Annotated in this window: 39 protein-coding genes and 3 tRNA genes (1 of these 42 running past the window's edge); 34 read left to right on the top strand and 8 right to left on the bottom strand. The window is 32.6% G+C overall.

Annotation, left to right across the window (positions count from 1 at the left end; genetic code table 11):
• Positions 1–290 precede the first annotated feature (290 nt).
• The 6 genes from AC8GF4_RS03795 to AC8GF4_RS03770 all read left to right on the top strand — a co-directional run bounded on the left by AC8GF4_RS03795 (position 291) and on the right by AC8GF4_RS03770 (position 3,767).
• Complete coding sequence (locus tag AC8GF4_RS03795) at positions 291–458, top strand: hypothetical protein (RefSeq protein ID WP_506592800.1); 168 nt, start codon at positions 291–293, stop codon at positions 456–458.
• Positions 455–844 carry an SMU1112c/YaeR family gloxylase I-like metalloprotein gene (gene gloA2 / locus AC8GF4_RS03790; protein ID WP_506592798.1) on the top strand — a complete coding sequence of 130 codons (390 nt, stop codon included), beginning with the start codon at positions 455–457 and terminating at the stop codon, positions 842–844. Before AC8GF4_RS03795 ends, gloA2 begins: the two co-directional genes overlap by 4 nt.
• A gap of 176 nt (positions 845–1,020) precedes the next feature.
• Positions 1,021–1,560, top strand: a complete 540-nt coding sequence (locus AC8GF4_RS03785; protein ID WP_506592796.1) for an IS1096 element passenger TnpR family protein — start codon at positions 1,021–1,023, stop codon at positions 1,558–1,560.
• Between the two features lie 105 nt (positions 1,561–1,665).
• Positions 1,666–2,058: a four helix bundle protein gene (locus AC8GF4_RS03780; RefSeq protein ID WP_506592795.1), complete on the top strand. Its 393-nt coding sequence runs from the start codon at positions 1,666–1,668 to the stop codon at positions 2,056–2,058.
• 181 nt (positions 2,059–2,239) lie between these two features.
• The gene (locus AC8GF4_RS03775; protein WP_506592794.1) at positions 2,240–3,298 is read left to right on the top strand and encodes a nucleoid-associated protein; all 1,059 of its coding nucleotides are present in this window, start codon (positions 2,240–2,242) and stop codon (positions 3,296–3,298) included.
• 226 nt (positions 3,299–3,524) lie between these two features.
• Entirely contained in the window at positions 3,525–3,767 is a 243-nt protein-coding gene (locus tag AC8GF4_RS03770) for a DUF1660 family phage protein (protein ID WP_506592792.1), read from the top strand.
• A gap of 14 nt (positions 3,768–3,781) precedes the next feature.
• On the opposite strand, the gene AC8GF4_RS03765 is transcribed toward AC8GF4_RS03770, so the two are convergent.
• Positions 3,782–4,849, bottom strand: a complete 1,068-nt coding sequence (locus tag AC8GF4_RS03765) for a hypothetical protein (RefSeq protein ID WP_506592791.1) — start codon at positions 4,847–4,849, stop codon at positions 3,782–3,784.
• Between the two features lie 255 nt (positions 4,850–5,104).
• On the opposite strand from AC8GF4_RS03765, the gene AC8GF4_RS03760 reads away from it, so the two are divergent.
• The 5 genes from AC8GF4_RS03760 (at position 5,105) to AC8GF4_RS03740 (ending at position 16,156) form a co-directional block, all read left to right on the top strand.
• Complete coding sequence (locus tag AC8GF4_RS03760; RefSeq protein WP_506592789.1) at positions 5,105–6,934, top strand: PAS domain-containing sensor histidine kinase; 1,830 nt, start codon at positions 5,105–5,107, stop codon at positions 6,932–6,934.
• Positions 6,935–7,029: 95 nt separating this feature from the next.
• A complete protein-coding gene (locus AC8GF4_RS03755; RefSeq protein ID WP_506592788.1) occupies positions 7,030–7,923 on the top strand; it encodes an ABC transporter ATP-binding protein in 894 nt (297 codons plus the stop codon).
• Between the two features lie 86 nt (positions 7,924–8,009).
• Complete coding sequence (locus tag AC8GF4_RS03750; protein ID WP_506592787.1) at positions 8,010–8,846, top strand: ABC transporter permease; 837 nt, start codon at positions 8,010–8,012, stop codon at positions 8,844–8,846.
• A gap of 13 nt (positions 8,847–8,859) precedes the next feature.
• Complete coding sequence (locus AC8GF4_RS03745) at positions 8,860–11,190, top strand: T9SS type B sorting domain-containing protein (protein WP_506592786.1); 2,331 nt, start codon at positions 8,860–8,862, stop codon at positions 11,188–11,190.
• Between the two features lie 478 nt (positions 11,191–11,668).
• On the top strand, positions 11,669–16,156 hold the full coding sequence (locus AC8GF4_RS03740; protein ID WP_506592785.1) for an FIDD domain-containing protein: 4,488 nt from the start codon (positions 11,669–11,671) through the stop codon (positions 16,154–16,156).
• Between the two features lie 153 nt (positions 16,157–16,309).
• Here AC8GF4_RS03740 and AC8GF4_RS03735 read toward each other — a convergent pair whose 3' ends face one another.
• Complete coding sequence (locus tag AC8GF4_RS03735; protein ID WP_506592784.1) at positions 16,310–17,155, bottom strand: AraC family transcriptional regulator; 846 nt, start codon at positions 17,153–17,155, stop codon at positions 16,310–16,312.
• Positions 17,156–17,278: 123 nt separating this feature from the next.
• On the opposite strand from AC8GF4_RS03735, the gene AC8GF4_RS03730 reads away from it, so the two are divergent.
• From AC8GF4_RS03730 to AC8GF4_RS03710, 5 genes are all read left to right on the top strand, one after another.
• A complete protein-coding gene (locus AC8GF4_RS03730; RefSeq protein WP_506592783.1) occupies positions 17,279–19,186 on the top strand; it encodes a beta-L-arabinofuranosidase domain-containing protein in 1,908 nt (635 codons plus the stop codon).
• Positions 19,187–19,254: 68 nt separating this feature from the next.
• Positions 19,255–21,090 (top strand): glycoside hydrolase family 13 protein, encoded by a 1,836-nt coding sequence (locus AC8GF4_RS03725; RefSeq protein ID WP_506592782.1) that lies wholly within the window; start codon positions 19,255–19,257, stop codon positions 21,088–21,090.
• 11 nt (positions 21,091–21,101) lie between these two features.
• On the top strand, positions 21,102–22,022 hold the full coding sequence (locus AC8GF4_RS03720; RefSeq protein ID WP_506592781.1) for an alpha/beta hydrolase: 921 nt from the start codon (positions 21,102–21,104) through the stop codon (positions 22,020–22,022).
• A 3-nt stretch (positions 22,023–22,025) separates the two neighbouring features.
• Positions 22,026–24,161, top strand: a complete 2,136-nt coding sequence (locus AC8GF4_RS03715) for a GH92 family glycosyl hydrolase (protein WP_506592780.1) — start codon at positions 22,026–22,028, stop codon at positions 24,159–24,161.
• Between the two features lie 84 nt (positions 24,162–24,245).
• Positions 24,246–24,665, top strand: coding sequence for a DUF2141 domain-containing protein (locus AC8GF4_RS03710; protein ID WP_506592779.1), 420 nt, complete (start codon positions 24,246–24,248; stop codon positions 24,663–24,665).
• A gap of 182 nt (positions 24,666–24,847) precedes the next feature.
• Here AC8GF4_RS03710 and typA read toward each other — a convergent pair whose 3' ends face one another.
• Positions 24,848–26,644 carry a translational GTPase TypA gene (typA, locus tag AC8GF4_RS03705; protein WP_506592778.1) on the bottom strand — a complete coding sequence of 599 codons (1,797 nt, stop codon included), beginning with the start codon at positions 26,642–26,644 and terminating at the stop codon, positions 24,848–24,850.
• A gap of 173 nt (positions 26,645–26,817) precedes the next feature.
• Between typA and AC8GF4_RS03700 the strand changes: the two genes are divergently transcribed.
• Together AC8GF4_RS03700 and AC8GF4_RS03695 are read left to right on the top strand one after the other, a co-directional pair.
• Positions 26,818–28,527, top strand: coding sequence for a PAS domain-containing sensor histidine kinase (locus tag AC8GF4_RS03700; RefSeq protein ID WP_506592777.1), 1,710 nt, complete (start codon positions 26,818–26,820; stop codon positions 28,525–28,527).
• A gap of 6 nt (positions 28,528–28,533) precedes the next feature.
• Complete coding sequence (locus AC8GF4_RS03695) at positions 28,534–28,947, top strand: response regulator (RefSeq protein WP_506592776.1); 414 nt, start codon at positions 28,534–28,536, stop codon at positions 28,945–28,947.
• A gap of 61 nt (positions 28,948–29,008) precedes the next feature.
• Here AC8GF4_RS03695 and rpsT read toward each other — a convergent pair whose 3' ends face one another.
• The 5 genes from rpsT to proS form a co-directional block, all read right to left on the bottom strand.
• Positions 29,009–29,260: a 30S ribosomal protein S20 gene (gene rpsT, locus AC8GF4_RS03690; RefSeq protein WP_039109573.1), complete on the bottom strand. Its 252-nt coding sequence runs from the start codon at positions 29,258–29,260 to the stop codon at positions 29,009–29,011.
• Positions 29,261–29,295: 35 nt separating this feature from the next.
• Positions 29,296–29,367: transfer RNA gene (locus tag AC8GF4_RS03685), tRNA-Glu, on the bottom strand.
• Positions 29,368–29,410: 43 nt separating this feature from the next.
• Positions 29,411–29,482 (bottom strand) — tRNA-Glu (locus tag AC8GF4_RS03680).
• Between the two features lie 48 nt (positions 29,483–29,530).
• Positions 29,531–29,602: transfer RNA gene (locus tag AC8GF4_RS03675), tRNA-Glu, on the bottom strand.
• A 78-nt stretch (positions 29,603–29,680) separates the two neighbouring features.
• The gene (proS, locus tag AC8GF4_RS03670; protein WP_506592775.1) at positions 29,681–31,159 is read right to left on the bottom strand and encodes a proline--tRNA ligase; all 1,479 of its coding nucleotides are present in this window, start codon (positions 31,157–31,159) and stop codon (positions 29,681–29,683) included.
• Positions 31,160–31,262: 103 nt separating this feature from the next.
• Between proS and AC8GF4_RS03665 the strand changes: the two genes are divergently transcribed.
• The 16 genes from AC8GF4_RS03665 to AC8GF4_RS03590 all read left to right on the top strand — a co-directional run.
• Entirely contained in the window at positions 31,263–32,279 is a 1,017-nt protein-coding gene (locus AC8GF4_RS03665) for a hypothetical protein (RefSeq protein WP_506592774.1), read from the top strand.
• A 36-nt stretch (positions 32,280–32,315) separates the two neighbouring features.
• A complete protein-coding gene (locus AC8GF4_RS03660; RefSeq protein ID WP_506592773.1) occupies positions 32,316–33,905 on the top strand; it encodes an OmpP1/FadL family transporter in 1,590 nt (529 codons plus the stop codon).
• 730 nt (positions 33,906–34,635) lie between these two features.
• Positions 34,636–35,949 (top strand): 30S ribosomal protein S12 methylthiotransferase RimO, encoded by a 1,314-nt coding sequence (gene rimO / locus AC8GF4_RS03655; protein ID WP_506592772.1) that lies wholly within the window; start codon positions 34,636–34,638, stop codon positions 35,947–35,949.
• A 229-nt stretch (positions 35,950–36,178) separates the two neighbouring features.
• Positions 36,179–36,655: a hypothetical protein gene (locus AC8GF4_RS03650; protein ID WP_506592771.1), complete on the top strand. Its 477-nt coding sequence runs from the start codon at positions 36,179–36,181 to the stop codon at positions 36,653–36,655.
• Between the two features lie 25 nt (positions 36,656–36,680).
• Positions 36,681–37,595 (top strand): N-acetylmuramoyl-L-alanine amidase, encoded by a 915-nt coding sequence (locus AC8GF4_RS03645; protein ID WP_506592770.1) that lies wholly within the window; start codon positions 36,681–36,683, stop codon positions 37,593–37,595.
• A 260-nt stretch (positions 37,596–37,855) separates the two neighbouring features.
• Positions 37,856–38,941, top strand: a complete 1,086-nt coding sequence (locus AC8GF4_RS03640) for a glycosyltransferase family 4 protein (protein WP_506592769.1) — start codon at positions 37,856–37,858, stop codon at positions 38,939–38,941.
• 76 nt (positions 38,942–39,017) lie between these two features.
• Positions 39,018–40,304 carry a murein biosynthesis integral membrane protein MurJ gene (gene murJ / locus AC8GF4_RS03635; RefSeq protein WP_506592768.1) on the top strand — a complete coding sequence of 429 codons (1,287 nt, stop codon included), beginning with the start codon at positions 39,018–39,020 and terminating at the stop codon, positions 40,302–40,304.
• Positions 40,301–41,425: an O-antigen ligase family protein gene (locus AC8GF4_RS03630; protein ID WP_506592767.1), complete on the top strand. Its 1,125-nt coding sequence runs from the start codon at positions 40,301–40,303 to the stop codon at positions 41,423–41,425. Before murJ ends, AC8GF4_RS03630 begins: the two co-directional genes overlap by 4 nt.
• A gap of 11 nt (positions 41,426–41,436) precedes the next feature.
• The gene (gene asnB / locus AC8GF4_RS03625; RefSeq protein WP_506592766.1) at positions 41,437–43,254 is read left to right on the top strand and encodes an asparagine synthase (glutamine-hydrolyzing); all 1,818 of its coding nucleotides are present in this window, start codon (positions 41,437–41,439) and stop codon (positions 43,252–43,254) included.
• Positions 43,247–44,323: a glycosyltransferase gene (locus AC8GF4_RS03620; protein ID WP_506592765.1), complete on the top strand. Its 1,077-nt coding sequence runs from the start codon at positions 43,247–43,249 to the stop codon at positions 44,321–44,323. Before asnB ends, AC8GF4_RS03620 begins: the two co-directional genes overlap by 8 nt.
• The gene (locus AC8GF4_RS03615) at positions 44,320–45,210 is read left to right on the top strand and encodes a glycosyltransferase family 2 protein (protein ID WP_506592764.1); all 891 of its coding nucleotides are present in this window, start codon (positions 44,320–44,322) and stop codon (positions 45,208–45,210) included. Before AC8GF4_RS03620 ends, AC8GF4_RS03615 begins: the two co-directional genes overlap by 4 nt.
• A complete protein-coding gene (locus AC8GF4_RS03610; RefSeq protein ID WP_506592763.1) occupies positions 45,211–46,281 on the top strand; it encodes a glycosyltransferase in 1,071 nt (356 codons plus the stop codon).
• Positions 46,281–47,438 (top strand): glycosyltransferase family 4 protein, encoded by a 1,158-nt coding sequence (locus tag AC8GF4_RS03605; protein WP_506592762.1) that lies wholly within the window; start codon positions 46,281–46,283, stop codon positions 47,436–47,438. Before AC8GF4_RS03610 ends, AC8GF4_RS03605 begins: the two co-directional genes overlap by 1 nt.
• Positions 47,428–48,024, top strand: coding sequence for a sugar transferase (locus tag AC8GF4_RS03600; RefSeq protein WP_506592761.1), 597 nt, complete (start codon positions 47,428–47,430; stop codon positions 48,022–48,024). The genes AC8GF4_RS03605 and AC8GF4_RS03600 overlap by 11 nt, the downstream gene beginning before the upstream one ends.
• 2 nt (positions 48,025–48,026) lie before the next feature.
• Positions 48,027–49,061: an ATP-grasp domain-containing protein gene (locus tag AC8GF4_RS03595; protein WP_506592759.1), complete on the top strand. Its 1,035-nt coding sequence runs from the start codon at positions 48,027–48,029 to the stop codon at positions 49,059–49,061.
• Between the two features lie 56 nt (positions 49,062–49,117).
• A protein-coding gene (locus tag AC8GF4_RS03590; RefSeq protein ID WP_506592758.1) for an FkbM family methyltransferase crosses the window boundary here: on the top strand, positions 49,118–49,779 show its 5' portion. The gene runs 139 nt beyond the window's last position; 662 of the gene's 801 nt are visible here — the first part of the coding sequence; its start codon is at positions 49,118–49,120; its stop codon lies off the right edge, out of view.

The raw sequence follows: 49,779 nt of genomic DNA, 5'->3' as shown, positions 1-49,779 counted from the left end.
TAAACATATGAGCTTGACCCTTGCTAAATTGAATTCTCCCTTGAAATGACCTTGTAAAACCGAAATAAGCTCTGTATCTTTGCCCTCAAGACTGGTATTTTTCATTATAAAAATTATGTGGTAATAATTCTATAATGTACGAAATATCGGTCTTTTTTACAAATTAATTATTGTTTATTTTGCTTAATTTCAGTGAAATATATTTTTGTCATGTACTAAAACGAAATGGTCCTTTTGAAACTATAAAAGGAATTTTAGAAAAAGACAAAGCTTTTCATGCTACATAAGAAATGTATCTGGAACATATTTGGCAACATGTAGATGATGAAAATGAAGTGCTTTTTCTCTTTAGAATCAATTCTGTCGAGAACACTAAAAAATTAATTGAGAAGTTACACAGCAAAGTATTAGAACAAAATCCAGATGCCAATTTACCTAACATGACCTATTTACAATGATTAAACTAAACAAAGTACACCACATTGCACTAATTTGTGCTGATTATTCCAGATCAAAGCATTTCTATATCGATATTTTAGGTCTGTCAATCATTCAAGAAATCTACCGCGAGGATCGAGATTCGTATAAACTAGATATGGCACTCAACGGTAACTTTATCATAGAGTTATTCTCCTTCAAAAATCCGCCAAAACGCGTTTCGAGTCCTGAAGCAGCGGGTTTACGTCATTTGGCTTTTGAAGTAAATGACATTCAGGAAACCAGAAAATATATTGTAGAACAAGGATGCGCGGCTGAAGATATAAGAATAGATACATTCACTAAAAAAAGATTTTTCTTTACTAGCGACCCAGATGACTTACCTATAGAGTTTTATGAAATCTGATAGAATCTTTTTAACAAATCCCAATTCCTAAATCTGAAATGAGCATCGCAATGAATTTGAAACAAATAGCTATGATGACATGCGAATTACATATGACCGATAAAAAAACAATAATTATCAACATATAAAATCTAAAATTATACTTTACATTTGCTCTTTCATTAAAAATAAAGATTATGGTTTACAAATTCAGAGTTATTCTAGATGCCGAGGAAGACATTTTTAGAGACATTGCAATACTTGCAGAAGATACTTTAGAAGATTTACACAATGCAATATTCAATTCTTTCGGTTTTGACGGAATGGAAGTAGCATCTTTCTATACTTGTGATGAAACTTGGAATCAAGAAGAAGAGATCCCTATGTTTGATACAGGAGATATCCCTGGGGAGCAAAAAACAATGAGTGATTACAAACTAGTTGACCTATTAGATCAAGAAAATACCAAAATTATTTATGTTTATGATTTTATAAACATGTGGACTTTTCTTGTAGAATTGGCAGCTGTTGAAGAACAAGTAGCTGGAAATATGTATCCAGAAACTATTTTTTCGCACGGAGAAATGCCAGACGAAGCATTGGAAAAAAACTTCGAAGCCGATATGCATGATGACATCTATGGTGAATTTGAAGACGATTTAGACGAAGATGATCTTGATATGTTTGAAGGAGACGATAGTTTTGAAGACTACGGACAAGAAGATAATTGGAATTAGATTCCATAATTTGTTTAAAAGTTTAAAATTGTTTAATTCAGTTTAAATAGTTTGAAAACGAAATTAAGTTTAAAGTTTTTCAATTAAGTTTAAAATGGTTTCTTGATGGCTACAATAAAAAGATTTGAAGATTTAGAAATTTGGCAAGATGCTAGAAAACTATCAAAAGAAATTATTTTAATATCCAAAAACACCGAATTAAACAGAGATTTTAAACTCAAAGAACAAATTAAAGGTTCCTCAGGTTCGGTTATGGATAATATTGCAGAGGGTTTTGAAAGAAATGGAAATGCCGAATTTCGACAGTTTTTATCTATTGCAAAAGGCTCAGCTGGAGAAACTCGCTCTCAATTGTATCGAGTTTTTGACAATGAATATATAAATGAAGTACATTTAAACCATTTAATTTTTGAATGTGAAAAACTAAGTATAAAAATACTTAACTTCATTACTTACCTAAATAAAAATGATTTTAAAGGAACAAAGTTTATTGGTTAACTCATTTTAAACAATTTTAAACCTTTATAAATCAATAATTTTAAACTTTTAACCCTTAAAAACAGCTTTAAACAATTTAAACATATTTAAACATATTGAATAATTTTAAACTTTTAGACCTCAAACTGTTTTAAACAATTCAAACAAAATTAAACAAAATTAAACAATTTAAACATCCTAGATGATAAACCTATACAACACCCACATCGAAACCCTTTCAATACATCGTGTAGGGAACATCAGTCGCAATGAACCTCTTTTTTTGTCAGAAGAACCATTTAAATTAAATGATGAAATTGTGCCGTTGATGAAAGAATTTTTCTTTAAATCGTTTAAAGAAAAAGAAGAGAACTACTTTCAGTTTGCACACGAAGTAGATTTGGACTATAATGATATGTTTAAATTTGCAACCGAAATTTTTGCAAATCCAGCTTGTTTACACGAAGCTTCAAAAAAGATTACGAAACATTTATTTGAGCAATCGAATCATCCCCACATAAAAAATGGCGAGGTATATGTAACTTATTTGACCAATGTAAGTATTGATAATAATATTGTTGATGCTATTGGAATTTTTAAAAGCGAAATCCAAGCAGACTTTTTACAGTTTGAAGAAAAAGGAACACAATTGGAAATGATTTTGCAGCACGGAGTAAGTTTAAACAAACTAGACAAAGGTTGTTTGATCTTTAATTATAAAAAAGAAGAAGGATACAAAATCTTGTCTGTAGATAGTAATCGTTACGACGCGAGATATTGGTTGGAGCATTTTTTATCAGTAGATGCTTTTGAAGATGAAAATTTCATTACCAAAAAATACTTGAAATTCTGTCAAAACTTTGCCAAAGATGTTGTTTTCCCTGCCGAAGACAAAAAAGAAGAGGTAATGTTTATGAACCGTTCAGTTAATTATTTTGCTAAAAACGATCAGTTTGAAGAAACTAATTTCTTGAATGAAGTATTGGATAATCCCGATTTAATTCCGGAATTTAAAAACTACAAAGTTGATAAAGGTGAGAAATACAGTATTGAAGATGTAACCTCTTTCCCAATTGCCAATGCTGCTGTGAGTGATGCAAGAAAATCTATTAAAAACGTAATTAATTTGGACACTCATATCCAAATAAAAATGGATTTCATCAATCCTGAAAGTGCAGAAAAATTTGTAGAAAAAGGTTGGGATGAAGAAAAACAAATGTATTATTATTTGGTTTACTTCAATAAAGAAGAGAAAAATTAATATTCAGTGTTCATTTTTTGAGTGTTCATTTCAAAGTGACCTAGAATTAATTATTAAAAAAAATATTTACAATCCCCAACTGCTTAGGTAGTTGGGTTTTTTTTTAAATAATTCACGAAAAGTAGGTATTTTATTTCTTTTTTGTATAAATATGTGTATTTCATCGGTTTTATTTGCGAAAAATAATATTATAACATATGTTTGTCAAAATTTTAAATACCACACTATGAGCTTTTTAGATTTTATGTCAAAATTTGTAGATAAAAAGACTGCTTGCTCCATTTTTGGTCACAAAATAGTGACTGTCAGAAATGTAACGGGGCATTTTAAAGAATACAAATGCACTTGTTGCCAAATTGAATTAACAAATGATTTGCAGGATAGAAAAACATTTCTTACGCCAGAACTAAAAGAAATAAATGAAACTTTATTGAATCATTATACAAGAAAGCAACTCTCCACAATTTAATTAGACAATTACTTTTAAAATCCTGGTCTGAATACATTAGTACTATTAAAATTTCTAGTTACAAATTCAAACGCAGAACTTAAGACATTGCCCATTGATTTTGCAGCTTTAAAATTGATATCGTTTGTATAGCGATACAATTCCATTTTAAGTTGGTTTAAATTTTCTTCTGTTGATATTTCGTCATTTCCCATAATCTTCATTAATATCTTTATTCTATTTTCAGCAGAATTTATTCGTTTAGCCAATGAGGAACGCTCTTCATTTTTGTATTGCTCAATAGATTTATCTTGTAACTTTTCCTTTACAATTTTTACCATCGGATAATTTTCTTTAAAAAACTGAGGTCGATACACTTTAAAATTCCCTTCATAACATTGTTGATCAAAATCTATTGCTCTAATTTTGTAGACCACTTGATCAAAATCGTGAATAGGAATAACAACATAATTATAGGAACGCATATCTCCTAATAGACGGATCATGCAACGTTCATTAAACTTTACAAACTCTTTGGCAATTTGAGCTTTTTCAATTTCAGTACATTTACTCAACAAAGAATGCATAAATACATCTCCTGGAATTCCTGTAATATGCTCTTCAATCAATGTGTCTTTAAATACTAAAAAATTGATTTTGTATGGGGATAATAAATGCTCTAATTCCAAACCATAAACTCTAGAGGCATCAGCTTTTTTAATATAAAAATAAGTGTAATTGTCATTTAGAATATTTCGCACTTTGATTCGAAAAGGCTTCGAATTTCCAAAAGTACAATAATCGATGGCGTCAACATTCAAAAATTTAAGAATGTCTGTATTCCCATCAGAATACAATAATGAATACACTTTTTTTAGATTCAAATCAATTTCATCTCTTTCATATTCATTATAATAAACCCTTATCCACAAGGTATCTTGATCATTTTTGTCAAAAACACTTATTGCACCAGAAAATCGCAAAAGATCGTCATACATAATAGGCTCTTTTGAAACGAGATCAAATCGTTCCAAATAATTCATCAACGAACTATTGATTGGATAACAAGGTTTTTTAAAAAACATTAGAGGTTGCTCACTCATTTTTGGTATATTTTAATACAAATTTACATTAAATAACCTCAAGAATATTACAATAAATAATATTGAAGCTGAATTATATTTGTGGATTTTTTATTTAATTACTTATAAATATCTTCAATTTTATTAACTTTTCAGAATGGAGCCAATTGAAAATCCATAAATATTAAACCCTAAAAAATTGAATTTTCAAAAATATACATTATATTTGAGTGTAAACAATCATCTAAATATTAAAAAATAAGATACTTGTAATTTATGAAAATCAAGTTATTGCATTATATTGAAGCTGCAAAATATGCTAAAATTGGTCTTTGGGAAATTAATATATTAACCAAAGAAGTTTATTGGGATGATGTTACTAAATCAATTCATGAGGTAGACCACGATTTTGTACCTACTATAGAAAATGGAATTCAATTCTATCATGAAGGACCTATCAGAAAAAAAATTAAAAAGCTTCTTGAAAATGCAATCCAAAAAGGAATCCCTTTTAAAGAAACATTTGAGATTAACACTGCAAAAAAAAACAATCGCTTTGTAGAAATAAGTGGTCAAATTGTTTACAAGAATGAGGAAATCATTAAAATAAGAGGCACTTTTCAAGATATTACAAAAGAACAAAGTTTAATTAATGAACTTCACCTTAATATAAACAAATTATATACCGTATTTTCCAGTTCAAATGATGCAATTTTAATAATAGATTATTCAAACGGAATCATTACGGATTGTAATTCTAGATTAACCGAACTAACAGGATATAGTGTTTCGGAATTAATTGGAAATCATAAATCATTACTTTTCCCTCAAAAAAACTGGAAGGAAATTAGATCATTTCTGCATCAACATACTGATGAAGGTGTATATATAGTTCAAGATACATTTTTAAAAACCAAAAATGGAAATTTAATCCCTGTTGAAATGGCCTCAGGAAAGAAATTTCAAATAGAAAATAAAATCTATTTAGTTTCCTTTTTTAAAGACATTAGCGAAAAAAAAAATATTGAAGAAAGAATGCAAATGTTATTGCTTTCTGCATCTGAGACTACAGACACCGTAGTAATAGCTGATGCAGAAGGAATTGCTCTTTGGGCAAATAAAGCATATCTTAACTTAACAGGACTTACTATAGACCAAGTAATTGGACACAAACCTGGTTATTTGTCTAAAGGAAAGAATACAGATATTAAAACTACAAATAGCATCAAAGAAGCCATTCTCGCTAAAAAATGTTTCTACACAACTATATTAAATTACAACCAAAAAAAAGAAGAGTATTGGTTTGAATTGAATATCACCCCTATATTTGATAATGAAAATAAAATACGGAATTTTGTTGGTGTAGGAAGAGATATAACACAAAGAAAAGAGAAAGAAATCGAACTCAATCGACTTCTTAATTTGACTATTGATCAAAACAATAGGCTTCTTAATTTTTCGCATATTGTATCCCACAACATTCGTTCTAATTCCAGTAATTTAACAATGCTTATTGATGTAATTGAAAAAGAAGAAGACCCCAAGGAAAAACAAAAATATTTAGAAATGTTTAAAGGGGCAACAGAAAAATTAGAAGAAACAATACATTACTTAAACGAGATTGTCTCTATTCAACAAAATTCGAATATTAAAAAAACAAAAGTCTTTTTAAAAGAAGAAATTGACAAAACAAATAATGCATTGAATTTGACCATTAAAAAGAGTCAAATCAATATTATTAACAACATACCAGAAAAGCTAAGTGTTAGGGTCATTCCTGCTTATCTGGATAGCATCTTGTTGAATTTGCTTTCCAATGCAATCAAATATAAATCCAAAAACCAAAAATCTTATTTAAAAATTAGCTGCGAAATAGAAGAACCCTACATTGTTATTTCATTTCAAGACAATGGATTAGGTGTAAATTTAGAAAAAAACGGAAATAAAATTTTTGGTATGTATAAAACTTTTCATGGTAATACAGATGCTTTAGGAATTGGGCTTTTTATTACCAAAAATCAAATTGAAGCAATGGGAGGTAAAATTGAAGTAGAGAGTAAGGAAGGTGTTGGCTCCACTTTTAAAATATATTTAAGCGATAAATAAATGACACCCAAATTCAGATAACACCAATCTATTTTTAATTTACAGTAACAAATAGCTATTTTATTCGTCATACTAAAAATTAAAAATCAACCAATTTGGAAACAATTCTTTCTATACATAACCTAAACAAACGTTATGGCAGTCTTCAAGCTTTAAAAAATGTTTCATTTGAAATAAAAAAAGGCAATGTTTATGGTATTCTTGGACCAAATGGTAGCGGAAAATCAACTACGCTAGGCATTGTACTCAACGTAGTTAACAAAACAGCTGGAGAATACAGTTGGTTTGGCGGTAATCTGCAAACTCATGAAGCTTTAAAAAAAGTAGGTGCTATTATAGAAAGACCTAACTTTTATCCTTACATGACCGCTCAGGAAAACCTGAAATTGGTTTGTAAAATAAAAAACATCAACTATTCCAAAATACCAGAAAAACTAGAACTCGTAGGTTTAAACGACAGAAAAGACAGCAAATTCAGCACTTTTTCTCTTGGGATGAAACAACGATTGGCCATAGCTTCTGCTCTATTAAACGACCCTGAAATTTTGATTCTTGATGAACCTACAAATGGTTTGGACCCTCAAGGTATTCACCAAATACGAGATATTATAAAACAAATAGCAGCAAAAGGAACTACTATTTTATTAGCCTCTCATTTGCTTGATGAAGTAGAAAAGGTATGTTCGCATGTTTTAGTTTTACGAAAAGGAGAAATTCTTTATTCGGGTTTAGTAGATGGAATATCGGCAAATGAAGGTTTTTTTGAATTGCAAGCTGATGATATTGATAATTTAATTCAAGTACTAAATACGCATCCTGCAGTCGAAAAAACCACATTAACCGAAGGGAAAGTCATTGTTTATTTAAAATCCAAATTGGATTCAAAAGATTTAAACCAGTTTTTGTTTTCAAAAAATATCTGCTTGAGTCACTTGGTAAAGCGTAAAAACAGCTTGGAAGAGCAATTTTTGGAATTAACTGCTCCCTAACTCCAAAATGGGGGAACCAATTCAAAACTCAATGACAATTGCAATGTTAAATCTAAAATCTGAAATTTAAACTCTAAAATTTAAAAATGAAACGATTACTCTCTATAGAAATACAAAAAATATGGTTAAACAAAGCCAGTCGTGTATTAACTTTGACCTATTTTATTTTATTATCCTTTATTGCCTTGATAGCTTCTATCAAATTTGATATTGGCAACATCCATTTTCAAGTTGCCGAGATGGGAATATTCAATTTTCCATATATTTGGCATTTTAACACTTATGCTGCTGCTGTTTTAAAACTCTTTTTGGCAATAGTTATTGTATCCATGATGGCCAATGAATACAGTTACGGAACATTAAAACAAAACTTAATTGACGGATTGAGCAAAAAAGAATTTATCCTTTCTAAGTTTGTTACCATTCTATTGTTTGCCATTTGTTCTACAGTATTTGTTTTTATAATGACATTAATTCTAGGATATAGTTTTTCATCTTATACAGAAATTGGTATTGTATTTACCGATTTGGAATATATTTTTGCCTTTTTTGTAAAACTCGTTGGATTTTTCTCTTTCTGTTTGTTCTTAGGCATATTGGTAAAACGATCTGCATTTGCATTGGGTTTTCTATTAGTATGGAATATTATTGAAGCTATTGCAAATGGAATTTTGAACTTTCAAATTTTTCCAGAAGGCAAGACTGCCGGATACATTACACAATTTTTCCCATTGAATGCAATGTCCAATTTAATAGTTGAACCGATCTCAAGATTATCTGTTATTAAATCTATTGGCACTCAAATGGGAGTCGAAAACCTTAAAGATTATAGTGTCCCTTTTTCTGCTGTTGTAATTGTGTTATGTTGGACAGTGGTTTTCTTATTCTTATCCTATCGCATATTAAAAAACAGAGATTTATAGTATATTTGTTGCTATGAAGCCTTCTAATTTATTAATACTGATTATTCTTACTTTTAACTTGAGTATCTTAAATGCTCAAGTTATAACCGTAGAAGATTATCGATCTGCACAAGACCTTGTTGAGAATGTTTTGGTAAAAAGTAGTTGTGCTAGTATCTCAAATAGTATTGCAACAGGAGATACTTTTACTTCTGGTGAAAATAGCTATGGCTATTTTAATGCAAATGGCAGTAATTTTCCTTTTACCGAAGGCGTTTTATTGTGTACATCAACAAGTAGAAATGCAATAGGCCCTTTTGTTAGTGACAAAGGTGGAGGTAACGATTCTTGGAAAGGAGATTCCGATTTGGATCAGGCCCTGGGAATTAACAGTATCAATGCTACCGTACTAGAATTTGACTTTGTTCCTTTAACTACGTCTATAAATTTTAATTACCTTTTTGCTTCCAACGAATACCAAACTTATTTTCCTTGCGAATATTCGGATGGTTTTGCTTTTTTAATTAAAGAAAAAGGAAGCTCCGCAAATTACAAAAACATTGCAGTTTTGCCTGGAACAACCACACCAGTATCTTCAAAAAATGTACATCCTTTAATAAATGATTATATTGATAGTCAAAACACTTTACGTAAAGGTTGCCCTGCCATAAATGAATCCTATTTCAATGGATATAATTCCGCTTCTAGTCCTGTAAATTATAGCGGGCAAATTGTAAAACTAAATGCAAGTACTGATGTAATAATCGGCAAAACATATCACATAAAATTAGTTATTGCCGATGATGATAATAATCTCTATGATTCAGCTATATTTTTGGAAAAGGGGAGTTTTTCGGCAAGTATTGACCTTGGTTTGGATCGATCAACTACTACAAGTAACCCTATTTGTTTTGGAGACTCCTTTACTATTGACACAAAACTCCCTGCAAATTATACGTATGAATGGTTTAAAGATGGTTCAACAACCGCAATTATTGGAGAAACAAATCCAACACTTACAGTTGTAGATGGCGGAACATACAAAGTTAGAGTTAATTTCTCTCCCTCCTGTTTTGCAGAAGATGAAATAAAAATCGAATATGCTCCCCAAATTGTATTAATAGACGCAACTCTTTTTCAATGCGATGATAATTCAGATGGGATTACTGTTTACGATTTAACCAAAATGGATGCCATTATCAAAAATAACGACCTCAAAATAGTAAAATTCACCTATTTTAAAACCCTTCCCGATGCTCAAAATGAAACAAATCCAATTTTAATCCCAACAAACTATACTAATTCAGTTCAAAATGAAACGCTTTACGCAAGAGCAGTCAATGCTTTTGGGTGTACAGGCTTCGCAAAATTGGATCTAAAAACAGCCAATAACACTGTTGCAATACAAAACCCAATAGAAAGTTGTGATACTGATACATTCCAAGATGGAATTACACAATTTGATTTAAATTCACAAGTAACACCTCAAGTTATTAGCGGACTACCGAATGGAATGACAGTTGAATATTATCTAAATCAAACAGATGCCATTGTACAAAAAAACAAATTGCCGAATAATTTTACCAATACCACTCCAAAGCAGCAAATTATTTATGCCCGAATTGTAAATGGTCCCGACTGCTTCAAAATTATACCCGAAACTTTAATTATTAATACTTTTGATCCTATAAATTTTCAAGACGAAATAGTTTCTTTGTGTGATGGAGCAAATGCAGATCTAAAAGTGGATACAGGATTTTCGAGTTATTTATGGAGCAATGGAGCTACAACAAATACCTTAAACGTTTCGATTTCCGGCGAATATTTGACTACTGTAACTAATTCAAAAGGGTGTCAAAAAACAAAAAAATTCATTGTAAATCCTTCAGGAATTGCTACAATAACCAATGTTACTGTCGCTGATTTCTCTGGTGCAAACAACTCGCTTACCATTTTTTATACTGGCAATGGAGATTACGAATTTTCATTAGATGGCACTTTTTATCAAGACAATCCAGTTTTTACTGGTTTAAATCCAGGAATTTATTGGGCAACTGCTAGGGACAAAAACGGTTGTGGTATTTCAACCCCTTACAAAGTGTATGTATTGGATTATTCGCGTTTTTTTACCCCAAATAATGATGGAATTAATGATACATGGAAAATCAAAAACTTAGAAATACTTCCCAAATCATCCATAAGTATTTTTGATCGATATGGCAAATTACTAAAACAACTTAACGCATCAAACTCGGGATGGAATGGCACTTATACTGAAAAAGATTTACCGTCAGATGATTATTGGTTTGTGATTTCATTTGAAGATGGAAAAACTATAAAAGGTCATTTTTCATTGAAAAGATAATACATTTTGGCTATGTTCTAAAAAACATATTGATTATGATGACAGTCCGTAACTAATACCAAATAAATAAAGTTGGCCACAGATTAAAAAGATTCACACAGATTTTTTTAATTACTACGAATTCAATCAGTGGAAATCTTTGAAATCTTTGGTGAAAAAAAAATACTCGGTATACTCTGGGGATAGTCATAATGATTTTAAATTATTTTGCCAGAGATTTAAAGGATTAAAATGATTTTACCTGTGATTTTGAAAAAACATCTGTTTACACTGTGTCTAAAAAATACATTCATTTATTAGACTAAAGCCTTCTTATTTTAATTTGAAATTGAAATTGCTCCATAATTATACAAAAAGAAAAAATATCTTTATCTAAATAAAGCAGATTTAATAATTTAAAAAAAACACACTAAATTGTTAAATTAAACTTATTTTTGGTTTTGCTATCTAATTCATACAATAGCTATTAACCAAACCTATGAAAACATCTTTACGCTTCGTATTTATTTTACTATTTACCATAAACGGTTTTGCTCAATTTAGTAAAACACATTATATACCACCATTAATTTCGGCTCCTGGATTGGTTGAAGACCAATATTTGTATATTTCTACTCCAAGTATTGTAAATGTAAATTTTAAGATAATTGCCAATGGAGGTAGTGTCATCAGTGGAAGTGTAAATAAAAACACTCCCTACCGTTTTGATATTGGAGCTGGAAATAACACCCAACTTTTTACAACAAATACCGGAATTGTAACCAACAAAGGATACATTATTGAAGCAGAAGATTTAATCTATGTAAGTGCTAGAGTCAATGCTGGTTTAAATAATAATGGAGGTTATAATCACGCTGGAGGATTAGTTTCTAAAGGAAATAGTGCATTGGGAACTACTTTTAGGCTAGGAGCTATGTTAAATCCACTTTTCGATACAACTTTATTGAATTTTGCTACCATACTTTCTACCGAAAACGGAACTAAAATTACACTTTCAAACCTTCAAAACGGCACCAGACTTTTGGATGGTACAATTGTTTCTGGTCCAATAAACATTACATTAGATAAAAACGAAAGTTATATACTGGCATTACAAAACTATAATGATGGTAGTCCTTTTTCAAATAGTTCCAAAATAATTGGAGCATTGGTCACTTCAGACCGACCTGTTGTTGTCAATTCGGGGTCATTTGGCGGAAGCAACAGTTCAGAGTTGGGAATAAATCCAAATGGAGGTTCAATGATTCCTATAGGAAGAGATGTCGGTTTTGACCAAATTGTTGCTCTTGAAAAAACAGGAAAAGAATATGTTTTTGTTAAGGGAATTGGAACCGATGAATTGGAAAAAGTTATTTTGGTTGCTCATGTAGACAACACCCAAATCTTCCTTAATGGAAGTAATGGAACACCTTTTAAAACGCTCAATCAAGGCGAATATGTAGCTATTGATGGAAGCCAATTCATTAATGGAAATCTTTATGTAACGGCAAATGAAAAAATATTTGCCTACCAATGCATTGCAGGATCCAATTCTCCAGCCAACCAAAATATGTTTTTTGTACCGCCTATAAATTGCTCAACACCCAATACTGTTGATAATATTCCATTGATAGAGTTTATTGGTAATAATAATTTTAACGGAATTTTAAATATAGTGACCGAAGCTGGAGCCACCGTTTTGTTAAACAATAATCCTATTAGCTCTTCTCCAACTGATATTACAGGAAACCCCGATTTTGTTCGATATACTGTTAATGGATTGTCTGGAAATATAGCCGTAAAATCGACCAAACAAGTGTATGTGTCCTATTTCGGAACCAATGGTGCGGCCACTTATGGAGGCTATTATTCTGGTTTTGATTTGAAACCCGAAATAGTTTCAGACAAAATAACTATAGGTAATTCCTCTTGTATTCCAAACGTAGTCTTAAAGATTAATACATTATCATCGTATGATACTTTTCAATGGTACAAAGATGATGTAATAATTCCTTTTGCAACAACGAACTCCTATACCCCAACCCTTCCTGGTTTTTATCAAGTAAAAGGAAGCATATCGGGTTGTGTAAGTGATATTTTCTCGGATAAAATTCCGGTAAGCGAATGCCCTTCAAATTATGATAATGATTTAGCCAATGACAATATTGATATCGATTACGACAATGACGGCATTCTAAATTGCACTGAATCTTTTGGCAATCAGGACTTAAATACCAGTAATTCAAATTCGGGTGTTGTAGCCAATGGAACTTATTCTAATACTTTCACCGGAGTTACATCCAGTACTTCTCCATCAGCTCTCACCCCTTTTACAGGAAATATTGACGGAAGTTTTGTAACTGAAGTTTTAACTGGAAAAGGATCTTCGGTAGCTTATAATTTGAATTTTGCCAAACCCTTAAATCTTAGCTTAGAATATCCAACAAATGCATTGACAACAGATTTATTAAATACTGATTCAGAATACATCGTCAATACTGATATAGACAAAACGGTAACCGTTTTAAACCCTACCAATCAACTATTGGTTGACACCAATTATGATGGCGTTTATGAAAGTGGTGTTACTCAATTTTCTTCATTCGAAATTCGATTCCGTTTAAATGGAAATACTCCTTTAATTGCTGGCACAGGGACTTTCAAATTTCAATCTTTCCAAACCAAAACATTCAAAATTACACACAAAAACCTTCTAGACACAGCAGGAAATAAAGGAACTTTTAAACTTATAGCTACTTGTATACCAAAAGATACAGATGGAGATACTATTCCGGATCAATTGGATTTAGACAGTGACAATGACGGAGTTCCAGATGGTATAGAAAGTCAAAAAAATCCAAAAGCATTATCCAATACTGATACCAATCTTGACGGACTTGATACCATTTTTGAACCAGCAACAAATCCAAATGATTCGGATTTAGATGGAGTACCCGATTATCTCGATCTTGACAGTGACAATGATGGTATTTACGATCTAGTAGAATCTGGAAGTAATGCCTTAGACGCTAATAAAAACGGAGTTTTAGACACAACTATTTATGGTAACAACGGTTTAGCAGATGCAATAGAAACAACTCCAGAGAGTAGAATTTTAAACTACATTGTTGCAGATACTGATGCCGATGGAATAAAAAACCACACCGAATTAGACAGTGATAATGATGCTTGTAATGATGTTAATGAAGCAGGATTTACCGACCCCAATTTTGACGGTCAGTTGGGAATCATTCCAGTTGTTGTTAATGCAAACGGTCTTGTAACCTCCAAAACGGATGGTTATACCTTTCCAAACGGCAACTATATAATTTTCAATCCAATACTTATCAGCAAACAACCCCAAAATCTTTCTACTTGTGAATTGCAAAAAGCAAATATCAGCATAGAATCCAATGCAGATGGCTTTCAATGGCAATTATCAACAGATGGTGGAAACAATTGGAATACGGTAACAAACAATTCAATTTACTCAGGTGCCACATCCGCAACTTTGCTAATTAACACAATAGCTACAATGAATAGCTATCAGTATCGTGCACTTCTGAATAAAACAAACAATGCATGTGGATTGACTTCGGTACCCGCTACATTGACCATTCTTGCTTTGCCTATTTTATCTTCCCCGATTTCAATTATACAATGTGATGATGACACTGATGGAATTTCTATCTTTAATGTAACCGAGAAAAACAGTTTTATTTCGGCAAATTCTACAAATGAGACTTTTACATATTACACTACATTGGCTGGAGCAAATAATAAAGATACAGCTACACTTATTCCAAATCCTATTGCTTTTACAACTCCCAATACAAGTATTTGGACAAGAGCAGAAAATGCAAACGGTTGTTTTAGTGTGAGTCAAATCAATCTTATCGTTTCCACCACACAAATCAATCCTAGTTTCAAAAGAAATTTTGATACGATTTGTGATGATTATATCGACGCCATTAATGATGATAAAGATGGCATTGCTACTTTCGATTTTAGCAGTGTTACTACTGATATTCAAACGCTACTCCCAGCTCCTACAACAAACTACATTATAAAATACTATGCCAACGAAGCCGATGCTTTAGCTGAAATCAATGCAATTTCAAACCCTGCCAATTATAGAAACACCACTCCCAACCAACAGGATATTTGGGTACGAGTGGAGAGTAATCTTGATAATGCCTGCTTCGGATTGGGAGCTTACATCACTCTAACAGTAAATCCAAAACCGAATATTGATATTAACGACAGTAAAAATGATGACGAATTAGTCTGTTCTAATTTACCTAGCTTTTTTGTCAAACTCGATGCTGGACTTATAGGCAATACTCCTGCTAGTAATTATAATTATACTTGGACAAAAGATGGTAAGATCATTCCGGGAGAAACAAAAGAAATTCTGGATGTTAATGAAGAAGGAATATACACCGTAATTGTATCTACTCCAAAAAGCTGTGACAGAACCAGAACAATATCCGTAACGGCATCGGATATTGCTCATCTCGATTCGGTTTCCATCTCCGATTTATCCGAGGCCAATACCGTTACGATCAGCGTCTCTGGTCAGGGAAATTATGAATACAGTATTGATTTGCCCAACGGTCCTTTTCAGGAATCCAATTTCTTCAACAACATCTCACCGGGGATTCACGAAATTTACATACATGATAAAAACGGTTGTGGCACCTTGACAAAAACCATTGCTGTTCTAGGAATACCAAGATTTTTCACACCAAACAACGATGGTCACAATGATTATTGGAACATAAAAGGAGCAAATGAAACGTTAAATTCAAAAGCACAAATATTAATTTATGATCGCTATGGCAAACTAATCAAACAAGTTCTTGCCTCAAGTGACGGCTGGGACGGGACTTTTATTGGTAATCCTATGCCTTCAGATGATTATTGGTACACTATAAAACTAGAAGACGGCCGAGAAGCCAAAGGTCATTTTTCATTAAAAAGGTAAAATAATAATTTGGGCATGACCCCATTACGCAAAGTGGCTAAATATGGATACCGCTCATCCAGCCACTTTACGCAACGCGGTCGGGCTATCCGTGTTACTTCGGTAACTTACTGCTATCCCTCATGCAATATCAACTTTACCAACAAAAAAGTTTTATTCAAAGATCATTTTCCTAAATGCCTTTGGTGTCATCCCTTTTTTCTTCAAAAAAACCCGATTGAAATAACTTAAGGTTTCAAATCCGCATTCAAAAGCAATTGTATTTATAGGATTATCGGTTTGTAATAATAATTGACAGCTTGTATTTATCCGAATAGCATTCAAATAATCAGAAAAAGTTTTGCCTGTAGCTTTTTTAAAAAAATTACAAAAATTACTTTCCGTCAAATGAATCAAATCTGCAACTTGTTTCAATGATATCGGTTCGGCAAAATTATTTTCCAAAAAAACACAAACTTTATTGATTCTGTTTTCACTTTCAGCAGTTTGAACCGTTTGCAAATGATTCGAACATAAAACTTTTTGCTCACATACTGTTAATTGATTCAGAATATTCATAAAATCAACAATTCGATTAAAACCTTTTGAATGTACTAATTTTATTAAATCAGCTTTCAATACCAAATTTTCAGCAGGAAAAAACAAGCCTTTTTTAGATTGTTCCAGCAACTTTTTTAATGCATTACTCTCTTCAAACGCTAAAAAATGGGAGATAAAAACCTTGGAAAACTGTATCACAAGCGCATCAAAATCCTTATTATCACTCGATTTTCCAACCCAAGTATGTGGCAAATAGGAACCTGACAAAACCAAATCTCCATCTCCAAAAGTCTCATGACTATTTCCAATCAATCGATACCCATTTCCTTTTATAATATAGGTCAATTCAAATTCTGGGTGATAATGCCATTTAAACTCAAAAAAAGGAATTTGAAATCGATAGACATGAAAACTAGCTGATCCCTGATGGTAATTAATATCTTCTAAAACTGGTTTCATATACTATATTTACAATAAAGCAATAAAAATAATCAATACCATTGAATATAGTACTATAATTTAATAATTTCAACTTATTAAAAGCAATTCAAAAAAATTAATTTTGGTTAAAATCATTCAAAAATGAGACATCTATTATTAATCATCAATTTACTTAGCCTGAGTTTTATGAATGCTCAAGAAAAAGAAATAGAAAAATATCAGGTAATGCCTTTTGGAAGCATAAAACCAACTGGCTGGATAAAAGACCAAATGCAGAAAGACGTAAATGGATTTGTGGGTAATTTGGACCAATTGGTTCCGGACTTAATAAATGATCCCATTTATGGTTCAGGAAGACTACAAAAACACAGTAAATCAAAAGATTTAGGTAATCTAAAAGAAGGCGATGCCGATGGAAGTGAGCAATATATGTGGTGGAACAGTGAAACCCAATCCAATTGGTGGGATGGTTACATCCGTAATGTAATACTGCTTAATGATAAAGTGGGTATAGAAAAAGTAAAAAATTATATTTACCGTACATTGGCTACTCAAGATTCCGATGGCTATTTGGGTATTTACGATCCTGAATTGCGTTATAAATTCAATTCCGAAAACGGAGAACTATGGTCAAAAACTACATTGTACCGTGGACTGCTCGCCTATTACGAATATTCTGAAGACGAAAAAGTTTGGAATGCATTAGTTAAAGCTGTTGAAAATGTGATGCAAAACTATCCGATAAATACCTCGAGTCCCTTTTCATCAGGTGAAAAATTCAACGGCGGTGTTTCGCATGGGCTAACATTTACAGATGTATTAGACAAAATGTATCAGATTACTGGAGACAAAAAATACGTGGATTATTCTTTGTTTCTGTATTTAGATTTCTCCAAAACGTATCAATCCGAAAAAGATGTCCAATTAGCCAATATTCTAAATCCAAATTATAAATTACAATCGCATGGCGTACATACATTTGAGCATCTGCGCCCTCTGATAGTAGCCACATACGCAACCAAAAATTCAGAATTGAAAAATGCCTTGTCAATTTATACGCAAAGAATTGAAAATGCAACAACCTTAACTGGTGGCCCAATTGGCGATGAATGGATTGCAGAAAGAAATGCAAATGCGACACATACCGGCTATGAATATTGTTCTTTACACGAATTACTTGATAGTTATACCGTTTTATTACAAAAAAGCGGTCAAGCAAAAACCGCCGATGCAATCGAAACGATCTTTTACAACGCAGCTCAAGGAAGCCGCGACCCCAAACACTCTTGTATTGCTTACCTCAAAACGGATAACTCATTTGAAATGTTGGGAACCAAAAATGGAGAAATAGAACCCGACCGCAAACAAACTCGCTATAAATATTCACCAGCTCACCAAGATGTTGCCGTTTGCTGCAATCCAAATGCGGGAAGAATTACACCGTATTTTTTAGAAAAATCATGGATGAAAGAAGGAAATAATACATTGGTAGCTACAATACTTTCGCCAAACAAAGTTGAAACAACAATCGACAACAAGCCAATTCGAATTGAAGAAATCACTGAATATCCTTTTAAAAATAAGTTTACATTTAAAATTTACAATCCAAAAAATGGTAACTTTAAAATGAAAATTAGAAAACCCAGTTGGGCAACACAAATAGAAACTATGGAGAAATTTACTGAGGAAAATGGGTTTATCGTTTTGGATCGAAAATTCAGCAAAGAAGATCAAGTTGAAATTGAATTCAAAGCGTTAATCATTATAAAAGAAGATGCCAGCCATGAAAAATATTTCACTTATGGTGCTCAAGTTTTTGCAAAATCGATTGCCGCTTCCGAACACAAAGGAAAAACATACAACGGTGATTTCTATGACGTAACCTATAGCCCAAAAGAAAACACAAAATACAAATACATTGAAAACAATAATGCAAAATTTGAAAATGACAAAATAACTGTAACCTTAAAAAATACCACCACAAATCAATTAGAGAATATAGTTTTGGTTCCTTTTGGACAAACTGTATTAAGACAAGTTTCTTTTTAAAAACAAATTTTTAAATCACAATCAATCCTAAAATTAAATCCAATTACGTACGACTAAATTCAATATAAATGAAAAAAACAGCACTCTTATTATTGGTTATTTCCAATAGCTTAAATGCACAAATCAACCGAATAGAGCCCTCCAATTGGTGGGTCGGAATGAAACTAAACCAAATAACACTTTTGGTTTACGGAACCGATATACAGAATTTAGAACCTGAAATAAAATACCAAGGAGTAAAAATTGTAAAAACTGAAAAGACAGTAAACCCCAATTATTTATTTGTAACAATAAATATTAGCCCTGAAACTGCTGTTGGGACTGCCAAAATAAGTTTCAAAAAAAACAACAAAACCATTGTTATTAAAGATTTTCCATTAGTGGCGAGAGAAAACAATAGTGCGAACCGAGCTAGTTTCTCTCCAAAAGATGCCATACTCTTAATCATGCCCGACCGTTTTGCCAATGGAGATCCCAAAAATGACAATACTCTCGAAAGCTTAGAAAAAGCCAATCGCTCGGATGAAAGCGGTAGACATGGAGGTGATATTCAAGGAATCATCAACAATTTAGATTACATAAAATCGTTGGGCTATACCCAAATTTGGAACACACCGCTTGCAGAAAACAATATGTCAAAATATTCCTATCACGGATATGCCGCTACCGATTTTTACAAAATAGACAGCCGTTATGGCACCAATGAACAATTCAAAAAATTGGTTGAAGAAGCCAAGAAAAGAAACATTGGTGTAATTTGGGATGTGGTTCTCAATCACTGTGGCTCTGAATATTATTTTGTCAAAGACTTACCAACCAAGGACTGGCTTAATTTTCAGGAAACCAAAACAAGTACCAATCATATCAAATCAACTTTGTTAGACCCTTACGCAACCGAACAAGATAAAATTGATTATACGGATGGCTGGTTTGATACTTCCATGCCAGATCTCAATCAGAGAAACCCTTTAATGGCGAGTTTCTTGATTCAAAATACTATTTGGTGGGTAGAATATGCAGGTCTATCCGGTTTTAGAGAAGACACCTTCTCTTATGCAGACAAAGATTTCTTAGCCAAATGGACCAAAACTATTTTGGATGAATATCCCAATTTCAATATCGTTGGCGAAGAAATGACCACTGTCACAGAACTTTCAGCCTATTGGCAAAAAGACAAAATCAATACTGATGGGTATAAATGCTATTTACCAACTTTGATGGATTTTGCATTAACAGACAACTTAGTAAAATCCCTCACTACAAAAAATGATTGGGAATCTACTTGGAAAGAATCCTATAAAGGAATGGGGCAAGATTACCTATATCCAAATCCAAATAATTTATTAATTTTCCCAGACAATCACGATATGGATCGTATTTATTCTAGGTTGAACAAAGACTTTGATAACTGGAAAATAGCCATGGTACTACACAGCACAATGAGAGGAATTCCACAATTTTATTACGGAACCGAATTATTGTTTACCAACGAAAAATCAGGTAATGATGGCCAGAGACGAGCTGATTTTTATGGTGGCTGGCCTGGTGACACCAAAAATGTAGTTACTGGAAAAGGAATGGAACCCAAAGAACTAGAAGCTCAAAAATACTTGGGCAATTTACTAAATTGGAGAAAAAATGCAACTGTCATTCATAACGGAAAATTCACCCATTACGCTCCAGAAAAAAATGATGTTTACGTTTATTTTAGATACAATGACAAAGAAAAAGTTATGGTGATTTTGAATAAAAACAAAGACAAAGTTACTCTGGATATGAATAAATACCATCAAATGATCCCTAATGTGTTCAAAGCCAAAGAAATCATTACCAATACAGAAATATCGATCAACAACTCTTTAGAAATAGCCCCAAAAACGGCTTTGATTCTTGAAATAAATTAAAAATTATCAAAATGAACAAAAACATAATCCTATTCATTTCAATCATGTTTACTTTTTTATCCAACGCACAAGAAGTAAAAGTCACTTCTGGAAAAGTAAAACGCTTTACAAATTTTCAATCCAAACTGCTTGATGCCCGTAACATCGATATTTGGTTACCTGACGGATATTCCAACAAAGAAAAATATGCCGTTTTATACATGAATGACGGTCAAGCATTGTATGATGCCGAAAGCACTTGGAATAAACAAGCTTGGGAAGTTGATGAAATCGCAGGAAAATTAATAGCCGAAGGTAAAACCCAAAAATTCATAGTGGTTGGAATTTGGAATAATGGTTCCAAACGCCATCCCGAATATTTTCCACAAAAACCTTACGAAAGCCTAACTCAAATTCAAAAAGATACCATTACGGCTCAATTACAAAAAGCGGGCCGAACCAAAGAAATATTCAAACCGTATTCGGATTTATATTTAAAATTTTTGGTATCCGAATTAAAGCCATTTGTCGATAAAAATTTCTCCACCAAACCTGATCAAAAGAACACATTTATAGCGGGTTCCAGTATGGGCGGGTTAATTTCTATGTACGCGATTTGTGAATACCCAAAAGTTTTTGGCGGTGCAGCTTGCCTGTCAACCCATTGGCCAGGTACGTTTTCTGCCAGTAACAATCCAATTCCAGAAGCCTTTGCCAATTATTTAAAAGCAAATCTTCCGAACCCAAAAGATCATAAAATTTATTTTGATCATGGAGATCAAACACTTGATGCAATGTACAAACCTTTACAAGAAAAAGTAGATATTGTAATGAAGGCCAAAGGATATACCAACAAAAACTGGGAAACCAAATTCTACCCTGGAGAAAATCATTCGGAAGTAGCTTGGGCGAAACGTTTGGATATTCCATTGTTATTTTTATTAAAAAAGTAAAAGATGAAAAAACTAGGACTCTTTTTATTCTTACTATTATTTTCCTTGGAGAGTTGCTCTAACAAAGAAGAAGTCAAAGACTTTACCCAATTTGTCAATCCTTTTATAGGGACTGATGGAACAGGCCATACGTTTCCTGGTGCTTGTTTGCCCTTTGGAATGGTACAGCCCAGTCCTGACAATGTAGATATAGGTTGGGATTACACCTCAGGCTATCAATATAAGAATCCTGAAATTCTAGGTTTTTCGCAAACTCATTTGAGCGGAACGGGCATTAATGATTTAGGAGACGTTTTATTGCTCCCTTTTGTAGAAAATAAAACCGATAATTTTAAAACGGGATATAATAAAAAAACAGAGAAAGCCAGTCCCGGTTTGTATTCAGTTACACTAAATGACAGTATAAAAGTAAACTTAACTGCAACAGAGCGTGTCGCTTTCAATCAATTTATCTATCCCACAAACAAAGCAAAATTGTTGGTTGACATGCAGCACGGATTACGTTTTCTAACCGATTCTCTGGTATTGGACAGTAACGTTAGCATTGAAAACAACACAACTATTTCAGGCTATTGTCATAACAAAAACTGGGTAGAGCGAAAATATTTCTTTACATTGACATTTGATACTCCATTTTTCAATTCAGTAGAATTACCAAAAAAACCAAAAGAAAAAGCGCCTAGATATGTTCTTGATTTTGATTTAAAGAACAAAACCCTAAAAGCCAAAATTGCTTTTTCAACGGTAAGTGTCGAAGGAGCCAAAAACAATCTTCAAAAAGAATTACCCCATTGGAATTTTGATAAAATCGTTAGCGATGCTAAAGTAAAATGGAATATCTATTTGTCTAAAATCGAAATTGAAGCCCTTCGAAAACAAAAAGAAATATTTTACACCTCTCTTTACCATTTATTTACTCAACCCAGTAATATTGCCGATGTAAACGGTAAATATCGAGGTGCTGATGACAAAATTGCTACAGCACCCAACGGAGAATATTACTCCACTCTTTCTCTTTGGGACACCTATCGCGCTGCAAACCCACTATACACCATACTTGTCCCAGAACGGGTAAATGGATTTGTAAATACTATGTTACTTCATCATAAAGCAGCAGGTTATTTGCCTATTTGGACCGTTTGGGGACAAGAAAACAATTGTATGATTGGCAATCATGCCATTCCGATAATAACAGATGCCTACAACAAAGGGTTCAGAGGCTTTGATGCTAATGAAGCTTTGCAGGCCATGATTGAAACGACCACTAAAAACCATCCCAATAACGACTGGGATTTATACAATAAATATGGCTATTATCCCTTTGATAAAATAGATAATGAGGCTGTTTCCAGAACCTTAGAAAGTGGCTATGACGATTACTGTGTGGTATTATTAGCCGAAAAGTTAGGCAATAAAACAGTTGCCGAAACCTATTACAAAAGAGCGTCTTACTACAAAAACATATTCGATAAAGAAACGGGATTAATGAGAGGAAAAGATACGAATGGTAATTGGAGAAAACCATTTGATCCTTTAAAGCCGACCTCTCCCATGAACAATCCTGGAGATTATACCGAAGCCAACGCTTGGCAATATTCCTGGGCTTCTACCCAACACGATATACCTGGTATGATACATCTGCTAGGCGGAAAAGAACAATTCACCAAACAGTTGAATACTTTTTTTACTCTTAATGGAGAAGAGGATAACAGATATCTTGGTCAAGAAGGTATGATTGGTCAATATGCCCATGGAAATGAGCCTAGCAACCACATATCCTATTTGTATGCCTACTCGAACGAACCCGAAAAAGGAAAAAAATTAATTACTCAAATCTATAATCAATTCTACAATAACACCGCAAACGGGATTACAGGCAATGACGATTGTGGACAAATGAGCGCTTGGTATATATTGACTACATTAGGTTTTTATCCGGTTAATCCTGCCACGGGTGAATTTGTCTTTGGAATGCCACAAGTAAAAAAAACAACCATTCATCTCGCTGATAATAAAACTTTGATTATTATTTGCAATGAGAACTCCTATAAAAAAATCACACTTAACGGAAAAAAAATCGAAGGTACCGAAATCAGTTACAAGAAAATTATGAAGGCTGGGGAATTAAAATTTGAATAATAAAACTATTAGGTCAACCTACGTTGAACAAGAATATTTTTTGCCAAACTAAAAAAATGCTTTCACCAACTTAAATCAACAACAATGTCAAAATCTTTCATCGCAATCTTATTATCTGTTTTCAGTTTCGGATTTTCCCAAAATTCAAACCTTTCTGTCTCTGTTTTAGGTTTAAAGAACAATACCGGAAAACTGACAGCTGAACTATACAATTCAAAAGGAAAATTTCTAAAAACAGCTTTTAAAATAGCCTCTTCAGATATAAAATTAAACACAGCCACAATAAATTTTATAGCAATCCCCAAAGGAGAATATACCGTTATGGTTTACCATGATGAAAACAATAACGGAAAACTAGACAAAAACTTTATAGGTATGCCCAAAGAACCCGTAGCTTGTTCCAACAATGCCAAAGGTTTTATGGGACCGCCAAAAGATGAAGATGCAAAGTTTACTCTTGTTACTGATTCAAAAATCACTATCAAAATGAATGAGAAGCTATAATTTCAAATACAACGTACATTGTGTTAGGGATAGCAGCGGCATCCTTTTTGGAGCTTTTTTCTAGCTCTAAAAAGATATAGCGCATAGCCCGACCCGCATTTTTCATGCGGGAAACACCATAAAAAAATCCCAAATTCCTATAGATAGAAATTTGGGATTTATAGTTTTGAACTTTTAGAAAATTAGATTTTAAATCTTTTTCTGTCAGTTTCTGTCAAATAGATTTTTCTCAAACGAATCGACTTTGGAGTAACCTCTACATATTCATCTTTTTGAATGTATTCTAAAGCTTCCTCAAGAGAGAAAATAATTGGAGGAATAATTCTTGCTTTTTCGTCATTTCCAGAAGAACGCACGTTAGATTGTTTTTTCTCTTTAGTTACGTTTACACACATATCATCTCCACGAGAGTTTTCTCCAATTACTTGACCTTCGTAAATTTCAGCATTTGGTTCAACAAAAAACTTACCACGATCTTGTAATTTATCGATAGAATAAGGAATAGCTTTCCCTTTCTCCATAGAAATCAAAGATCCTTTGTTACGTCCAGCAATTTCTCCTTTGTAAGGCTCATATCCAATGAAACGGTGCGCCATAATAGCCTCACCAGCAGTAGCAGTAAGCAATTGATTACGCAATCCAATAATTCCACGTGATGGAATATTAAATTTTACAATCATACGCTCCCCTTTGGTTTCCATGCTCAGCATTTCACCTTTACGCATTGTAACGAACTCAACTGCTCTTCCAGAAAGTGATTCTGGTAAGTCAATTGTTAATTCTTCAATTGGTTCACATTTTTTACCATCAATTTCTTTGATGATAACTTGTGGTTGACCGATTTGTAACTCATACCCTTCTCTTCTCATTGTTTCAATAAGAACAGACAAGTGAAGTACACCACGACCAAAAACCATAAACTTATCAGCAGAATCAGTTTCACCCAATTTCATTGCTAAGTTTTTCTCTAATTCTTTTGTCAAACGATCTCTAATATGACGAGAGGTTACAAATTTACCCTCTTTACCAAAGAAAGGAGAGTCATTAATTGTAAACAACATACTCATAGTAGGTTCGTCAATATCGATAGTTTTTAAAGCTTCTGGATTTTCATAATCAGCGATAGTATCTCCAATTTCAAATCCTTCAACACCAATAATGGCACAAATATCTCCAGCAATAACTTGTTGTACTTTTTTACGTCCAAGTCCTTCAAAAGTGTGAAGTTCTTTGATACGTGATTTAGTGATAGTACCATCTCTTTTAACTAATGAGATTGGCATACCTTCATTAAGAACACCTCTTTCAAGACGACCAATAGCAATACGACCTGTAAATGCAGAGAAATCTAAAGATGTAATCAACATTTGTGGAGTTCCTTCAGAAACTTTAGGAGCTGGTACATTTTCAATAACCATATCCAACAATGCTTCAACATTATCTGTTACGTTTTCCCAATGATCCGACATCCAGTTGTTTTTAGCTGATCCATAAACAGTTGGAAAATCCAATTGCCATTCTTGAGCACCTAATTCAAACATTAAGTCAAAAACTTTTTCATGAACTTCTTCAGGAGTACAGTTTTCTTTATCTACTTTGTTAATTACAACACATGGTTTTAATCCCAAGTCAATTGCTTTTTGCAAAACAAAACGAGTTTGAGGCATTGGTCCTTCAAAAGCATCTACAAGTAGACAAACTCCATCCGCCATATTTAATACACGCTCAACCTCTCCACCAAAATCGGCGTGACCAGGAGTGTCTATAATGTTGATTTTGGTACCTTTATACTGAACCGAAACATTCTTTGAAGTAATAGTAATACCTCTTTCGCGCTCTAAGTCGTTGTTATCAAGGATTAAGTCACCTGTGTTTTCGTTGTCACGAAATAACTGACAGTGATACATAATTTTATCAACCAAAGTTGTTTTACCGTGATCGACGTGGGCAATAATTGCAATGTTTCTAATAGCTTCCATCTGTGATTTTTAATGGGTGCAAAGGTACACTTTATTTTCATATAAAAAACCTTTATACAATAGTTTGCCATTTTGTTAACGTTTAAGTACTTAAATAAATACATCTGTTAATTAATTAAATATTTTTCTTACCTAAATTTTAAATTTAAATATTTTATTTTTATATTTGATTAATGAAAAACAAAGTCAACTTAATAACTTTAACCTATATACTTTCAGCTCTATTTATTGCTATTATAAGCTGTAAATTAGCAGAAAAATATGATAGATATATTGACTGCAATACTTTTAATTTCACGAAAGACATTGTTTTCATAGTTGTTACAGGTTTACTTTTTAGATATATCCTTGCTAAAAACACCAAGAGAAATATTGAATTCTACAAACATCTAAAAAACTCCAACAACAGATTAAAAGAATCCAACGACAAATATGATATTGTTGCAAAAGCAACCAGTGACACTATTTGGGACTGGAAAATACAAGAAGACAACCTCACTTGGAACAAAGGAATTAAAGGAATTTACGGATACAATCAAGATCAAGTTGACAACAATTCTCAATGGTGGTTTAACAACATACACCCTGAAGACAGCGTTAAAATGTCAATAAAACTATATTCTTTTTTGGAACAAAAAACAGAAAAATGGCAAGATCAATATCGATTTAAATGCGCAGACAATTCATATAAATATGTACTCGACAGAGGCTTTTTACTCAAAGACGAAGACGGAAAAGCCATTCGAATGATTGGAGCCATTCAGGACATTACCAAACAAAAAGAAGAAGAAAGCCGCTTGAAATTACTTGAAACCGTTTTTACAGAAACTAAAGATTCTATTATAATTACTGAAGCAACTTCAAACAACAATGAAATCCCAAAAATAGTATTTGCAAACCCTGCCTATAGCGTTATGTCAGGATATGATCATGATGAAATCATTGGGAAATCTCTCAATTTTTTCCTTGGAGAAAACTCCAATATGGAGGAAATGGAAAAATTAAGAAAAGCAATTACCGATATAGAAGAATGTTTTCTAGAAATAATTTTTTACAAAAAAAACCAATCCGAATACTGGACAAGACTTTCTTTTGTTCCCGTTTATAATACAGAACAAGAGCTTTCGCACTGGATTTCGATTCAAAGAGACATTACTGAAGAAAAAAAATTAGAGAAAGAAAAAGAAATACTCATAAGAGAATTAACCATAAATAATAAAGATTTAAAACAATTCTCTTATATCACTTCTCATAACCTCAGAGCTCCATTATCAAACCTAACCGGCCTATTGCACTTAATTGACGACATTTCCATAGAAGACAATGAATTGAAAGAGATTTTATCAGGATTCAAAACCTCTACTTTTTTACTTAATGAAACCATTAATGATCTTGCAAAAGTGATTACCATAAAAGACAGCCCTTCTTCAAAAATTGAAACATTGCCCATAAAAGAACTTTTTAATAATATTTTAAACCAAGTAAACTACCAAATCGAAACTATAAAACCAGAGTTGAATATTGATTTCGGCACTATCACAAACATAAAAACCAACAAAGCCTATTTTGAAAGTATCCTATTAAACCTATTAACTAATGCCCTTAAATACAGATCAAAAGACAAAACTCTAATTATTGATATAACTGCAAAAGCACTCAATAACACCCTAGTAATTGATTTCAAGGATAACGGAATTGGAATAGACCTAGAAAGACACAAAGATAAAATTTTTGGTCTTTACCAACGATTCCACAATTACCCAGACAGCAAAGGTCTGGGCTTGTATTTAGTAAAATCCCAAATAGAAACAATGGGAGGAACAATAAGCGTTAAAAGCGAAGTAAACAAAGGAACTGATTACAAGTTAACATTTAATACCTAATAACAAATGTTAGATCTCATTATGTGCATTGATGACGACCCGATCACTCTTATGCTAATAAAAAAAGTAGTACAAAAAGTCTCTTTTTCAGAGCAAATAATAAGTGCTCAAAACGGAGAAGAAGCACTTGACATATTCAATCAATTAAAAAAAAACAACTTCAAAGCAACAGTTGACAAACCTCAATTAATTTTTCTAGACTTAAATATGCCAGTAATGGGAGGTTGGGAGTTTTTAGACTATTTCAACACATCAAATTACTCTGAATTTAATAGTATAAAAGTAATTATATTAACCTCAACCATAAACCCTGAAGACATAAAAAAATCTAAAACATATCCAAATGTCATCAGCTTTCAATCTAAACCTATCACTATAGAAATGCTAGAAGATATTAAAAATTTAATATCTTTAAAATAGAAATAAACAAAAAAAGCTCCTATGAGGAGCTTTTTAATATAAATATACAAACTGCAATTAATTACAATTTAGCAACATGTTTTGTTAATTTAGACTTCAAATTTGAAGCTTTATTATCATGTATGATGTTTTTCTTAGCTAATTTATCAATCATAGAAATTACACTTGATAATTTAGAAGTTGCATCAACTTTATCAGTAGCTATTCTTAACGCTTTGATAGCATTACGAGTAGTTTTGTGTTGGTATCTGTTTAATACTCTTCTCTTTTCGTTACTTCTAATTCTCTTTAGAGCTGACTTATGATTTGCCATTTTATTATATTTTTTATCTTTATTATTTTTTTTCGTAGTCCGTAAGGGAATCGAACCCCTGTTACCAAGACGAAATCTTGGCGTCCTAACCCCTAGACGAACGGACCAGTATCACCTAAGTTTTTTCAATCTAATCAAAACTGAAATTTGTAGCCCGTAGCGGAATCGAACCGCTCTTACATGGATGAAAACCATGCGTCCTAACCGATAGACGAACGGGCCATTTTCCCTCTTAGTTCAGGATAACTATATTTGCAAAAATAAAAATTGTAGCCCGTAGCGGAATCGAACCGCTCTTACATGGATGAAAACCATGCGTCCTAACCGATAGACGAACGGGCCCTACTTCTCTAATGCGGATGCAAAAATACAACTATTTTTGAGAAGTGCAATAGTAGATCCAAAAAAAATATTTTTTTTTTAATACGCCTTTGCAAACAACACTCTACCAATAGACGAATTCCCAGTAAGCACACAGCTTCCCGCTTGTTCTTGGCGATCCAAAGGAATACATCTTATAGTTGCTTTGGTCAATTCTTTAATCTTTTCTTCAGTAGCCGCTGTTCCATCCCAATGTGCTGAAACAAAGCCTCCTTCGCCGTCCAAAACAGCTTTAAACTCTTCAAAACTATTTACTTCAGTAATATGAGTATTTCTATAATTTAATGCTTTTTCGAATAAATCTTTTTGAATTTGCTCCAATAAATCACTGATATAAGTTACAATTCCGTCTTTTGAAACTACTTCTTTGGTCAAAGTATCTCTTCTTGCTACTTCAAAAGTTCCGTTTTCTAAGTCTTTTGGCCCAACAGCAATTCGAACCGGCACTCCTTTCAACTCCCATTCAGCAAATTTGAAACCTGGTTTTTGCGTGGTTCTATTATCGAATTTTACAGATATATTTAATTTCTTGAAAGCTTTTACCAAAACATCCACTTCGGCAGAAATTGCTTCCAATTGTTCATCACTCTTATAAATAGGAACAACCACTACTTGTATTGGAGCCAAATTTGGCGGCAACACCAATCCTTGATCGTCAGAATGTGTCATTACCAATGCTCCCATTAATCGCGTTGAAACTCCCCAAGAAGTTCCCCAAACGTGTTCTTGTTTCCCTTCGGCATTGGCAAACTTCACGTCAAAAGCTTTAGCAAAATTCTGTCCTAAAAAGTGTGAAGTCCCTGCTTGCAAAGCTTTACCATCTTGCATTAAAGCCTCGATACAATACGTTTCTTCTGCTCCTGCAAAACGCTCTGTTTCGGTTTTCAATCCTTTTACAACTGGAATAGCCATGAAATTCTCTGCGAAATCAGCATACACGTGCATCATTTTCTCTGATTCCTCCACCGCTTCTTCTCTCGTTGCATGTGCTGTATGTCCTTCTTGCCATAAAAATTCAGCGGTTCTCAAAAACAAACGAGTTCTCATTTCCCAACGCACAACATTGGCCCATTGATTGATTAATAAAGGCAAATCTCTATACGATTGCACCCAACCTTTATATGTAGACCAAATTATTGCTTCACTTGTAGGACGAACAATTAATTCCTCTTCCAATTTCGCATTAGGATCCACCATTAACTTCCCAGGTTTGTCTGGGTCATTTTTTAATCTATAATGAGTCACGATGGCACATTCTTTTGCAAATCCTTCTGCATTTTTCTCTTCTGCTTCAAACATACTTTTAGGTACAAACAAAGGAAAATATGCATTTTGATGTCCTGTTTCTTTAAACATTCTATCCAATTCTGCCTGCATTTTTTCCCAGATAGCATATCCATAAGGTTTGATCACCATACATCCTCTAACACCTGAATTTTCTGCTAAATCGGCCTTAACAACCAACTCATTGTACCATTTTGAATAATCTTCTGCTCTTGTTGTAAGATTCTTGCTCATATTGAATAATTTGGCATAATTTTTGTTTATATATAATTTAACTAAATAATTCCACAAAACTAACTAAATTTGTATTAACCAACAATAAAACAAACTACTGATTATGAAAACAAATGCATTAAATACCCGGAAAGCCCTCCATTATTTCTTAATCGGATTATTGAGTTTGCTTGTAACTTCTTGTGGTTCTTACCAAAACACTTCTTATTACGACAACGATGGTGTTTATGGCACAAATAGCGAAAAAGTTGTGATAAAAGAGAATCAACCCAATTCGACTTCTATACAATACAAACAATATTTTAATTCTTTACAAAATTCAGCTGATTCAAGTGAAATCTTCACGGATGTAGATAGCTACGGAAGTAATTACGATACCGAAAACGATTCTATTCAAGCTCCCACTGTAGGATATGCTTCATGGGGAAGTTCTCCACAAGAAACCAATATTACAATATACCCAGACAACAACTGGGCAATAGGTTTCGGGTTTGGTTGGGGGTATCCAGGTTACGGTTTTGGATGGGGATATCCAGGTTACGGATGGGGATACCCAGGTTATGGTTGGGGATATCCAGGTTATGGCTGGGGGTACCCAGGATACGGATGGGGATACCCAAGTTACGGTTGGGGATACCCAGGATACGGGTACGGGTATGGTGCAAATTACACCTACAACAACAGCCGAAGAGGTTCATCTTATGGTGGATCGTACAACAATTACTCTAGAAACAATTCTTATACTAGAAATGGAGCAACAAGTAGAAACAACTCTTATACTAGAAACGGCGTAACAAGTAGAAATAACTCTTATACTAGAAACGGTGTAACAAGTAGAAATAGTTCCTATACTAATAACGGTGTTTCAACTAGAAACGCACCTACATTTACAAACCGAAACAGCAATTCTTCTTCCAGAAATTACACTCAAAATCAATCTCGAAGTTCTTACAGTCAAAACAGAACAAACACTTCTACTCAAAGCAGTCAACGTTCTTATAGCGCACCAAGCAATAACTCTTATAGAAGTAGTGGAAGTAGCATGTCTTCTGGCGGAGGTTCTAGATCGTCAGGTGGTGGAGGTGGTGGCGGTGGCAGATCGTCTGGAGGTAGAAGATAAAATTTCGTTACTAGAAACCAACCAAAACTTAACCCAATGAAGAATAACTTTTTGTTACTCTTAGTAGCAGGACTGCCGTTCTCTACTATATACGCTCAAGAAATTAAAGATGCTATGCGGTATTCTCAAACCGAATTGCACGGAACGGCTCGTTTTACAGCCATGAGTGGTGCATTTGGCGCTCTTGGTGGGGATTTGTCATCTATAAATGTAAATCCTGCAGGTTCGGCTGTTTTTAACAACAACCAATTTGCTTTTACTTTAGGGAATTACGATACTAAAAATGAATCAAGTTATTTTGGTTCTTCCACATCGGCAAGTGACAATTCATTTGATTTGAATCAAGCTGGTGGTGTTTTTGTTTTTAATACCCGAAACCCAAACAATGATTGGAGAAAATTCTCGATGTCCATTAATTATGAAAACACCAATAATTTTGACAATTCAATGTTTTCGGCGGGTACAAGTCCAACAAATTCTGTAGCCAATTACTTTTTGAGTTATGCCAATACTGGAAACAATGGAGCGCCTGTACCTCTAGAATTTGTAACCAGACAAGTTGGAGAATCCATAACCGATTTATATTATTACTTAGGAAGCGAACTTCCCAATCAACAATATCCCAAGTTATCTGGATTTGATGCACAACAAGCTATGCTAGCTTATTACAATCAAGGATTTATCATAGATGCCGAAGATTTAAACAACCCAAATAGCAAATACATTTCAAACGTTCGCTCGGGGGGTAACTATTACCAAGAAAACAGTATTTCTTCAAATGGATACAACGGAAAACTTATTTTTAACGCTGCAGCACAATACAAGGACAAAGTCTTTTTTGGGTTAAATTTAAACTCTCATTTTACAGACTATATCCAAACTACGAACTTCTTTGAATCCAATAGCAATCCAGAAGACATTAATTATAGAGTAAAAAGTTTGAACTTTTCTAATAGTTTACACACTTACGGATCGGGATTTTCATTTCAAGTGGGAACAATTGTAAAAGCAACCGAAGCAATTCGTGTAGGATTATCTTATGAATCGCCAACTTGGTATAGTTTGCAAGACGAATTATCGCAAAGACTATCCTCTATAAGCACTAACTCAGTAAATGCATTTCTGCCAGATGTTGCAGATCCAAAAGTTATAAATGCTTATGCTCCTTATGATTTGCGCACTCCAGGAAGTTTGACAGGAAGTTTTGCTTACGTTTTTGGAAAATCGGGATTGATAAGCATGGATTACAAATACAAAGACTACAGCGTTACACAATTTAGCCCGCAAAACGATCCTGTATTTAGAAATCAAAATAACAAAATCCAAAACGCATTAGGTTCTTCCAACGAAGTTCGAATTGGAGGAGAATACAAAGTAGACAATTTCAGATTCCGAGGTGGCTATCGTTTTAAAGGAAGCCCTTATAATGATTCAAAAACAATTGGTGATTTGAATAGTTTTTCTGGAGGTTTAGGCTATAGTTTTGGGGCTATAAAATTGGATTTCTCGTATGTGAACGTTCAAACCACATCTCAAGAACAATTTTTCTCTCAAGGCTTTACCGAAAGCGCCAAAATCAATACCAACAAAAACAATTTCACTATGACCGTGTTGTTTGAAATGTAATAAAAACATATACCTATATATAATAACCACTTTTGAAATTTTCGGAAGTGGTTTTTGTTTTTATAAAAGAATAATTTGGGCAAGACCACATTTGCAAAAGTGGCCCATTTTGCAAACTGCTTATTCGGCCACTTTCACAAATGCGTTCGGGCTGTACACTTTATACCATTACTACTTATAAAATAACCCAATCTACTCGTTCTTTTTCTCCAATACTTTCTCAAAAAATAATTCCAGAGCAAAGGCTATGCAATGATTTTTTTCGTTGTCTTGAAAAAAAATAACTTCGCATCTTTAGACTATTTTATAAACAGTAATGGTATTACTTCGGTAACTAGCTCCCATCCCTCTTGCGCTATACAAGACATTGATTGCAAATCCACAGCTTTTGTTTTTTAAACCCAGAACCTGTATTAGAAATCTACTGGCAAAAAAACGCATTAGTTGAAATATTTTCCGAAAATGTTAACCATTTTATTGCTTTGCTTATTTGTTAAAAAAACCAAACATCTCGCCTAGCCCTGATGGGAGGGAAAATCCTTTTGTTCCGATTTTTATCGGAACAAAAGATTGGAAGGACAGCGGGACCAATGGTCTTGAATACATTAAATGTTGTGCTCCAAATTCCTTTTATGCAAACAAAACGAGGCATTTTGAAAAGGAAACAAGCAAGGTTTGGGTAAAAAATTGTAATTTTGCAAAATTCCTAAATTATCGGGAATGTAATACTATGAGAACGAAGTCTTTAAAAAAGAACAAAATAAATGTGATCACTCTTGGGTGCTCCAAAAATGTGTATGACAGTGAAGTGCTAATGGGTCAGCTCCGTGCCAGCGGAAAAGAAGTGACTCACGAAGCCAAGGCAGAAGATGAAGGAAATATTATTGTGATTAATACCTGTGGATTTATTGATAATGCCAAAGCAGAATCGGTAAATATGATATTGGAATATGCCGACAAAAAAGAACGAGGACTTGTAGATAAAGTTTTTGTGACGGGATGCTTGTCTGAAAGATACAGACCTGATTTGGAAAAAGAAATCCCAAATGTAGATCAGTTTTTTGGAACTACCGAATTGCCTGCTTTATTGAAAGCTTTGGGTGCCGATTACAAACACGAATTATTGGGAGAACGATTAACTACGACTCCAAAAAATTACGCCTACTTGAAAATTTCTGAAGGTTGTGACAGACCGTGTAGTTTTTGTGCTATCCCGTTAATGCGTGGAAAAAACGTATCTCAAACCATTGAAAAACTGGTAAAAGAATCGGAAGGATTGGCTAGAGATGGGGTAAAAGAATTGATTTTGATTGCACAAGATTTAACCTATTACGGGCTTGATTTGTACAAAAAACGTGCTCTAGGAGAATTACTAGAAGCCTTGGTAAAAGTAGAAGGAATTGAATGGATTCGTTTGCACTACGCCTTCCCTACTGGTTTCCCAATGGATGTGCTTGAAATCATGAAACGCGAACCTAAGATTTGTAATTATATTGATATTCCGTTGCAACACATATCGGATTCTGTTTTGAAATCAATGCGTCGTGGAACTACTCAAGAAAAAACCACTCAATTGTTAAAAGATTTTAGAGCAGCAGTTCCTGGAATGGCTATTCGTACCACTTTAATCGTGGGATATCCTGGAGAAACTCAAGAAGATTTTAATATTTTGAAAGATTTTGTACAAGAAATGAAGTTTGACCGAATGGGTTGTTTTGCCTATTCGCATGAAGAAAACACACATGCTTACTTACTGGAAGATGATGTTCCAGACAATGTAAAGCAAGATCGTGCCAACGAAATTATGGAATTGCAATCTCAGATTTCTTGGGATTTGAATCAAGAAAAAGTTGGACAAACTTTTAGATGCATTATAGACCGAAAAGAAGGTGGTCATTTTGTGGGTAGAACCGAATTTGATAGTCCAGATGTAGATAACGAAGTATTGATTGATGCTACAAAACACTATGTAAAAACAGGTGAATTTGTGATGATCAAAATTATTGAAGCAACAGAATTTGACTTATACGGAGAACCGGTTTAGAGGTTAGAAGTTAGAGGTTAGAAGTTAGAAGTTAGAAGTTAGAGGTTAGAAGTTAGAGGTTAGAAATTAGAGTTTTGATTCTTAGATTAGACTAAACAATACTAATGCGTATAAAGAGTTGAAATAAGATACTATTATTTTACAGATTGGACCTAACAAGGTTTAAAAACCTGTTTACTATGTCTGTTCGCTAGCGATTTACCTATATCAAAACAAATATAAACTAAATATGAAGGCATTTAAATCAGTATTTTTTGTGGTTTTTTTATTCTTGTCGGCTAACACAATTTCTGCGCAATACCAAAACGGTTATGGTGGAAATAGTGGTTATGGAAACAATGGGTATGGTGGATCTGGCAGATCAAACCAAATGGGACAAATGGCTCAACCCTCACAGCCTATGGCTCCAAAACCAGTTCCAGTAGAGAAAACAGCTGGCAAAATTGTGGAATATTATAAAAAAGAACTCAATTTGGATGCGCTTCAAGAAATTGTGGTAACCAATATCTATATCAAATCATTAAAAAAAGAAGATGCTGTTCTACAAAAAAAAGAGATGAGTGACGAAGACAAAACAAAAGAGCTCAAAGTTCTTGGTGAAATGACGGAATTGGAAGTAAAGCAAATATTGAATAAAGATCAAAAAGCAAAATTTAAAGACTTGAGTGACGAAAGAAAAAGCAAAATTGAATCAAGAAAACACTAAGAATTTGATCAAAAACAAAATTGAAATGTCTGCAATTAAAACATATTTCTATTCCTTTTTTATAATTCTTTTTGTTGCTTCATGTGCTACAAAAAACCCTCATAAATTAACCGAAAAGGAATACAACACACAAATAAACACTTTAAAAGAAACCATTTCTGCAAAAGAAGCCATTACTTTAAAAAACGAACCTTATATAGTAATTGACAGTGTCGCTTATCGATACAAAAACCAATTGCTTAATTTTAAAGATACGATTTCTAAAACAGATTCTAATGTATTAAACAATGGTATAGTATCCGAATGGGTAGGAACGGTTAATTTTAATTTACGAAAACCCAATTTTGTAATCATACACCACACTGCTCAGGATTCTGTACAACAAACTATAAAAACTTTTACCCTAAAACAAACCAAAGTAAGCGCTCATTATGTAATTGCCAGAGATGGTAAAGTGATACACATGCTGAACGATTATTTAAGAGCTTGGCATGCGGGAAATAGTTCTTGGGGAAGAGATACAGATATCAATTCGAGCTCAATCGGAATTGAATTGGACAATAATGGAGCTGAACCATTTTCGGACTCACAAATCAATACGCTATTGGCACTGTTGACCAAATTAAAAAAAGATTACAATATTCCGACTCAAAATTTTATTGGACATTCTGACATTGCACCAAGCAGAAAAGTAGACCCTTCAAAGTTTTTTCCATGGAAAATTCTTGCTTTAAATGGCTTTGGACTTTGGCCAGACGACATTTTACCTTGTCCTCCTAGTGATTTTAATGCAGAACAAGGTTTACAAATAATTGGATATAATACCAAAAATCTTTCGGCTGCTATTTCTGCTTTCAAACTGCATTACATACAAACCGAAGTGAACGATATAATTGACGAGAAAACAATAAGTACCATTTACTCGATTTACAAGAAGTAAATTTTCCTTTTGTCTATAAAAAACGCCTTTTGAACGATTCAAAAGGCGTTTTTTTTGTTTTCATTACTACATTCAACTTTTTTTTATACATTTAATCAATAAGTATCAAATAATTAGCCCAAATACTACTTTTTCAACTCTCTATTTTAAAATAAAATGGGAGTTGGAAACGCGAAGCTGTGTGAAGAAAATCTCTAAATTCTTTAAAAATAACTTACTCTCAAAATTAAAACTATTTTCCTTTTTAAAAAGTGCTTTACATGGTGAAAAAGAAAAAAATAGCTTTTATAATTCCCAGCCTGGAGGCAGGAGGTGCAGAAAGGGTTGCTGTAACTTTAGCCCACAAGTTTATAGATCAAAATGAAGTGTTTTTATTTGTTTTGAATAAAACAAAAATAACATTTATCATTGATTCTCGTATTCAAATTCAATTTTTAAAAGAAACATATATGCCAAGTAAGAATTGGTTAATTGCCCTAAAAAGTAATTTTATATATTTAAAAAAAATAATTAAAACTGTAAAACAAAATCATATTGATATACTTATTGGATTTACAACAACTGGAAATATTCTAGCAATTTTAAGTAGTTTTTTTCATAAATCAAATTCCTATATCAGCGAAAGAAATAATCCACAAGTATACCAACTTTCCTATTTAAGAAAAATTTGTATCCGAATCCTTTATCCTTTTACTAAAACACTTATTGTTCAAACTTCTTTTTCAAAAAACTACTTTCAACATATATTAAAAGCTTGTAAAATTCAGGTAATTCCGAATCCACTTGATAAAAATTTAATTTCAAGACGTGAAGAATATGGAAGAAGAGAGAATGTAATTTTGAATGTTGGCCGATTAGATGCCAATAAAAATCAGAAACTCCTTTTGGAAGCATTTGCTAATTTGAATACAAAAAATTGGAGACTAATATTTGTAGGTGAAGGTGATTTAAAAATAGAATATCAAATAATAGCTGAAAATTTAGGCATAGCAAATAAGGTTAATTTTATTGAAACAGTACCCAATATAGAGAAATATTACAACGGTGCTAAGTTATTTGTATTTACCTCTGAATCCGAAGGTTTTCCAAATGCTTTATTGGAAGCAATGTCATTCGGAATTCCTTGTATAGCTTCAGATTGTAATTCGGGCCCTTCTGAAATAATTCAACACAACGAAAATGGTTTTTTGTTTGAAGTTAACAATCAGAAACAATTGGAGAAACAAATAATGGAATTAATGGAAAATGAAGTGTTACGTTTGAAATTTAGCAAAAATGCAATTCAATCAACGCTAAAATACAACTCGGATGAGATCTATAAAAAATGGGAATCAATAATGGTATAGCCTACATAATACATTTTAGATTAATGGTATTATTTTGAAAAAGAGATCTTTATTATACTTTCTTAAAAACCCAATTTTGATAAATGTCATCACTGTTGGATTTGTAACTATTTTAGTAAAGGGTATTGGATTTTATAAAGAAATGGAAATTGGAAGCCGTTTTGGTCTTTCAGAAATAGTGGACACTTTTTTGATTGCGCTATTAATCCCAGGATTTATTAACACTGTTTTTATGAGCTCTTTTCAAAACGTGTTTATTCCAAATTACATTGCAGAAACCAGAACTACAACAACAGCAGCATCATTCTTAAGTGCTTGTATTATTATTACTTTTGGGCTGGGAATACTACTTTTGCTTATATCCTACTTTTGTACGGACTTATTTCTCGAATCCGTATTTAAAAATCATAGTATACAGTATTACCAACTCATACGATCTCAGTTTTATATAATTTTGCCTTGCGTTGTTTTTTGGTCATTTTCATCTTTATTTAGCGGCATCTTAGAAACAAACGGATTCTTTGGATCTTCGGCTATTTCTGCTGTATTTACTTCAATTGCTATTTTAGTTTGTTTGTTTTTCTTTAAAAACCAAATGGGTTATTCCCTATTGGCTATTGGAACATTAGTGGGAAGCATTTTAGAATTGATTTATATTTTACTTGTTTCATTTTATAAAAAAACAGTTCAAATTGCAAAACCAAATTTCAAATCCGTTAACATTCAAATGGTATACAAGCAACTGCCGTCAAAAATAGGTTCTGGTTTTTTGACAGGATCAACAGGTTTTGTCAATCAATTTTTTGCAGCTCAGTTAGTAGTTGGCTCCATTGCCTCCTTTAATTACGGAATGAAAATTCCATCTTTTCTCGCTACAATCTTAGTACTTTCGATAGGAAATGTTGTTTTACCTTATTTTTCAACCCTAGTTCAAGAAAACAGATCCAAAGCTTACAAGATTTTGTATCAAACCTTGACTATTACATTTGTTGTTTCCTTATTTATTGCTGGAATTTTATATTTGCTTTCGGAAGAAATCATTTCATTTTTATTCGAAAGAGGAAAATTTACCTCGCAAAACACTGAGGCGGTTTCTCAAATTCAGAAAATAGTTTTAATTTATATCCCGTTTTACATAGCTTCAATTATCATTATTAAATTCCTTACCAGCATTAATAAAAACAGTTATATGTTTTATGCTTCATTAATTAATTTCATTTTGAGTGTAACTCTTAATTATTTTTTGGCAAAAAAGTTTGCCATTTACGGTTTGGCAATTGCCACAACGCTTGTCTATAGTATTAATTTTATCGTATTGTTTTTGTGTGTTAGACACCAACACAAAAAAGAGTCTGTACAATGAAGTATCTAAAAATAATTATTCTAGCATTGCTCTTTGGCAATTTACCCAGTTTTTCATTAGTACATGTAGATGCAACAACGGGAGCTGTTTTAAGTTACGGTCTATTTTTGCTACTAATTATCTATTTTTTTAATAAAAAAGAAACGCCAATAGTTCCTTTAGTGATCTTAGGACTATTATATTTTTTAATTTCGATTGTAGTTGATTCTCAAAATTCGGAGGGATTCATAACCACTTTTATAAAATATCTAATATTTGTTATAATGGGTGCAAGTGTAATTAAAGACGTCACCAAAAATGAAATATTTTACTTTTTACTACTGGGCGCTTTAAGCATCATATATGAATCCGTTTTTGTGATTGACATTGGAGGTCGATATAGTGGTCTGTACTTGAATCCCAATTTTGCAGGCTGTATCTGCATCCTAGGATATTGTTTTAGTTTTTCTATTTCCAATAAAAAAAGTAGAATAATAGGCCAAATTTTGTTCTCCTTTGCTGGATTTGTAACATTTTCAAGAACATTCTTATTGCTTTGGGTGCTAGTAAACATCCTTTCATTATCCATAAGCTACAAGAACTCTTATAAAATAATTTTGGGCCTTCTTTTAATTAGTTTATTTGTTTCTTTTGGAAATAAATTTGATTTTAATACAAAACGTCTTGAGGCATTTGCGACCATACTCGATGGAAAAATAAGTCAAGACCTAGCCGAAAATTCAAGAACAGAAACTTGGGCTAAATACTATGATCGAATTATTAATAATCCTTTTTTTGGAAATGGATATTTGAGTTTTAGCGGAAAAACGTATGGTGAAGATGACAAAGCCTACGGAATAGAAGGCGTTCATAATACGCCACTTTTAATAATAGGCGAATCTGGAATCTTTGTTTTTTTATGTTTTTTATGGATTTACGGTGGCTTTGTAGTTAGTGGGGTGCATTATTTTAAAGAAGATCATACGCTTTTGTTGGTTTCCTTTTCTTTATTTATTTATATGCTCACCACTCATAATTTTTTTAACAATTATATTTTATTAACGATTTCAATTTGGTTGTATCAACAAATCCAAATGAAAAAAAGTGAAGAATTTCGAACTCTTGAATCCGTAACATATTAAAAAAATAAAATATGTGCGGAATTTATATCACAAACATCCCTTTTTCAATAGAAGAAGTTCAATCAAAAATAGAAACCATTCAGTTTAGAGGGTCTGATTCTACTGGGATAAAAAAAACGGGAGATTTGATTTTTGGCCATTTGCGTTTGGCAATTGTAGATCTTGATGACCGTTCGAATCAACCAATGAGTTTTGAAGAATTAACCATTGTTTATAATGGCGAAATATACAATTATAAAGCAATAAAAGCAGAATTAATTGATTTAGGACACTCGTTTCAAACCACAGGAGATACTGAAGTCTTATTGAAAGGATACAAACAATGGGGAGATAAAATAATCCCAAAATTGAACGGAATGTTTGCTTTTGCAATTTACAATGATACAACAAACAAACTATTTTGTTCTCGAGATCGACTGGGTGTAAAACCTTTTTATTATTCTTGGAATAACGGAGAATTTGAAATATGCAGTCAGTTACACCCCATTTGTCAAAACAAAAAGCTGAATGAAAGTGCCATTTCTATGTATCTGGATTGTACTTATATTCCAAGTCCGTTTACTATTTTTGAAGACGTACACAAACTCCCGCCAGGGAACAATCTGGAAATTGATTTAAATACAAAAAGTTATGCAATTTCAAAATATTGGGATCTGGAGCCTGTCAAAATTTCGAAATTAACGTATGATGAAGCCAAAGAAAAACTACATACTCTTTTGCAAGATGCCATAAAAATAAGATTGCAAGCAGATGTCCCTTTTGGAACTTTCCTTTCTGGTGGAATCGATTCGACTCTCGTTTCAAGTATTGCTTCAAAAATATCTGATGAACCTATTCATACCTTTACAATAGGTTTTGAAGACCCAAAATACGACGAAAGCAAAATTGCCAAACAGTTTGCATCAATAATTCAATCCAAACATATTGAAACCATTTGTAAGCCAGAAGATATTATAAAACTAATCTCTAAGCTGGTTTATGTCTATGATGAACCTTTTGGAGACAGTTCTGCTTTGCCATCCTTGTTATTGAATAAAACGGCAAAACAATATGTAACAATGGCTTTATCTGGTGACGGAGGTGATGAAAGCTTTTTGGGATACAATCATTTTGACTGGGTTTCCAAATTTAAAATACTTTTAAAAATTCCATATAGTATTCGCTTTTTGATAAGCCACCTATTGCTTTTTAATAGTTTAGGTAAAAGAACGGAACCTTTAAAAAGAATTTTAAAAACAAAATCCAAGTATGATTTTATTGCTGGGATATTTGTGGGATATAATTCGCTTTTACTAAATCGAAATTTAGAATGGTTGTCTAATTATGATGGATTTAAAAAAGGGACCGAAGATTTGCATCAAGCCACGGCCGACTTGAATATTAAATTGTGGTTGGAAAATGACAGTAATGTAAAAGTAGATCGAGCCAGTATGGCCTATTCGGTAGAAATTCGGAGTCCCTTTTTGGATTATAGAATTGTGGAATTTGCCAGAACGTTGCCTGTATCGTTCCGTTACGAAAAAGGAAGAAAAAAAAGAATTTTGAGGGACATCTTGAAAGAGTACATTCCAGAAGCTGTATTCAATCAGCCCAAAAAAGGTTTCTCAGTTCCAATGGATTCGTGGATTCGCAATGAATTAAAAGAAGAGTTCACTCAAAATTTATCGGATTCTTTTCTGAATCAAGTCCCAAATTTGAATGTTTCAAAATTCAAAAAAATGTTCCAAAGTCATTTAGCGGGAAAACAGGATTATTCTTCCTATATCTGGCGTGTTTATGTGTTATCCAAATGGTATCAGGAATTTGGTTATTTTAAAAATAATGGATAGAAAAAAAATACTATTTATTGTACCCAGTTTAAAAGCAGGTGGAGCAGAACGAATCACTACTTTTTTGACAGAAAATCTAAATCCCAAACTATTTGAAGCAAAACTTATCGTTATTGGTTTTGAAAAAGATGTCGTTTATGATATACAAAATATAGATGTTACTTTTTTAAACAAATCCAGATATTTCAAAGCCATTCCTTTGTTGTTACAAATGATTAAAAGCGAAAAACCGAATATTGTTTTTGGTTCTTCTGGGCATATAAATAGCTCTTTGGGGATTTTTAGCCTTTTATTTTCTAATATGAAATTCATAGTCCGAGAAACCAACATCGTTTCAACAGTAAATGATTTTCCTCAAGAAAAGTATCGTTTTTTATTTTTTCTAATGAAACAATTGTACCCTTTTTTGGATGCCATTATTTGCCAAAGTACCGATATGAAGACCGATTTAATTCAAAAGTTAAACATAGATTCTTCTAAAATTACGGTTATCAACAACCCAATTATTAATAAAACCAATACCATAAGGCCCAAAACAGAATCAGACAATATAAAGTTTATAACCGTAGGAAGGATGAGTTGGATAAAAGGGCATTTAAGGCTTTTAAAAGTGTTGTCTCAACTGCAATATGATTTTCTTTATACTATTGTAGGATCTGGGTTAGCAAAAGAATGTCTGATTGTTGAAGACGAAATCAAGCGATTAAATTTAAGTAAAAGGGTTCGGTTAATACCTTTTACACAAAATGTTTTAAGCGAACTACAGCAACACCATTTCTTTTTGCAAGGATCGTATGTTGAAGGTTTTCCAAATGCTTTACTGGAAAGTTGTTCTGTTGGCACTCCAGTTATAGCCTTTGAAGCAGCAGGCGGAACCAAAGAAATCATTCATAATGGAATCAATGGTTTTATGGTAAAAAATGAAGAAGAACTACTTTCACTTTTAAATAATTTAGACCTTATCCAAAATATAAAAACAGAAGATGTGTTAAGCAGCGTTGCTACAAAATTTGACAAAAAAAAGATTTTAAGGCAATACGAAGATTTATTCCTATCTGTATCAAAATGAAATTACTAACCGTTTTTACAGCAACTTACAACAGAGGATATTGTTTAAATCAGGTATATGAAAGTTTGGTTAGACAAACGAATTCTGGTTTTATTTGGATGATAATTGATGATGGATCAACTGATGGCACAGCACTTCTAATTCAAGAATGGATAAAAGAAAACAAAATAGAAATTCAATATTTCTATCAAGAAAATCAAGGGATGAATAGCGCACACAATTCCGCTTATGCCAACATAAAAACCTCTTGGAATGTCAGTATTGATTCTGATGATTATATGCCAGATGATGCGGTTGAGTTAATTATTAAAAACATTCAAAATTTAGACTCCAAATTTGCTGGAATAGTAGGATTGGATCGCGATACTAAAGGAATTTTGATAGGTTCTCAATTCCCTGACACCATTACACAAAGCACACTTTCTGACCTTTATCATAAACATCATGTAAAAGGAGATAAAAAAATAGTATATCGTACCGAAATCATAAATAAATATGCGCCCTACCCTATTATTGAAGGAGAAAAATTCATACCTCCAGGCTATTTGTACCGCCTAATTGATCAAGATTATGTCCTTAAACCCATTAATGAAACATTCGTTATTGTAAACTATCAAAAAGATGGTTTTACAAAAAATTTGTTTTCGCTGTATCGTAATAATCCAAAGGGTTTTGCCCTACATCGTGTACTTAAAATACAATTAAGTAAAAATAGCACAGAACGATTTAAGAATATGGTCCATCTGATTTCTTGTTCGCTTTTCGCTAAAGATATTCACTTTTTGAAACAAACAAACAGTCCTTTCTTAATTGCATTAGCATTTCCATTCGGGTTAGTATTGAATGGGTATATTAGATTAAAAACAAATAAAATCATTTCCCTATAAATGAAAAAAATACTTCTCGTTATTCCCAATGACTCATTAGGAGGTGCAGAGCAAATCTTAAAAATGATCGCCAATCATTATACAGAAGCTCTTGTAGAAGTACAATTTTTAAAAAGAAAATCAAATGATGAATGGAAAACAGCTAACCAATCAATTAAATTAAAATACCAAAAAACAAATTCTGAGTATTGGGGGGCTTTAAATTATGCATGGTACCTTTTGGTAAAACCCCAAAAAAAATATGATTTAATATTTACTTCTCACGTTTTTGTTACAGGTTTGGTTGGTCTTTTTATCCGTTTGGGATTACTACAAAAAAATCATTTTGTGGGTAGGGAATCGACTCGAATATTTGAAAGATTTAAAGGAATTAAATTGATTTTATATAAAAAAATGTACCAATTGGGTTATCCAAGTCTTGATCTATTAATTTGCCAAACTCAAGAAATGAAGCGAAATTTGATTGCAAATTTACCTTGGATCGATAAACAAATCAATATAAAAGTAATAGGGAATCCAATAAACTTAAATTCAATAAAATCAACTGAAGATGCTGTTGCCGATTTCCCCTTCATCGTTGGAGCAGGAAGATTAATAGTCGAAAAAGGATTTGACATTTTGATTGAAGCGTTTAAAGAAATACTAAAAATCCATCCTACATACCAATTGATTATTCTAGGTGAAGGCAAAGAAAAACAAAATTTAGAATGTCAAATAAAAAAACTGGATTTAGAAAACAAGGTTATTTTAAAAGGACAAGTTTCAAATGTGTATGCCTATTTTAAAATAGCAAAAGTGTGCGTGGTTTCATCCCGAATTGAAGGATTTCCAAACGTATTATTACAAATGATGTCGCAAAACAATTGTGTGGTTTCAACAAAATGTACTGCCGAAATTGAAACCATTCCAGGAATAGAAATTGCTAATACCGAAGATTCAAAAAGTTTGAGCAATACGATCCTACAATCTGTAAAAGAAGATCATTCAAAAAACCAAATTCTTTTCAAATCTTTTCTAGACGAAAAATCCATAGAAAATTTTATTACTTCTATTGAAAAAGAACTTCAATAATGGAAAAACTCATCCGCATCACTACTATTCCTATTTCTATTGAAAAACTTCTGGATAATCAGTTATTTTTCATGAAGGATTATTATGATGTGAAAGCTATTTCGTCTGACAAAGAAAACTTAGAACGTGTTGGAAAACTACAAAAAGTGCCTGTTTACCGCGTTGAAATGACTCGGGAAATAACACCTTGGCAAGACTTAAAAGCTTTGTGGAAACTGTATTGTTATTTCAAAAAAGAACAGCCCTTGATCGTGCATACACATACACCAAAAGCAGGAACTATTGGTATGATTGCCTCAAAATTGGCAGGAGTTCCGCATCGATTGCATACTGTTGCCGGTTTACCTTTATTAGAAACTAAAGGAAATAAACGAAAACTTTTGAATCTAGTTGAAAAAATAACATACGCCTGCGCATCCAAAATATATTCAAATTCCAACGGATTAAAAAAAATAATTACCCAGGAAGGTTTTTGCAAAGTCGGAAAAATAAAAATTATTGCAAATGGAAGCACCAACGGAATAAACACTCAACTTTTTAATCCCGAAATGGTTTCTAATGAAGATCAAGTACACTTAAAAAAAACTTTAGGCATAGCTCCTACTGATTTTGTTTTTACTTACGTTGGCCGATTAACAGGCGACAAGGGTATAAATGAATTATTGCTTGCTTTCCAAAAAATTTCAATTGAGTTTAAAAATACAAAATTGCTATTAGTTGGTTTTTTTGAAACAAATTTAGACCCGCTACAAAAAGAGACTCTATCCGAAATAAAAAACAATACTCAAGTAATTCATGTGCCTTTTCAAAATGATGTTCGCCCCTATTACGCTGTTTCGGATGTGCTGGTTTTTCCGAGTTATCGCGAAGGTTTCCCCAATGCAATTTTGGAAGCTGGAGCCATGGGATTACCAACAATTGCAACAAACATTAATGGCTGCAACGAGATAATTGAAGACCAAAAAAATGGAATTCTTATTCCACCGAAAGATACACACGCACTTTTTACCGCAATGAAAAAAGTAATGCTTGCCCCTTCTTTTCGATCTCATTTAAAAAAAAATGCAAGACCAATGATCCTTTCTCGTTTTGAACAAATTCTTGTTTGGGAAGCACTTTTAGCTGAATATAAAAATTTAGAAAGCCATGTATCCTAGTTCCTTAAAAAGAATTTTAGATCTTATAATTGCGACTATAAACCTAGTAGTATTGGCTCCAATATTTGTAATTATTACAATAGTTCTGTTTGTTGCAAATGATGGAGAACCTTTTTTTATTCAAAAACGACCTGGAAAAAATGGCAAACTATTTCACATTATTAAGTTCAAAACAATGACCAATCAAAAAGACAGGAATGGAAACTTACTTCCTGATTGTAAAAGATTGACAAAATGGGGTTGTTTTGCCAGAAGAATATCATTGGATGAAATTCCACAACTTTTAAATGTAATTCGTGGTGACATGAGTATTGTAGGACCAAGACCTTTATTACCTGAATATTTACCATTGTATAATGAAACCCAAAAAAGACGTCATGAAGTCAAACCTGGCATAACGGGATGGGCACAGGTCAATAAGGAAAATATTAGTTCTTGGCAATCCAAATTTGAGTACGATATTTGGTATATTGAAAATAAAAATATATTATTGGATTTAAAAATTGTATTTTTAACTCTTAAAAAGGTACTTATTCCTTTGAAAAACAACAACTCAACTTCAGAATCGTTTAACGGCAAAAATTAACTATGAGTAACATCTTAATCACTTGTGCTGGAAAAAGAGTATCCTTAATTCGCTCTTTTAAAACAGAATTAAAACTCCTCTTATCGGATTCAAAAGTTTTTACTTCAGATTGTATTCCTGAAAAATCGGCAGCTTGTCGCGTTTCTGATGGTTATTTTAAGTTACCCAAAGCAACAGAAAGTAATTACATTGAAAAACTACTTCAAATTGCCCTTGACAATAACATCAAACTTATTATACCAACAATTGACACGGAATTAATTACCCTATCACAGAACATTGACTACTTCAAAAAACATCAAATTGACATAGTAGTTTCTGATTATAAAAACATTGAAATTTTTATAAACAAAAGGTCAACCAATTACTTTTTCGAAAAATTAAATATTAATTATGCTCAAGAATATGATAAAAATAATTATACGTTACCACTTTATATAAAACCTATTGATGGCAGTAGAAGTGTTGATAATTATATTGTAAAAAACAAATCAGAGTTAACAGCTTACCATTTCGATAATGATAAATTATTGTTTTTTGAATATTTAGACCATGACAATTTCACAGAATATACTATTGATATGTATTTTGACAAAAACAATGATCTAAAATGTTTCATTCCGAGAGAAAGACTAGAAATTCGAGCTGGAGAAGTTAACAAAGCCGTTACCAAAAAAGCTTGGTTCATAGAACAAATTGCTCCTAAGTTTAAAAATATTCAAGGATTGAGAGGTTGTATTTCTATACAATTATTTGTCAATACTAAAACAGAGGGTATTTTTGGAATAGAAATCAACCCGAGATTTAGTGGCGGGTTTCCGCTGAGTTATTTGGCTGGGGCCAATTTTCCAAAATGGATAATTCAAGAATATTTAACAAACGAAACAGCAATACCATTTTGTGCTAATTGGGAAGAAAACCTAATGATGTTGCGGTATGACGATGAAATTTTGATCCATGACTTTAATTCTGTTAGTGAGAAAAAATTAAGCCCCATTAGATCAGAAAAAATATCAAATAGCAAGAACCTCATTTAGTATTTAAAATAACATATTGTTCATTTTATAATTTTTAACGGATAAAACAACAAAAAATGGATACATTTAGAAAACTATTTCTAAAAATACTCAAGTTTACCGCTGTAAATAGAACTATTACTCATCACTTTACAAATAAAAAATTTCTAATAAATACTTACCAGCATAAAGGATATTGGTACCATGGAAAAAAGAGAGAGGAAAATACCATCCGAACATTTCAAAAATGGATTGAAAAGGGGGACTATGTTTTGGAAATTGGTGGTCATATTGGTTATTTCACTACTTTATATTCCTTTTTAGTCGGAGAAACAGGAAAAGTTGATGTTTTTGAACCTAGTGAACTTAATTTATTTTATTTGAAAAAAAACATTGAGTTCCTTCCCCAAAAAACGAAACAAATCATAACCATAGAAAATGCAGGAGCTGGAGATATTAATGGCACACTTGATTTTTATATTGACCCTATTTCTGGACAAAACAATTCATTCATTAAAAACTTTGAAGGTTTTTTATCCAGCCGAAAATTATCCGCCGAAACTGCTTCGGAGGTGATTGTAACTCAAGCAAAAGTAATTACTTTGGACAGTTATTATGAAAAAGCTTTTCGTCTGCCAGATTTTGTAAAAATTGATGTCGAAGGATATGAATGGAATGTATTACAAGGTTTTAAAAATAGTATTGCTAAACATCATCCAAAATTAATGGTAGAAATACA

It is taken from the genome of Flavobacterium rarum (SeqCode) (assembly GCF_965234445.1).
GTDB lineage: Bacteria > Bacteroidota > Bacteroidia > Flavobacteriales > Flavobacteriaceae > Flavobacterium > Flavobacterium rarum.
This window is presented reverse-complemented; position numbering and strand designations above follow the sequence as displayed.

Excerpts from the sequence above, each read along its gene's own strand:
- AC8GF4_RS03620 (WP_506592765.1), top strand. The coding sequence starts at position 43,247 with ATGGATAGAAAAAAAATACTATTTATTGTACCCAGTTTAAAAGCAGGT.
- typA (WP_506592778.1), bottom strand. The coding sequence starts at position 26,644 with ATGGAAGCTATTAGAAACATTGCAATTATTGCCCACGTCGATCACGGT.
- AC8GF4_RS03710 (WP_506592779.1), top strand. The coding sequence starts at position 24,246 with ATGTCAAAATCTTTCATCGCAATCTTATTATCTGTTTTCAGTTTCGGA.
- proS (WP_506592775.1), bottom strand. The coding sequence starts at position 31,159 with ATGAGCAAGAATCTTACAACAAGAGCAGAAGATTATTCAAAATGGTAC.
- AC8GF4_RS03650 (WP_506592771.1), top strand. The coding sequence starts at position 36,179 with ATGAAGGCATTTAAATCAGTATTTTTTGTGGTTTTTTTATTCTTGTCG.
- AC8GF4_RS03610 (WP_506592763.1), top strand. The coding sequence starts at position 45,211 with ATGAAAAAAATACTTCTCGTTATTCCCAATGACTCATTAGGAGGTGCA.
- AC8GF4_RS03795 (WP_506592800.1), top strand. The coding sequence starts at position 291 with ATGTATCTGGAACATATTTGGCAACATGTAGATGATGAAAATGAAGTG.
- rimO (WP_506592772.1), top strand. The coding sequence starts at position 34,636 with ATGAGAACGAAGTCTTTAAAAAAGAACAAAATAAATGTGATCACTCTT.
- AC8GF4_RS03760 (WP_506592789.1), top strand. The coding sequence starts at position 5,105 with ATGAAAATCAAGTTATTGCATTATATTGAAGCTGCAAAATATGCTAAA.
- asnB (WP_506592766.1), top strand. The coding sequence starts at position 41,437 with ATGTGCGGAATTTATATCACAAACATCCCTTTTTCAATAGAAGAAGTT.
- gloA2 (WP_506592798.1), top strand. The coding sequence starts at position 455 with ATGATTAAACTAAACAAAGTACACCACATTGCACTAATTTGTGCTGAT.
- AC8GF4_RS03720 (WP_506592781.1), top strand. The coding sequence starts at position 21,102 with ATGAACAAAAACATAATCCTATTCATTTCAATCATGTTTACTTTTTTA.
- AC8GF4_RS03600 (WP_506592761.1), top strand. The coding sequence starts at position 47,428 with ATGTATCCTAGTTCCTTAAAAAGAATTTTAGATCTTATAATTGCGACT.
- AC8GF4_RS03730 (WP_506592783.1), top strand. The coding sequence starts at position 17,279 with ATGAGACATCTATTATTAATCATCAATTTACTTAGCCTGAGTTTTATG.
- AC8GF4_RS03715 (WP_506592780.1), top strand. The coding sequence starts at position 22,026 with ATGAAAAAACTAGGACTCTTTTTATTCTTACTATTATTTTCCTTGGAG.
- AC8GF4_RS03725 (WP_506592782.1), top strand. The coding sequence starts at position 19,255 with ATGAAAAAAACAGCACTCTTATTATTGGTTATTTCCAATAGCTTAAAT.
- AC8GF4_RS03765 (WP_506592791.1), bottom strand. The coding sequence starts at position 4,849 with ATGAGTGAGCAACCTCTAATGTTTTTTAAAAAACCTTGTTATCCAATC.
- AC8GF4_RS03640 (WP_506592769.1), top strand. The coding sequence starts at position 37,856 with ATGGTGAAAAAGAAAAAAATAGCTTTTATAATTCCCAGCCTGGAGGCA.
- AC8GF4_RS03775 (WP_506592794.1), top strand. The coding sequence starts at position 2,240 with ATGATAAACCTATACAACACCCACATCGAAACCCTTTCAATACATCGT.
- AC8GF4_RS03770 (WP_506592792.1), top strand. The coding sequence starts at position 3,525 with ATGAGCTTTTTAGATTTTATGTCAAAATTTGTAGATAAAAAGACTGCT.
- AC8GF4_RS03700 (WP_506592777.1), top strand. The coding sequence starts at position 26,818 with ATGAAAAACAAAGTCAACTTAATAACTTTAACCTATATACTTTCAGCT.
- AC8GF4_RS03595 (WP_506592759.1), top strand. The coding sequence starts at position 48,027 with ATGAGTAACATCTTAATCACTTGTGCTGGAAAAAGAGTATCCTTAATT.
- AC8GF4_RS03740 (WP_506592785.1), top strand. The coding sequence starts at position 11,669 with ATGAAAACATCTTTACGCTTCGTATTTATTTTACTATTTACCATAAAC.
- AC8GF4_RS03745 (WP_506592786.1), top strand. The coding sequence starts at position 8,860 with ATGAAGCCTTCTAATTTATTAATACTGATTATTCTTACTTTTAACTTG.
- rpsT (WP_039109573.1), bottom strand. The coding sequence starts at position 29,260 with ATGGCAAATCATAAGTCAGCTCTAAAGAGAATTAGAAGTAACGAAAAG.
- AC8GF4_RS03750 (WP_506592787.1), top strand. The coding sequence starts at position 8,010 with ATGAAACGATTACTCTCTATAGAAATACAAAAAATATGGTTAAACAAA.
- AC8GF4_RS03645 (WP_506592770.1), top strand. The coding sequence starts at position 36,681 with ATGTCTGCAATTAAAACATATTTCTATTCCTTTTTTATAATTCTTTTT.
- AC8GF4_RS03665 (WP_506592774.1), top strand. The coding sequence starts at position 31,263 with ATGAAAACAAATGCATTAAATACCCGGAAAGCCCTCCATTATTTCTTA.
- AC8GF4_RS03735 (WP_506592784.1), bottom strand. The coding sequence starts at position 17,155 with ATGAAACCAGTTTTAGAAGATATTAATTACCATCAGGGATCAGCTAGT.
- AC8GF4_RS03695 (WP_506592776.1), top strand. The coding sequence starts at position 28,534 with ATGTTAGATCTCATTATGTGCATTGATGACGACCCGATCACTCTTATG.
- AC8GF4_RS03605 (WP_506592762.1), top strand. The coding sequence starts at position 46,281 with ATGGAAAAACTCATCCGCATCACTACTATTCCTATTTCTATTGAAAAA.
- AC8GF4_RS03630 (WP_506592767.1), top strand. The coding sequence starts at position 40,301 with ATGAAGTATCTAAAAATAATTATTCTAGCATTGCTCTTTGGCAATTTA.
- AC8GF4_RS03660 (WP_506592773.1), top strand. The coding sequence starts at position 32,316 with ATGAAGAATAACTTTTTGTTACTCTTAGTAGCAGGACTGCCGTTCTCT.
- AC8GF4_RS03785 (WP_506592796.1), top strand. The coding sequence starts at position 1,021 with ATGGTTTACAAATTCAGAGTTATTCTAGATGCCGAGGAAGACATTTTT.
- AC8GF4_RS03615 (WP_506592764.1), top strand. The coding sequence starts at position 44,320 with ATGAAATTACTAACCGTTTTTACAGCAACTTACAACAGAGGATATTGT.
- AC8GF4_RS03780 (WP_506592795.1), top strand. The coding sequence starts at position 1,666 with ATGGCTACAATAAAAAGATTTGAAGATTTAGAAATTTGGCAAGATGCT.